This is a genomic window from Planomonospora sp. ID91781, assembly GCF_015711595.1.
Taxonomy (GTDB): Bacteria; Actinomycetota; Actinomycetes; order Streptosporangiales; family Streptosporangiaceae; genus Planomonospora; species Planomonospora parontospora.
The window spans coordinates 2308598-2365256 of record NZ_JABTEY010000002.1 but is presented as its reverse complement, the minus strand read 5'-3'; the positions used below and the strand labels follow the sequence as shown (position 1 = coordinate 2365256).

Genomic DNA, 56659 nt, shown 5'->3' with positions numbered 1-56659 from the left:
CGACGTCGAGGACTCCCTGGCCCTGGACGACCGGCCCGCCGCCGCGGCGCGCACGCCGTACGGCCGGCAGACGCTGCGGGTCGCGGTGGTCCGGCTGCCGCGCATCTCCAACTTCACCGACGTCGACGCGCTGGCCTGCGAGCCGGGCGTGGTCGTGCGCTTCGTGACCTCCCCGGCGGAGCTGGACGACGCCGACCTGGTGGTCCTGCCCGGTTCCCGCGCCACGGTCTCCGACCTGGCCTGGCTGCGGGCCACGGGCCTGGCGGAGGCGCTGCGCGGCCGGACCGTGCTGGGCATCTGCGGCGGCTACCAGATGCTCGCCCGGACCATCCGCGACGACGTCGAGTCGGGGGCCGGACGGGTCGAGGGGCTCGGGCTGCTGCCCGCCGCGGTCGAGTTCGCCGCGGACAAGACCCTGGGCCGCCCGGTCGGGAGCGCCTACGGCCACCGGGTGGCCGCCTACGAGATCCACCACGGGACGGTGACCCCCGACGACGGAGCGGAGCCGTTCCTGGACGGCTGCCGGGCCGGGACGGTCTGGGGGACCACCTGGCACGGGGCGCTGGAGAACGACGACTTCCGCCGGGCGTTCCTGCGCGAGGTGGCCGCCGTCTCCGGCCGGGACTTCACCCCCGCACCGGGGACCTGCTTCGCCGCGCTGCGCGAGGAGCGCCTGGACGCCCTCGGAGATCTCGTCGAGCGGCATGTGGACACCGGGGCCCTGCTCCGTCTGCTGGAGGGCGGTGCCCCCGAGGGCCTGCCGGTGCTCCCTCCCGGCGGGGCCCTCCACGAAGCGCCGGATTTCTCGCAGAATGGAGGCATGGACGGTGAACGGTGATGGCCCGGTTCGCGGTGGCGCTCCTCGTCGTCGCCGTGATCGCCGCGGTGGTGCTCGGCCTCGCCCTCGTGGCGCGCGCCTCCAGGACGCGCCGCGGACCGGCCCCCGACGACCCCCGGGAGATCCTCAGGCGGCGCTACGCGGCCGGTGAGATCGACGAGGACGAATACCTCCGCCGCATGTCCGGCCTCTCCCAGGACTGGTAGCCGTTCCCCGGTGCCTTCCGGTGCCGCGCGGGAAACCGGAGCGGAACCGTCCGGGGCGCCGGTGCCTTCCGGAACCGGGCAACGAACGCGGGCCCAAGTGTCAGGAACAGGTCATGGTCCGGTGGATCGGGCGCAGGGCACGATCTGAGGCATGACAGCGGTAGTGGAGACCGAGGGACTGACCAAGTTCTACGGCAGGCGCCGGGGACTGGAGGATCTCGACCTGGAGATCCGGCCCGGAGAGGTGTTCGGGTACCTCGGCCCGAACGGCGCGGGCAAGACGACCACCATCCGGCTCCTCCTCGACGTCATCCGGCCCACCCGCGGCCGGATGAGCGTGCTGGGGACGGACCCGCGCGACCCGCGCGTGCGGGGCCGGATCGGGTACCTCCCCGGAGAGCTCGCGCTGGAGGGACGGGAGCGGGCGAGCGAGTACCTAGCCTTCCTGGCCGGGGTGCGCGGCGGCGTGTCCCGGGACCGGATCACGGCGCTGGCCGAACGGCTGGAGGCCGACCTCTCGGTGCCCATGGGCAGACTCTCCAAGGGCAACAAGCAGAAGGTCGGGCTGATCCAGGCGTTCATGCACGAACCGGAGTTCCTGATCCTGGACGAGCCGACCGGCGGCCTGGATCCGCTGGTCCAGCAGGAGTTCCTCGCCATGGTCCGAGAGGTGCGCGCGGCCGGCCGGACCGTGCTGATGTCCTCGCACGTGCTCGCCGAGGTGGAGGACGTCGCCGACCGGGTCGGCATCGTGCGGCAGGGGAGGCTGGTCGCCGTCGAGGACGTCGCCGCCCTGCGGGAGAAGGCGGTGCGCCGGGTGGAGTTCCACTTCGACGCCCCGGTGCCCCGCGAGGAGTTCGAGGGCCTGCCCGGGGTGCGGGACCTGAGGGTCGAGGGCGCGAACCTGAGCTGCACCATCGACGGCCGCCCCGACGCGCTGATCAAGGCGGCGGCCCGGTTCACCGTGGTGCACCTGGTCAGCGCCGAACCCGATCTGGAAGAGATCTTCCTGACCTACTACAGCGAAGAGGAGGCGCACCATGCCCGCGCTGGTGTCCAAGAGCCTGCGTGACCACCGCAGGTCGCTGGTCCGCTGGACGATCGGCATCGGCGCGTTCTTCGCGCTGTACCTGTCGTTCTACCCCAACATCTCCCAGAACCAGGAGCTATATGGCGATATGGCCCTGAAGAAGCTCCCCGAGGCGATGCGCGACCTGATGGGCGGGCTGACGGGCTTCACCACCGGGACCGGCTATCTGCACGGCGTGGTCTACCAGCTGTTCGGGCCGATGCTGTTCGTCGTGTGCGCGGCGGTCCTGGGAAACCAGGCGATCGCCCGCCCCGAGGAGTCCGGCACGCTGGAGCTGACCGTCACGCTCCCGATCGACCGCAGGCGGCTGGTCTTCGAGCGGTTCGCCGCGCTCGCCCTCGGGCTACTCGGCGTCGCGGCGGCGACGTTCCTGCTCGCCTGGGGCCTGTCGGTCGCCACCGACATGGGCGTCGCCTTCGACAGGATCCTGGCCGCGCACACCGGGGTCTTCCTGCTCGGCCTGCTCTTCGGCGCGCTGTCCCTGGCGGTCGGCGCCGCCGCCGGCCGCAGGGGCCCGGCGATGGCGGTCGTCGGCGTGGTCGCGGTCGGCGGCTACATCGTGGAGACCATGGGCAAGAACGTGGACGCGGTCTCCTGGCTCCGGTGGGTCTCGCCGTTCCACTACTACCTGGACGGAAAGCCGCTCTACCAGGGCTTCCCCGGCGGGGACTATCTCGTGCTGGCGGGTGCCGCCGCCGTGCTGCTGGTCGTCGCGATCCTCGCCTTCGACCGGCGCGACATAGGGGTGTGATGGACGGGGCCGCCCGGGTGCCCGCCGACCTGCTCGGCGGGCACCCTCGGATGCTGAGCGAGGCCGCCGCCACCGGACGGCTGCCCGGCAGGGAGGCGCTCGACGGCTACCGGGCGGCGGGCGCACGGGCCGCCGAGCTGGGCCTGCCGCTGCGGGAGCTGGTCGACGCGGCCCTGAGCATGGCCGAGCCGGTCGTCTCCGGGTCGTCCGATCCGGGATCATCCGCGCCCGGAGCCTCCGGTCTCCGGGGGTCCGGTTCCGACCCGGCCGCTTCCGGACCTGCCTGGCCGGGGCCGTCCGGGGAGGGGCAGGCGGAAGGGGCCGCTCCGGCGGTGCTCTCCGCGCTGAGGCGGGCGGTCTCGGCACTGATGGAGGGCTATGAGAACGCCCAGCGCCTGGCGATCCGCCAGGAGGAGGCCGCGCGCCGGGAGTTCGTCGACGACCTGCTGCACGGGCGGGCCGACCGGCTCGCCGAACGCGCCGAGCACTTCGGCCTCCGGCTGGCGGAGTCCTACGTGGTGGCGGTCGCCCGCCCGGCCGGGTCCGTGCGGGCGGGCGGAGGGCCCGCTCCCATCGGGTCCGGCGGAACAGGCACCGGGTCCGGCGGAACAGGCACCGGGTCCGGCGGAACAGGGACCGAGCCCGGTGGGAAGGCGGTCGCGCCCGATGCCGCGGGGAACCCGGGACTGCGGGACGGCGATCCGGTGGCGAGGCGGATCGAGGAGGCGCTGGTCGCCCGGTTCGGGTCGCACAACGTGCTGGTGGCGGTCCGGGACGGGCTGCTGGTGTGTGTCGCGCCGGGCAGTCTCTCCGCCGCGACCGGGGAGTTCACCCACCACGTGCGGCAGGCCTTCGAGCCCGGCTGGTGCGTCGGCGTGGGCCGGGCGCACCGGGGGCCCGGCGGGGTGGTCGCCTCCTACCGGGAGGCGGGCAACGCGATCGAGCTGGGGGACCGGCTCGGGCTGCGGGCGCCCGTCCTCAAGGCGGCCGACCTGCTGGTCTTCCCGGTGCTGCTGCGGGACCGGGAGGCCATCGACGACCTGGTGACGACCGTGCTCAGCCCGTTGCTGGAGGCCCGGGGCGGGCCCGAGCCGCTGCTCGACACGTTGGAGGCGGTCTTCGCCGTCCAGGGCAACCAGGCCGCGGCCGCGCGGCGGCTCGGGGTCAGCACCCGGGCCGTGACCTACCGGCTGGAGCGGATCCGCCGTCTCACCGGCTTCTCGCCCGACGACCCCACCCAGCGTTTCACCCTGGAGACCGCGGTGCTGGGCGCCCGCCTCCTCGACTGGCCCGCCCAACCTCTCGGACCGGCGGCGCGGGCCTGAGGTCCGAAGATGGTTCCGGAACCGGGTCCGGAACCGGCGGATGAGGTCTTTCATCGGGCACTAGTCGTTCGTCGAGTCCTTCTCGGAAGGACGGAGCGTCGGCGTACTCGGCGGAGGGGTCGAGGGCGAGCGGGTCACCGGTCCGGGCATCGGCGCAGAAGGCCGCACGCGTCTCCGCACCACTCAGGGACCGGAGTTCACCGTCCCGGATGGACCAGCCGCGGACGATCTCGATGGGGAGGCCGGTGGCGGGGTCGGTCCTCCGGGTGCGGAATCGCATGATCAGGCTGCCGCGAGCCCTCACCGCGCGGGCGAGGACGAGCATCTGGGCGAGCACCAGCGGAGCTTCTCCACGCAGCAGCGTCTTGCTCGGGCGCACCTCGACCTCGGCCGAGACCTCCAACGGATCGCCCCGGCCGGCCTCCACCAGGCAGGTCAGGACGTGCAGGCCCGGCCCTTCGCGGCTCAGCAGCCACAGGAGCACACCGGCCGTGTGCTCCTGTGCCGCCTTGACCCGCCCGGTCGGAACGAGGGCGAGGCGTCCTTCGATCCTGGAGGACAGCCTGCGGAGTCTCTCCCGGCGGGCGAGCACGGCGATGAAATCCTCTATGGGCTCGCCCCGGTAGGGGAGAGGGTCGCCCTCCTCGCACACCAGCGCGGCGTACCGGGCCCGGCTAACGGCGCCGCCGGCGTCCAGTCCTGCGTCCTGGCAGAAATCGAGGTACTCCCCGAGGTCGAACGCCTCCGCCACCACTTCACCGGACGCGCGCATGGAACGCATGTCGCGCTCGCAGGCGGCGAGATAGGCGGCGTAGTCCCGGTGCGTGAGGGAACCGTCTTCGCGGAGCGCGGCGAGATCGCGCTCGTCGGTCAGCAGCGCGACTCCTAGTACGGGCCGCCCGCCCGGCGACCTGCCGGTCCGGTGCCGTGACGACCGCCTATGCCTGTTTCCCATCTCCGCCCCTTCCGCCCGGACGGCAAAAGTAGCCATGCCAGCAGAGACGGTTCTGGTGCACGGTGTTCCCTGGGGACGACCCCACCGCATACGGCTACCTGTGGATAACCGTTCTGTCCCGGTGAAATAATGATCGTTTCTCGGGAAGTGCGTATGACGGGCGCGGACGGAAGACACATACTTCCCGAAAAGCGACCTTGGTTCTTCAGGCGGGCGCGGGCTGGACGGTGGTATCCGCTGCGGACTCGGCTTCGGCGACCGAGCGGGTCGTGACACTCCGACAGGTGAGGGTGACGGCCAGGACGCACAGCACCGAGGCCGCGGCGAACACCGTCGGCAGCCCGGCCGCCGTGGCGAGGGCACCGCCCGCGGCCGCGCCCAGCGGTGTGGACCCCATGCCGATCAGGCGGATGGCCGAATTGACCCGGCCGAGCAGGTGACCGGGGATGAGCCGCTGTCGCAGCGACACCCGCAGGACGTTGGCGGTGGCGCTGGCGGCGCCCAGCAGTACGGCGGTGAGGCCGATGGCGGCGGGGGTGGGGACGAGGGCGGGCACGATCAGCAGGACGCCACCGGCCAGGTCGACGACGACCAGTGTCCTGACCTGTCCGGCCTTCCGCGCGACTCGGTCGGTCAGTAGCGATCCCGCCACGGCCCCGAAGGCGAGCGCCACCATGAGGAGGCCGTACCGGCCGGGAGTGAGCCCCACCCGGGACTCCTCCCCGACGACCCACAGGACGAAGACCGCGAAGTAAGCCGAGTTCGCGAAGTTGAGCACACCCGACAGCAGGGCCAGGTCCCGCAGCACCCGGTGGCTCCACAGGTGGCGCAACCCTTCTGCGATGTCGTGGTGGAGCGGCCGGGTGGAGGGCTCCTCCACCCGGAAACGCCCGCGCATGCCGAGCAGGGCGATCCCCGCCGCCGCGTAGAGCAGGGCGGGTGCCCCGAACGCGGCGGCGGCGCCGAGCCCGGTCAGGAGTCCGGCGGCGGACCCTCCCAGGAAGTTGTTGCCGATGGTCTGCGCGGCGACGAGCTTGCCGTTGGCGTCGCCGAGCCGTTCCCGCGCCACGGTCATCGGCACCACCGACTGCGCCGAGGTGTCGGCGAAGACCTCTCCGGCGCCGAGCAGCAGGGCTCCGGCCAGCAGTGCGGGCAGGGGAAGCGTCCCCAGCCAGGCGGCCGCCGCCAGGGCGGTCAGGACCGTGACCCGGGTCCACGTGGTCAGGGCCAGGATCCGCCGCCGGTCGTGCCGGTCGGCGAGCGCGCCCGCGTGTAGAGACAGCAGCAGCCAGGGGAGGGTGGCCGCCGCGCTGACGAGAGAGACCAGCAGCGGCGAGCGGGTCAGCGTGATCGCCAGCAGGGGCATGGCCACGACGACGATGCCGTCGGCGGTGTTGGACAGACCGGAGGCCGTCAGCAACCAGCGGAAGGGGCGATCGGTCACCGCTGTCTCCGATAACGTGTAAAGGAAAGTATGCAAAATTCTATTTGCAAAGATATGGCTGCACGCAATGGATGACAAGACCCGTGATTCCGATCCCTCGGCGCTCACCGGGCGCGCGGACCGCGAACTCGACGCATCGGCGCTCAAGGGCCTCGCCCACCCGGTACGGCTCCGCCTGCTGGAGCTGCTGGACCGCCACGGCCCCGCCACGGCGACCCAGCTCGCCGCCCGCACCGGGGAGAACAGCGGCTCGACGAGCTATCACCTGCGTCAGCTCGCGCGGCACGGCCTCATCGAGGAGGTGTCCGGCCGCGGGAAGGGCAAGGAGCGCTGGTGGCGCTCCCGCCGGTTCGGGTTCGACGGGGACCGGTTCCGCCGCGACCCCGAGACGGCGCAGGCGGCGGAGCTCCTGCTCGCCGAGCTGCTCCGTAAACGGAACGCCGAGCTCAGCCGCTGGCTGGAGGAGTCGCGGACCACTCCCCGCGAGTGGGTCGAGGCCACCGTCAACCTGCACACCGTCATGCGCATGACCCGGGAGGAACTCGCCGGCCTCGTCCGCGAGATCTCGCGGGTCGTCGACGCGCACCACGAGAAGGTACGGGACCGTGAGGAGAGCGCTCCCGGCACCGCGCGGGTCATCATCAACTTCGACGCGTTCCCGATCGGTCTCGGCGGCCAGGAACCGCCTGAGTGACGCACGGCTGCCGCGCGGGCGAGGCGACGAGGGACGGCGTCGCCGAGCAGTCCTGGAAGCGCCCCGGAGCAACCGGATCCCGCAGCGGGAAGCGGGGCTCAGGGAATGAGCAGGAGCTTGCCGGTGGTGCGGCGGGCCTCCAGGTCCTCGTGGGCCTGCGCGGCCTCGGCCAGGGGATAGCGGCGGGAGACGTGCACCCGGAGCCGGCCGGAGGCCAGCCAGCCGTACAGGTCGGAGGCGCGCCAGGCGAGCTCGTCCTTGGTGGCGATGTAGGCGCCGAGGCTGGGGCGGGTCAGGAAGAGGGACCCCTCCTTGGCCAGCAGCTGCGGGTCGATCGGCGGCACCGGGCCGCTGGCCTGGCCGTACAGGGCCATCATGCCGCGCGGGCGCAGGGCGGCGAGGCTCTCGGCGAAGGTGGTCGCCCCCACGCCGTCGTAGACGACGTGCACGCCGGAACCGGTCAGATCGCGAACCGCGTCGGCGAATCCCTTGTAGCGCAGGACCTCGTCGGCGCCGGCCTGCCGGGCCAGCTCCTCCTTCTCCTCGGTGGAGACCGTGCCGATCACCCGGGCGCCGCGGAGCTTGGCGATCTGCGTGAGCAGCAGGCCCATGCCGCCGGCCGCGGCGTGCACCAGCACGTCGTCGCCGGGCTTGACCTCGTGCACCGAGTGGGTCAGGTAGTGCGCGGTGAGCCCCTGGAGCGTGACGGCCGCCGCGAGCTCGGGGGCCACCCCCTCGGGCACCAGGAGCAGGTGGGAGACCGGCACGACGGCCTTCTCGGCGTAGCTGCCCATGACGCTCGCCCAGGCCACCGTGTCGCCGACGGAGACCCCCTCCACGTCCTCGCCGACCGCCGCGACGGTGCCCGCGCCCTCGTTGCCGGGCACGAAGGGCAGCGAGAGGGGATAGCGGCCCATCCGGTGGTAGACGTCGATGAAGTTCACGCCGCTGGCCGCGACGTCGACCAGCACCTCGCCGGGGTTCAGCGCGGGGTCCGGATAGTCCTCGTAGGAGAGGACCTCGGGGCCGCCGGTGGCGGAGACGACTATGGCGCGCATCGTGCGGGCTCCTTCGCTCAGGTCGGTGTTCCGATCGTCCCCAACCGCGAGCCGATCATTCGTTGTTCCCCCTCAGGGCTTCTTCTCCGGGGCCGCGCCGCGCATCGTGAAGTTGTCGAAGCCCGTCTTCAGGGTGGCGCCGCTGCTCTCCCCGACCCGGACGATCATGCCGAGCTCACCCGGCGGCAGCGGGTCGGGGTCCGTGACGGACTGCACCCGGGTGCCGTCGACCCACATGGTGAGCTGCATCCCCTCCGAGCCGGCCGAGCACTCGGCCTGGAGCCGGACGGGCTTGCCCTTCGTCACCTCCACCGGGGCCGGTTCGGTCAGGTCGCCGCCGGCGCTCTTGACCGCCCTGCGGATGCGGGCCTTGCCCGAGGTGTCGATCAGGAACTCGTAGCGGGTCGCCTCCGTGGCGTCCGCGCCCCGGCAGAACAGCCCGTACTCGCCGGCGCCCGTGCTGCCGTTGCGGACCGTGACGTCGGCCCCGAGGAGCAGCCGGCCGGGGATGGTCGGGGTGGGGCTGGCGGCGGGGTCCGGGGTCGCGGGCGGGGCGGTCGCGAAGGGCACCGGCGCGGTGACGCGCTGGACGGCGTTCTCGCCGTCGGCATCGACGGCGTAGTGCCCCTCGGGGGCGTAGCCGTACTTGCCGCCGTTCGCGGGGTCGTAGGTGCCGCTCCAGTCGCTCTTCTGGGTGAAGTCGTCCTGGTAGAGCAGGGTCAGGTCGGTGGGGGGCCCGCTCGGCGAGAAGACGAGGTAGAGCCCGAAGCCGCCCGCCGCGACGAGGGCCGCGACCGCCGCGCCGGCGATCAGCTTCTTGCGCCGGACGGCCTCGGCCGGAGCACCGCCCGCGCGCCCGCGTCCCCCCTCGCCCCCGGCCGGGAGCCGTGTGTCGTCCTGCGTCCAGGGGCCGCCCGATCCCACCGGTACGGCGTGCGCGCCCGCCCCGGCCGCGGGGGTGGGGTCACCCGGCCCGCCCGGCACGGCGTACGGGCCCGGGGCGGCCGGTGCGGTCGGGGCCGCCGGCCCGCCCGGTACGGCGTGCGTTCCGGAACCGGCGGACCCGCCCGGGACGTGGGGCCCGCCCGGCCCGGACCCCGCCCAGGCGGCGGGTTCGGCCAGGGTGGGCGGGCTCTGCTGCCAGACCGCCTGGACCGAGTGCGCGGTCTGCTCGGGCGCGGCCGAGCGGCCGACCAGGTGGTCGAGGAGCTGCTGGGAGGTGGGCCGCCGTCCCGGGTCCTTGTCCATCGCGCGGGCCACCAGCTCGCGCAGGCCGGTCTCCATGCCCTCCAGCACGGGCTCGGTGTTGAGCACCTGGTACAGCACCGCGTGCAGGGCCTCGCCGCCGAACGGCGCCCGGCCGCTGGCCGCGAACGCGACCAGGCAGCCCCAGGAGAACACGTCGCAGGCGGGGGAGACCGGCTCGCCGCGCAGCACCTCCGGCGCCATGTAGCGGGGCGTGCCGATGATCTCGCCGGTCCCGGTGACGCCGCTGAGCGTGTCGAGGGCCCGGGCGATGCCGAAGTCGATCACCCGGGGGCCGACGGGGGAGAGCAGCACGTTGGACGGTTTCAGGTCGCGGTGCACGACCCCGGCCCCGTGGATCGCGGTCAGCGCGGTGGCCACGCCGACCGCGAGCGCGTCGAGGCTGGAACCCCGGAGCGGGCCGCCCGAGCGCACGGCCTCCTCCAGGTTGGGCCCGGGCACGAACTCGGTGACCACGTAGAGCTGGTCGCCGTCGAGCGCGGCCTCCAGCACCGCGGCCGTGCAGAACCGCCGCACCCGCTGGGCGGCGTCGGCCTCCCGCCGGAAGCGCATCCGGAACTGCTCGTGCTGGCTGTACTCGGAGTTGATCACCTTGAGGGCGACCCGCTGGCCGTCGGAGGCCTGCCCGAGGTAGACGGTTCCCATGCCGCCCCGGCCCAGCCGGCTGAGCACTCGGTATCGCCCGATCTGCAGGGGGTCACCCGGACTGAGGTTGTTCACCGTGATACCTAACCGCAAAAACGCCGTCGTATGGGGAGCTCAGCGTACCGAGATCCCCACGCGGGCATCAGCCTGCGGCGGGAGCGGCCGGGATCGGGAGGCCGCCCGGCCCGGTGGCGGCGGGGGAGGGGAGAGCCGCGTCGGGCGCGTCAGAAGCCCTGGTAGGCCAGCCCCTGGACCTCCGAGCCGACCGGATCGGCCGCCGTGCGGACGCGGTGCAGGACGCTCTCCGTCTGGATCCTGGTGATCCGCCGGACCGTGGCCCCGCACAGCAGGGCGGAGACGGTCACGACGGCCAGCTCGACCGGGCCGATGCCGGTGAGGTCCGCCGCCCCGGGGGCGGGGGAGAGGAAGAGCCGCAGGAGGAGGGCGAGTGCGGCCAGCCAGCTCAGCCACCAGGCGGCGAGCAGCGCCAGCCAGGAGGCGCGGTGGTCGGCCGGTGTGCGGGAGGCCCGCCAGAGGCGGTCCACCAGCACCGGCGGGGCGACCAGGTTGAGCCCGGGGGTGAACCAGGCCGCCAGGACCGGTGCCGCGGAAGGACGGGAAGGGGCGCCGGGAGAGGGGCGGGACCCGGGGGCGCCGGAGGAGGGGCGGGAAGGGGCGCCGGCGGTCTCCGCGGCGTACCGCCTGGCCCGCGCCAGCCAGACGAGGTGGGCGGCGCCCGCGGCGGCCGTGGTGACGGCCACCAGGATGACCAGGACGGCGAAGACGGTGACCGGGCCGACGAGGGCCTGCGCGCCGGGGGCGCGCGGATCGCCGCCGAGCGCCGCGATCTCCTGGGCCAGCCGCTCGCCGCGGGCCTGCTCGAACACGGTGAGGGCGGTGACCGCGCAGATCTGCAGGACGAGGGCAGCCTGGACGGCCGAGGCGGGCCTCGTGCTGGGCGGCGGGACAGAGCGCATGTGAATCTCCCCCCGGCATGCGCTGAAGGACTTGACTCTCTTCTATCCCGTCAGCGCCTCCGCCAATCAACTCACCACGCCGGACTCCCACGCCCACGCGGCGATCTCCACACGGTTTCTCGCCCCGAGCTTGCCCTGGATGCTGCCCAGGTGCGTCTTGACCGTGGACAGCGAGACGAACAGCTCGGCGGCGACCTCCTGGTTGGTCCGGCCCCGGGCCACCAGCCGCACGACGTCCAGCTCCCGCTCCGTCAGCGGCTCGACCAGCGGCCGGGAACGCCCTTCCCGGGGGCGGGCCAGGTGCTCCAGCAGTCGCACGGTCACCGAGGGGGAGACCAGCGCGTCCCCGGCGGCGGCGGCGCGGATCGCCTCGATCAGCAGCGTCGGCCCGCTGTCCTTGAGCAGGAACCCGGTCGCGCCCGCCCGCAGCGCCCCGTAGACGTACTCGTCCAGGTCGAAGGTGGTGACGATGACCACCCGCATCGGGTCGGGGACGCCGGGGCCGGCCAGCAGCCGGGTGGCCTCCAGACCGTCCAGCCGGGGCATCCGGATGTCGAGCAGGCACACGTCGGGCCGGAGCCGCCGGGCGTGCTCGACCGCCTCGGCGCCGTCCGCGGCGGTCGCCACGACCTCCATGTCGGCCTGGGCGTCCAGGATCATCTGGAAGCCGGTCCGCACCAGCTGCTGGTCGTCGGCGATGAGCACCCGAATCGTCACCCGGCTGATTCTGCCAGCCCCGCGCGGCGGGTCGTTCCGATCCATCCGACTTTCGGCCGATCGGGCACCTCGGAGGATCGCACGCTCGGCCGATCCGCCGGGACCCTCGGACGGGCGAGGGTGCTCCCATGACTTCTGTTGTCCTCGAGGGATACGGCCTGACCAAGCGGTTCGGTCCGGCGACGGCGCTGGCGGGCGTCGGACTGGCGATCGGCCGCGGTGAGGCCGTGGCCATCATGGGTCCGAGCGGGTCGGGCAAGTCGACCCTGCTGCACTGCCTGGCCGGGATCATGAAGCCGGACGAGGGGGAGGTGCGCCTGCTCGGGCAGCGCGTCGACACGATGGGGGAGCGGGAGCGCAGCGCCCTGCGCCGGACGCGGTTCGGATTCGTCTTCCAGTTCGGCCAGCTCCTGCCCGAGCTCCCGGCCGACGAGAACGTCGCGCTGCCGCTGATGCTGGGCGGCGTCTCCCGGCGCGACGCCGTACGGCGGGCGCGGGAGTGGTTCGGCCCGCTCAGCCTGGGCGGCATGGAGGAGCGGAGGCCCGGTGAGCTGTCCGGCGGGCAGGCCCAGCGGGTGGCGATCGCCCGCGCCCTGGTCACCAGGCCCGCGGTGGTGTTCGCCGACGAGCCGACCGGCGCGCTCGACCAGACCACCGGGCACGACACGATGCGCCTGCTGGTGGAGGCGACCCGGGGCGGCGACGCCTCGCTGGTGGTGGTCACCCACGACCCGCAGGTGGCCCGCTGGTGCGACCGCACCGTCGAGGTCCGCGACGGCCGGATCATGACCGGGGTGGGAGCGTGAGGGCGGCGCTGGGACTCGGCTGGCGGCTGCTGCGCGCGGGCGGCCGCAAGGGGCTGCTGGGCGCGGCCCTGACCGCGGTGGCGGTGACGGTCTCCACCGCGCTGCTGCTCTTCGCGGTCTCCGCGAACCTCGCCTTCGAGGGGCGGGGCGACCGGGAGGCGTGGCGCAACCCGGTCCCGGCGCAGGGGCGGGCGGTGGCCGTCCAGTCCGTCCGCGTGGACTACGTGCGCGACGAGCGGATCACGGTCGTGGAGCTGGCCGCGCTGGAGCCGGGGGCGCCGCCGCCTCCGGGGCTGGACCGCTTCCCCGCACCGGGCGAGGTCTGGCTCTCCCCGGCCCTGGCCGAGCTCGCCCGCAGACTCCCGGCCGACCAGCTGGCCGGCCGGTTCGCGGGCGGGCGCGGCGGGACGGTCGGGGACGAGGCGCTGGTCCATCCCGGCGAACTGGTCGCCGTGCGGGGCTGGGCGCCGGACTCCCCGGTCCTGGCCGGGAAGGGGACCGACGAGCCGCGGGGCGAGGTCGCGCCCACCCGGATCTCGGACTTCACCGGGGAGCCGACGCCCGACGCGCAGGGCTACCGGATCCTCGCGCTGATCGCGAGCGTGCTGATGGCCGTGCCGCTGCTGGTGTTCGGGGGCGCGGCGGCCCGGCTCACCGTGGCCCGGCGCGACCAGCGCCTGGCGGCGCTCCGTTTGGTCGGCGCCACCCCGGGCCAGGTGGTCGCGATGACCGCCGCCGAGGCGGTGATCACCGCGTTCGCCGGGGCGGTCGCGGGGACGCTCCTGTACGTCCTGCTGATCCCGCCGCTCACCGGGATCGAGATCGCCGGCGGCTCGTGGTTCGCCGCCGACCTGTGGCCGGGCGTGCCGTACACGCTCGCCGTGCTGGCGGCCGTGCCGCTGCTGGTGGGCCTGTCCGCGGTGGTCGGCCTGCGCCGGGTCGTGGTCGGACCGCTGGGCGTGGCCAAGCGGGAGACCCCGCCGGGCATGCGCTTCGTCCGGGTCGCGGTGCTGCTGGCCGTCCTGGCCGTGGTGCCCACGCTCAGCGTCGGCAGCGGCGGCGGGATGATCGCGGTGGTGCTGGGCCTGGCCTTCCTCTCGATCAACCTGGCCGGCCCGTGGGTGGTCGGCCTGATCGGCAGGATCACCGCGGGTACGGCGCGCGGGCCCGCCCGGCTGCTGGCCGGTCGGCGGCTGGTGGACGACCCCAGGGCGGCCTGGCGGACCGTGAGCGGGGTGGCGCTGACCGGGTTCGTGGCGGGGTTCGTGGTCCTGCTGAACCCGTCGGCCGACCTGCTGGGCGAGGCCGACGCCTCCCGGCTGCGCCTCTCCGTCCCCGCGGCCCGGGCGGACGCGGTCGCCGCCGAGGCCCGCGAGCGGCTGACCGCGGCGGGAGTGCGCGCCGGGACCGGGATCACCGGTGAGGGCGGGGAGAAGGTGCTCGTCGTCGCGCTCGGCGGCGGCCGGGCGGCGGCACCGGGGAAATCGGGGAAGGGGGGGAAGGCGGACACCCCGGTGGACGTCCGGGTGGACGCGGCGCTGGTCGACCGGGCCCGCACCGCGCTCGACGGCCTGGTCCCCGGCCGGCGTGCGACCTCCACCGCCGACGACGACCGGTTCGGCCACGTGCTGATCGGCGACATCGGCACCGGGACGATCGTGGTGCTCACGGTCTCGTTCATGGTCGCGGTGGTCAGCGCCGGGATCACCGCCGTCTCCTCCGTCCTCGACCGGCGGCAGACCTACGCGCTGCTCCGCCTGGCGGGCACTCCGCTGCAGGTCCTGGATCGGGCCCGGCGCGCCGAGACGCTCATCCCGCTGGCCGTCATGGGCGGCGGCTCGATCGCGGTCGGCCTGTTCTGCGCGCTCCCGTTCGCGATCACCGGGCTGGACGCCGGCGGGCTGGCCACCCTGCTCGCCTGCGTGCTCCTGGGTTTCGCCGGGGTGGTCGGCGCCGGGGCCGCGAGCGCCCCGGTGCTCCGCTCGGTCACCGAGAACCCCGCGCCGCGCCCGGACTGATCCGCCCTGCGCCCGGGCTGATCCGCTCTACGTCCGGGCTGATCCGCTCTGCGTCCGGGCTGATCCGCCCCGTGCCCGGCGCCGATGCCCGCCGGTCCGGGGGAGCGGCGGGCATCGGCGCCGCCTCAGCCCAGGACCAGGTCGCGGACCGTGCGCAGGGAGGGCTCGTCGCCGAGTCCCATGACCAGGAGGCTGGTCACCGGGCTCTTGCGCCACGCCTCCAGCCGTTCGCGGATGCGCCCGGCCGGGCCGACCAGGGAGATGCCGTCGGCCAGTTCGTCGGGGACGGCCGCGAACGCCTCGTCCCGCCGCCCGGACAGGTAGAGCTCCTGGACCTCGGCGGCGGCGTCGGCGTAGCCCATCCGGCCGATGATGTCGGCGTGGAAGTTGCGGTCGCGGGCGCCCATGCCGCCGATGTACAGGGTGAGCATCGTCTTGACCCCGTCGAGGGCGGCCCGGACGTCGTCGGTGACCAGCGTCAGGACCATGGCCGCGATGTCGAAGTCCGGTCCGGCGGCGGCCAGCGACGGCCCGTACATCTGCTCGATCTTCTCGGGGAAGGCGAACAGGGGGAGCCAGCCGTCGGCGATCTCCGCGGCCAGGGCGACGTTCCTGGGGCCCTCCGCGCCGAGGTAGATGGGGATCTCCGGACGCAGGGGGCGGGTGATGAGCTTCAGCGGCTTGCCCAGGCCGGTGACCCCCGGGCGGCCCTGCGCGGGCAGCGGGAGCGGGTAGTGCTCGCCGTCCGCGGTCACCGGCCCCTCGCGGCGCCAGATCCGGCGCATGATCTCGGCGTACTCGCGGGTGCGGGCGAGGGGGCGGGCGAACGGCACGCCGTACCAGCCCTCGACGACCTGGGGACCGGACGCGCCGATGCCGAGCAGCAGCCGGCCGCCGGTGAGGTGGTCCAGCGTCATCGCGGTCATCGCGGTGGCCGCGGGGGTCCTGGCGGAGATCTGGGCGACCGAGGTGCCCAGCTTGATCCGCGAGGTGCGCGCGCCGTACCAGGCCAGCGGGGTGAAGGCGTCGCTGCCGTAGGCCTCGGCGGTCCACACGGAGTCGTAGCCCAGCCGCTCGGCGGCCTGGACGAGCGCGGTGGCGTCGGCGGGGCCGCGCTGCCAGTAGCCGAGGTTCAGGCCGAGCTTCAGGTCGGTGCTCATGGTCGGGCCTCTCGTCCGGGTGCGCCATCGTATTGGAACACGTTCTATTTCACTTTGCGAAAGGCCCGGTGTCGAGATCGGGGCTTTGGGGAAACGTGACACTGTGCTGAACGCTGCCCGTAAGGCTTTATGCCTGTTTCCTCTGCTTATCCTGGTCACGGCCACGGTTCCGGCTGCGGCCGAGGCGCCTCGGCGCCCCAATGTCGTGCTGATCCTGGTCGATGATCTGGGGATGGGAGATCTGGAGAAATTTCCGAACATCTGGAACGAGTTCGTCCGGTCGGGCGCCGGTTTCAGCAGGTTCTTCGTGCCCAACTCCTGGTGCTGCCCGTCCCGCGCGTCCATCCTCCGCTCCCAGTACGTGCACAGTCATGGCGTGCTGACCAACACCGCCCCCAAGGGGGGGTTCGGGAAGTTCTACCGGGATGATCTGGAACGTTCCACGATAGGGACCTGGATGCAGAACGCCGGCTACCGGACCGGCCTGATGGGCAAGTACCTCAACCACTATCCGGGCCCCGCCCCCGCCACCCACGTGCCCCGGGGCTGGGACGAGTGGCACGTGCCGGTGCGCAGGCTGTACGACGAGTACGGCTACACGCTGAACGAGAACGGCAGGGTCAGGGCCTACGGCTCCGCGCCCGAGGACTACCTGACCGACGTGCTCAGCGCGAAGGCGGACGCGTTCGTCTCACGGGGGGACGACCCCTTCTTCCTCTACCTCGCGCCGGTCGCCCCGCACCTGCCGGCCAACCACGCGCTCCGGCACCGCGACGCCTTCACCGGCTACACGGCCCCGCGCCCGCCCTCCTTCGACCAGGAGGACGTCGCCGCCGAGCCGCTGTGGCTGCGCTCGCGCAAGCGGCTGACCCCGGAGCGGATCGAGCGGACCGACGAGATCTACCGCGACCGGCTGCGGGCCATGCTCGGCGTGGACGACATGGTCGGATCCCTGGTCCGGAGCCTGCGCGCGGCCGGGAAGCTGGACGACACCTACCTGTTCTTCGGCTCCGACAACGGGTTCCACCTGGGGCAGCACCGGCTCGGGCAGGGCAAGACGACCCCGTTCGACGAGAGCATCAGGGTGCCGATGTTCGTCCGGGGGCCGGGGATCCAGCCCGGCCGGACCGTCACGGAGGTGGCCTCCACCGTGGACCTCGCCCCGACCTTCGCCGGACTCGCCGGCGCCCGGCTGCCCGGCTTCGTCGAGGGCCGTTCGCTGCTCCCCCTGCTGCACGGACGGACCCCGACCGGCTGGCGCCGGAACGTGCTGGTCGAGTTCCACCGGCCGGGGAAGGCGAAGCCCGCGGCTCCGGCCCGGATCCCGGCCTACCAGGCGATGCGCACCGCCCGGCACACCTTCGTCCGCTACGCGACCGGAGAGCACCAGCTCTACGATCTCGCCTCCGACCCCTACCAGCTGCGCAACCTGGCCGGGAGGGTGCCCAGCTCGGTGATCGCCCGGTTCGAGCGCCGGCTCGACGCCCTGGTCGCCTGCTCCGGCGCGTCCTGCCGCGTCGCCGACGCCGCCTCCCCGCCGGAGTTCTCCGTCCCGCCTCCGGAGATCAAGGGCTTCGTCCTCCCCCGCTCCGCGTTGTGACCGGTCCCGTGCGGCGGGCGGAGACCCAGGCGGTACGGCCCGCGGCCCGGCGCCGTGCCGCCGAGCGGGACGAGGACTGGTCCGGCCGGGATCAGCCCGCGGAGCCCGGAGCACCCGCCGGGCCCGGCGGGTGCTCCGGATCCCGCAGGTCCGGGTAGGCGCGAGTGAGGTGGTCGGCGATCGCGGCGGCCGCCTCCTCGGCGTCGCCGGACGCGACCGCCTCGTAGATCCGCCGGTGGTCGTCCATGAGCGGGTCGGTGACGCCGAGCCGCTCGACGGCCTCGACGGCGTGGCGCTGCACCGTGGCGCGCAGGGCGTGCATCGTGGCCGCGAGCAGGCGGTTGCCGGCCAGCTCGGCGATCGTGAGGTGGAACTCGGCGTCGTGCAGGACGAACTCGTCGGCGCTCCCGGCCCGGTCCATCCGCGCCAGCGCCGCCCGCAGCCGGTCCAGGTGACCGGGGGTGACGTTCCCGGCCGCGTGCCGTACCGCCCACTGCTCGATCATCATCCGGGTCTCGGCGACCTCGCGCATGGAGAGGCTGGACAGGCCCACGTGCAGCCGGAGCAGGTCGGCGAGGGCCGCGGCGGGGCGGGCGGTGAGCACCGCGCCCGCGTCGGGGCCCCGGCCGGCCTGCGAGGCGACCACGCCCAGCGTCTCCAGCACCCGCAGCGCCTCGCGCACCGACGAGCGGCCGACCCGGAGCTGCTCGGCGAGCTGCCGCTCACCCGGCAGCCGGTCGCCGACCACGAGGCCGTCCTCCGCGATGCGCCGCTCGATCTGGGCGATCACGTCCTCGAACGCCCGGGTGCGCCGGACCGGCTCCCATCCCATGCCGTCTCCCTCGCCGTGGTGGGGTGGTCCTTGTCGGGACCTATGGTCTGACCATACTGTGGTCAGACCATAGGTCGGAAGGAGCGCCGTGCGCGTCGCCCTGTTCATCACCTGCGTCAACGACACCCTCTTCCCCGGCACGGGCCGGGCGGTCGTGACGCTGCTGCGCCGCCTGGGGTGCGAGGTCGACTTCCCCCGGGCCCAGACCTGCTGCGGCCAGATGCACGTCAACACCGGATACCCGCAGGAGGGGACCCGGCTGGCGCGGCACTTCGCGGACGTCTTCGCCGGATACGACGCGGTGGTCACGCCCTCCGGATCGTGCGCCGCCATGGTCCGCGAGCAGTACCCCCGGCTCGCCCGCACCGCCGCGGCGGCCGGACGCCCCGCCTCCTCCGGGACCGCCCGGGGCGCCGGTGGGAGGGCCGCCGGACGGACGGCGCCGCCCTCCTTCGCCGAGGAGGCGGCCGCGCTCGTGCCGAAGGTCCACGACCTCTCGGAGTTCCTGGTCGACGTCCTCGGGGTCACCGACGTCGGCGCCTGCTTCCCGCACCGGGTGACCTACCACCCGACCTGCCACTCCCTGCGCGGGCTCGGGCTGGGAGACCGCCCCACCCGCCTGCTGGAGCAGGTCAGGGGCCTGGAGCTGGTCCCGCTCCCCGGTGCGGAGGAGTGCTGCGGGTTCGGCGGCACCTTCGCCGTCAAGAACCCGGCGGTCTCCGCGGCCATGTGCGCGGACAAGGCGCACAACGTCATGGCGACCGGGGCCGAGGTGCTCTGCGCGGCGGACAACTCCTGCCTGATGCACATCGGCGGCGCCCTGGGACGCCAGCGCGCCGGGATCCGGGTCATGCACCTGGCGGAGATCCTCGCCGCCACCGAGGGCGGTGAGACCGCCGCGGCCCCCGCCGGACCCGCCGCCCGGACCCGCACCGCGCCCGCCGCCCGGCCTCTCTCCGCACCCGCCGCCCGGACCCTCGCCGCGCCCGGCGGGGCGACCCCTGCGGGCCCGGCCGCGGGCACCCCGCCGGAGCCGGGCCCGGCGGCGCACGGGCGGACGGGGGAGGAGCGGTGAGCGCCACCTTCCTCGGCATGCCCGCCTTCCCCCGCAACGCCGCACGGGCCGTGGGGGACTCGCAGCTGCGCTTCAACCTCCGCAAGGCCACCCGCACCATCCGCGGCAGACGGGCCGCGACGGTCGGCGAAGTGCCGGGCTGGGAGGAACTGCGGGCCGCGGGCAGGCAGATCAAGGACCACACCCTGCGCCATCTGGACCGCTACCTGCTCCAGCTGGAGGAGGCGGTCACCCGGGCCGGTGGGCGGGTGCACTGGGCCGCCGACGCCGACGAGGCCAACCGGATCGTCGCCGGCCTCGTCGAGGCCACCGGCGAGACCAGCGTGGTCAAGGTCAAGTCGATGGCCACCCAGGAGATCGGCCTCAACGAGGCGCTCGCCGCCCGGGGGATCACCGCCTACGAGACCGACCTCGCCGAGCTGATCGTGCAGCTCGGCGACGACCTGCCCTCACACATCCTCGTCCCCGCCATCCACCGCAACCGCGCGGAGATCCGTGAGATCTTCCGGGAGAAGATGGCCGAGTGGGGGCGGCCGGCGCCCGAGGACCTCACCGACGAGCCCCGCGCCCTGGCGGAGGCCGCCCGGCTCCACCTGCGCGAGCGCTTCCTGTCGACGAAGGTCGCGGTCTCCGGCGCCAACTTCATGATCGCGGAGACCGGCACCCTGGTGGTGCTGGAGTCCGAGGGCAACGGCCGCATGTGCCTGACCCTGCCCGAGACGCTGATCAGCGTGGTCGGCATAGAGAAGCTGCTGCCGACCTGGCAGGACCTGGAGGTCTTCCTCCAGCTGCTCCCGCGCTCCTCCACCGGCGAGCGGATGAACCCCTACACCTCCACCTGGACCGGTGCGTCCGAGGGACAGGAGTTCCACCTCGTCCTGCTCGACAACGGCCGCACCAGGGTCCTCGCCGACGAGGTCGGGCGCCAGGCGCTGCGCTGCATCCGCTGTTCGGCCTGCCTGAACGTCTGCCCCGTCTACGAGCGCGTGGGCGGCCACGCCTACGGCTCCGTCTACCCCGGGCCGATCGGCGCCATCCTCACCCCGCAGCTGCGCGGCACGGACTCCGGGGCCTCCGCACCGCCCGGCGGCATGCCGGCTTCCGGGGCCCCGGCGCCCGGCGGTCGCATGCCGGCTTCTGCGACCGCTGTGTCCCGCGGTCGCATGCCGGCTTCTGCGACCGCTGTGTCCCGCAGTCGCATGCCGGCTTCTGCGACCGCTGAGCTGGACGCCTCGCTGCCGTACGCGTCGTCCCTGTGCGGAGCCTGCTACGAGGTGTGCCCGGTCGCCATCGACATCCCCGAGGTGCTCGTCCACCTGCGGGCCAAGGCGCCCCACCCGCGCGCCGAGCGCCTGGCCATGCGCGCCGCCGGGTGGGTGCTCGACCGCCCCGTACGGCTGGCCCGCGCCCAGCGCCTGTCCGGCCGCCTGCGCCGGTTCGTCCCCAGACGCCTGCCCGGCCCGGCGGCGGCCTGGACCGACACCCGCGACATTCCCGACATCCCCGCCGAGTCCTTCCGCGACTGGTGGGACCGTACCGACGGAGGCACCCGATGAGACCTCGCACCGATGGAGGCTCCCGATGAGACCTCGCACCGATGGAGGCTCCCGATGAGCTCCCGCACCGGCGGAGGCTCCCGATGAGCTCCCGCGACCTCATCCTGTCGCGCGTCCGCGCGGCCGTCGCCGGGGCGCCCGACGTCCCGCACACCGGGCCCCGGGCCGCCCCGGCCGCGGCGGGGGAGCGGACGGTGGAGCTGTTCGCCGGACGGGTCACCGACTACCGGGCCGTCGTCCACGTGGTGGAACCCGCGGAGGCCGCCGGGGCGATCACGGCGGCGCTCGCCCGCCGGGCGGCCGAGCGCGTCGTCGTGCCCGGGGGCCTGCCGGAGGAGTGGGCGCACGCCGTGCGGGCGCACCTGGGAGACGGGGCCGTGGGAGACGACCCGCCGCTGTCGGCCGCCGAGCTGGACGCCGTCTGCGGGGTGGTCACGGGCTGCGCCGTGGGGATCGCGGAGACCGGCACGATCGTGCTCGACACCGGTCCGGGACAGGGCCGCAGGGCGCTGACCCTGGTGCCCGACTACCACCTGTGCCTCGTGCGGGCCGGGCAGATCGTGCCGGGGGTGCCCGAGGCGGTGGCCGCCCTCGACCCGGCCAGGCCGCTGACCTGGATCAGCGGCCCCTCGGCGACCAGCGACATCGAGCTCGACCGGGTCGAGGGCGTGCACGGCCCGCGCACGCTGGAGGTCGTCGTCGTCCGCTGACGGCCGGCCGCCGGGCGTCGGCGGCCACCCCGGGGAGCGCGGCCCGGGCGGCCGGACCCGGAGTTGAGGGAAGGGCGTGGGGTCAGAACCGGAGCACGGCGCCGACACCGTCGGGGGCGTCGAGCTCGGGGACGAACCACAGGGCGGCGTCCGTCGCGCAGACCGCCCGGGCCAGTGCGGCGTCCGCGCGGTCCTGCCAGGGCTCGGCCACGCCCCACTCCTGCATCTCGTCGCGCTCCACCGCCAGCTGCGTCCCGTCGGGGCCGACCCACAGCAGGCCGTCCGCGTCGGGCCGGTCGACGAGCAGCAGGGTGTCCACCCGGCCCTCGCGCAGCGCGCACGCCGTGGCGGCCAGTCCGGAGACGGCCAGCTCCTTGGCGGACCCCTCCCGATGGCGCTCCAGCAGTTCCTCCCGCCTGCGGTCCAGCCAGGAGTCGATCACCGACTCCACGTCCTGGTTGAACGGGAGCGGATCACTGCCCGTGGCCCTGCTCCCGTGGTCCACCGTGACCAGGACGGCGGAGGCCTCCTTGCCGAGGCTGTCCTGGAGCAGCGGCCGGGACTGCGGGTCGCCCGCCACGATCACCAGCTCGGCTCCGACGCGGCGGACCTCCTCGTCCACCGCCTCGGCGACCGCTCTGGCGTTGCGCGCCCAGGTCTCCTCCACGTTGTTCTCGTAGTGCCGCTGCGACCATCCGCCCTGCGCGGTCTTCTGATGCGGCCAGTCCTGCACCTGCACCGCCGTACGGCGGGGCGCCCCCGAACCGACGGTGATCACGTCCGCGCCCAGGTGGTCGATGACCACCCGCACGTGCGGCACGTTCTCACCCCGCTGGGCGAGCAGCGGCATGACGTGGGGCAGCGCCGACCAGCGGGCGGTCGCCCTGCGGGGCGGTTCCGCCAGGGCCTCGGTGTGCAGGATCTCGCCCCCCGCGGCGAAGGCCGCGCGGCCCGGCGCCGCCGCGCTCACGTCGGTGAACAGCTTCTCCAGGGCCGACAGGGTCGCCTTGTCCGCGCCGGCCAGCTGCTCGCTCAGCGCCTCCCAGCGCAGCCGGACCTGGTCGCCGCCCTGCTCCACGGCGCGGTCGGTGTCGAGGTACGCCGAGGCGAACGGCCCCTCGCGGTCGTACACGGATCGGAGCATGTCCAGTTTCATCAGCACTCCTCAGCGCGGATACCCCGTCCTCGGAGTCCTCGGACGGGAGAGACGGATGCGCCCGCCTTCAGCGGGGGGAGGAGCGGTGAGAGCGGGAGCCCTGGCGGGCGAGGGCGGGCCTCCCCCTCGCGAACGGGGCGGCGAGGGGGAGGCCCGCAGGTCAGCCCTGGTCCTTGTCCTCGGTGCCGTACCCGAGCGCCTGCGCCACGTCCGCCATGTTGGTGAAGGTCGCGTTCGGCAGCGACCGGACGGCGGAGACCACCGAGTCCGGGGCGCCCTGCTCCTGGGCGCGGGCCAGCAGGGTGTCGCGGTCGGCGGGGAACACGCCGGTGCCGCTGATCCACTTGGCGAGGTTGCCGCGGCGCTCCACGTCCGCGGGGGTCATGCCGCGCGGGGCACCCGGCTCGCGGTCGGAGGGCCGGGACGCGGACCGGGACAGGCCGCCTTCGCCCGGAGCCGGCATGGGCTCGGGCTCCTTCCACTCCTCGGCGTGCGTGGTGCCTCCACTGCGGGTCATCCCCTGGGTCTCGTGCTTCTGCTGCTCGTCCAGTCGCGAACCGTGCTTGGCGCTTCCGCGTTCCATATGGAGCCACCCCTTTCAGCTGCGGATAATCCACACCCATACCCGGCGGCTCCGGGGCAAACATCCGGGCCGCTTCCGGAGCGGCCGTCTTTGACCTGCGCATTCCGCGAGGAGGGGAGAACGTGACCGCCATCCGAGAACCGCTCTGGCCTGATCGCCGCGCGATCGGCACTCTGGAGGCGAGGACGGTGAGCATCGATGATCACAGTTGTCGGGGTCGACGGGCGGGCGCTGTCCCCGCTCGCGCGGGCCAGGCTGGAGGAGGCGACCGTGCTGGCCGGGTCCGACCGCCTCCTGGAGCGCGTCCGCCCGCTGCCGGACGGGGCCCGGGTGGTCGGCGGGCCGCTCGGCCGGGCGGTGGAGGCCCACCGGGAGCACGGCGGGCGGCTGGTCGTGCTCGCCGCCGGAGATCCCGGGTTCTTCGGCGCGGTCGCGGAACTGCGCGGGCACGGCGTCGTCCCGGAGGTGCTCCCCGCTCCCTCCCTCGTCTCGCGGGCCTTCGCCGGGGCCGGGCTGGCCTGGGAGGACGCCCTGGTCGTGACCGGCGAGCGGCTCGACCGGGTGGCGAACGCCTGCCGCGCCCACCACAAGGTCGCCGTGCTCGCCGCACCCGGAGTAGGGCCCGCCGAGATCGCCAGGGAGCTGGCCCCCACCACCCCCCGAGCCCTGATCGTCTGCGAGGACCTCGGCGGCCCGGACGAGCGGATCACCCACAGCCGGATGGGCGAGGCCACCACGCGGCCGTGGAAGAACCCCGAGGTGGTGCTCGTCCTGGACCCGCTGCACCGGGGCCCGGACGAGCCCGCGTGGGCGGCCGGCGCCCGGCCCGGTCCCCCGGGGTGGGCGCGGGACTTCGCGGGCGCGGGGCTCGATCCCGTGGTCCGGGCGTTCGTGCTGGCCCGGCTCGGCCCCCGGCTCGGGGACCTGGTCTGGGACGTCGGCGCGGGCGGCGGGGAGATCGCCGTGGAGTGCGCCCTGCTCGGTGCGGCCGTGGTGGCGGTGGAGCCCGAGGAGGAGGCCTGCGCCCGGCTGCGCCGCAACGTCATCGCCCACGGGGTGAAGGTCGCGCTGACCCGGGGCCGGGCGCCCGCGGCCCTGGAGCCCCTGGCCGCCCCGGACGCCGTCTTCGTCGGCGGAGGCGGAGTCGAGGCGGTCGCGGCGTGCGCGGCCCGGGGACCGCGGTCCCTGGTCTGCGCGCTCAGGACGGCGGAGCAGGCCGACGCGGTGCTGGAGGTCCTCCGCGAGCACGGCTACCGGGTCGAGATCGTGCGGATCGAGGCGTCCCGGACGGCCGGTGGAAACCGGGGGGAGGCCGGGGAGGGGCACGGAGCGGAGACCGGCGGGGAGAGCGAGGAGGGGCACGGAGCGGAGACCGGCGGGGACGGCGTGGGCCACCGCGCTCCCGCCTCCGGGCCGATCTTCGTCGTGTGCGCCGCCGGCCGAGACCTGGAGAAGATCATCACTCCATGACCTGTCCGGGATGAACCATCATCGGATATCCTCGCCAGTCGCCGTTGCGTAATCCCAGGTCAAGGTCATTGGAGTCCTCCTCACATGAAGCCGCCGCTGCTGCTCATCGGGCAGGGCTCACTCGATGACGGCGGATCCGCCGAGTTCGGCAGGTTCGTCCACCGGCTCCGATGCCGCCTCGACAGGACCGCCGCCGACGTCTCCGGCGGTTACATCGCCAAGGCCAGGCCGCGTCTCAGCGACTCGATCGCCTCGCTGGTCGCACGCGGGCACCACCGCATGGTGGCGCTCCCGCTGAGCCTGGCGGGAGACCTGCGGACCGGCACCGAGATCGCCGCCGCGATGGCCCGGGAGCAGGAGATCCACCCGACGCTCGCCTGCGACTACGGCCGTCCCCTGGGCTGCGACCCGCGCCTGCTGTCGCTGCTCGCCGAGCGGCTGGCCGACGCCGCCGCCGAGGTGCCCCGGCTCCGGCTCGTCGCGGCGGGGGGCGGACTCCTCGACGAGGAACCCGAGGAGATCGGGCTAGGCGAGACCGCCGTGGTCCTGGTCGGCGACGGTTCCGGCGACCCGATGGTCAACGCCGACGTGCACGGGGTCTCGCGCCTGTTCTGGGAGACCCACGCCCACGAGTACATGACCGTGGAGACCGCCTTCGCCTCACTGGCCCGGCCGGGCGTCCCCGGCGGGATCGAGCGCTGCCGCCGTCTCGGGGCCCGGCGGGTGATCGTGCTGCCCTACCTGCTGTTCGCCGGAGGCCTGCTGGAGAAGGTCTGGGGTCAGGCCATGGCCTACGCCGCGGGCCACCCCGACCTGGACGTGCGCTGCGCGGAGGTGATCGGCGACTGCGAGGGCCTGGCCGACGTGGTCGTCGAGCGCTACGAGGAGGCGCTCGAAAGAGCCTCCCACTGACCGCCGCGAGGACGCCGGAGGGCGCCGAGGGAGCTTCGCGAGGGCGCCGGAGGGCGTCGCGGGAGCTTCGGGAGGACTCCGGGAACCCCTGCGAGGACACCGCACGAGAGCCGCATGAGGGCTTTGCGGGACTTCGCGGGGACTTCGCGGGGGCTTTCCGGGACACTGATGGCATGACCATCCTTGAGCAGACCCTCGCAGCGATCCGGCCCGCCGACCCGGAGGCCGTCGCCGAGGCGCGCGCCCACCAGGACCGGCTGACCAAACCCCGGGGTGCGCTGGGCGCGCTGGAGGAGGTGGCGGTACGGCTCGCCGGCGCCGCGGCCGCCAGCCCGCCGCCGATCCCCGCCCCCGCCGCGCTGGCCATCTTCGCCGCCGACCACGGTGTCCACGCCCAGGGCGTGAGCCCCTGGCCGCAGGAGGTCACCCAGCAGATGGTGGGCAACTTCCTGGCCGGCGGCGCCGTGGCCAACGCCTTCGCCGCCCAGGTCGGCGCCACCGTGACCGTCGTGGACGTCGGCGTCGCCGCCGACCTGCCCCCGGCGCCGAACCTGATCGTCGACAAGGTCGCGTACGGCACGGCCGACCTGTCCGAGGGCCCGGCGATGACTCCGGCGCAGGCCGTGTCCGCACTGGAGGCCGGCATCGCGGTCGCCCGCCGCCTGGTGGACCAGGGGGCCCGCTGCCTGGTCACCGGGGACATGGGCATCGCCAACACCACCGCCTCCGCCGCTCTGATCTGCGCGTTCACCGGCCGGGACGCCGCCGAGGCGACCGGCAGGGGGACCGGGGTCGACGACGAGACCCTCACCAGGAAGGTGGAGGTCGTCCGCCGGGCGCTGCTGGCCAACGGCCTGGCCGGCCCGGCGGGCGGACGGTCGCGGGACGCCGGGGACGGGCGGGCTCCGGACGGTGACGTGGTGGCCGGGCCCGTGAGCCCCGGAGGGCCGCCCGCGGGAGACGTGCTCACCGGGTCCGCGCTGAGGACGCTCGCGGCCGTCGGCGGCCTGGAGCACGCGGCGATCGCCGGGTTCATCCTGGGGGCCGCGTCGCTGCGGGTGCCGGTCATCCTGGACGGGGTGATCGCGGGTTCGGCCGCCCTGGCCGCCGCGGCGCTCGCCCCCGACGCGGTGGACCACTGCGTGGCGGGGCACCGTTCGGCCGAGCCCGGCCACGCCCTCGCGCTCGCCCATCTCGGCCTGCGTCCCCTGGTCGAGCTGGAGCTCCGGCTCGGCGAGGGGACCGGCGGGCTGCTGGCCCATCCCCTCGTGTGCGCGGCGGTCCGGGTCATGCACGAGGTGGCCACCTTCGACTCGGCGGGGGTCACCGAGAAGGGCGCCTGACCTGCGGGAGCCGTCGGCCGGACGCCGGTCGGCGGCGATCACAGCCCTTCTTCACCGTTGTTAACAAGGTGGAAGCAAACGACGAGCCGGGAGCCGGTAGGTTTACCTCCTAACGCACGCGCTTCACCATTCGTCGTGAACGGGAGATCTGTCGTCATGTCGTCGCCCTATCTGCTCGGCCTGCGTCTCTCCGGGCGGCGGGTGCTCGTCGTGGGGGGAGGCCGCGTCGCCCAGCGGCGGGTGCCCGCCCTGCTCGACGCCGGTGCCCTGGTCACCGTCGTCTCCACGAGCGTCACGCACGCCTTCGACGACCTCATCGCGACCGGTCGCGTGACCTGGGAGGCCAGGCCGTACCAGGTGGGAGACCTGGACGGGGCCTGGCTGGTGCACGCCTGCACCGACGACAGGGCGGTGAACGCGGCGGTGGCCGCCGAGGCCGAGGCCAAGCGGATCTGGTGCGTGCGCGCCGACGACAAGGACGCGTCGGCGGCGTGGACCCCGGCCAGCGGCCGGGTGGACGAGATCGGTGTGGCGATCACCGCGGGCGGCGACCCCCGGCGGGCGGCGGGGATCCGGGACGCCGTGGTCGCGGCGCTCCGCGACGGCACCGTCGACGCCCGGCGCAACCGGACCAAGCCGGTCGGCGTCGCGCTGGTCGGAGGAGGTCCGGGCGATCCCGGTCTGATCACGGTCCGCGGGCGGCAGCTGCTCGCCCAGGCCGACGTCGTCGTGGCCGACCGGCTGGCCCCGCAGGCCCTGCTCGACGAGCTCTCGCCGGACGTCGAGCTGATCGACGCGGCGAAGATCCCCTACGGCCGCTACCTGGCTCAGGAGAAGATCAACGAGCTGCTGGTCGAGCACGCCCGGAAGGGCAGGTTCGTCGTCCGGCTCAAGGGCGGCGACCCGTTCGTCTTCGGCCGGGGCGGAGAGGAGATGCTCGCCTGCGCCCGGGCGGGGATCCCGGTCGTCGTGGTCCCGGGGATCACGAGCCCGGTCGCGGTGCCCGCCGCGGCGGGCGTGCCCGTCACGCACCGCGGGGTGAGCCAGGAGTTCCACGTCATCTCGGTGCACGTCCCGCCGGGCGACGAGAGGTCCACGGTCGACTGGCCGAACCTGGCCCGATCGGCGGGAACGCTGGTGCTCATGATGGCCGTCGAGCGGATCGCGGTGATCGCCGAAACCCTGATCCGTGAGGGACGTTCGCCGGAAACTCCCGTAATGGTGGTACAGGACGGTACTCTTCCCACCCAGCGTGCTCTTCACGCCACGCTGTCCAGCGTGGCGGAGCGTGTGACCGCGGCTGGGATTCGGCCACCGGCGATCGTGATCGTCGGCGACGTCGTGAAAGTCGGCCAGGAGGTCGAGATGGTTCGAGCGGAGCGGGTTCCGTGAAATCGGCTGCCGACAAGCCAGTGCACCCGGCGGCCGAGGACGGCCCCCGGCTCGGCGTCGCCCGCGAGGAGGAGCCGGAGGGCGCCTTCCCGGGCGGTGCGGAGAGCCCGGGGGAACAGACGCTGACCTTCCAGGCGATCCGTGCCGACGAGGAGGGCGTGCCCGCAGGTGCCGCGGAGGCGGAGGACGCCGGAGATCCACCCGCCGATCCCGGCGCGGACGGCGGGCAGACCGCCGGGACGCCCTCCGCCGAAGGACGTCCCGGGGACGCGGCTTCCGGGGGCGGGCGTTCCGCTGACGCGGGTTCTCGGGACGAGGACTCCGAGGGTGAGCGCTCCGGGGACTCCGGGGACGAGGACTCCCAGGGTGGGGGTTCCAGGGAGGCGGACTCCTCCGACGCGGATCAGGCCGGCCCCGGCGACGAGGATGACCCCGCCGACCCGGACGGCCCCGGCGCCTTGGACGGCTCCGGTGACCCCGGCGACCTGGAGGGTGCCGCAGACCCGGACGACTTCGGCGGAGCGGACGGCCCGGACGAGGACGACGCCGTGGTGGTGGTCGCGGACCTCGACGGGTCCGGGGAGGAGGGCGACGCGGCCCCCGAGGGCCGGGTTCAGGACAAGCCGCTGCCCGACGAGGTCTCCGAGGCGCTGACCGGCGCGCTCGCCGCGCTGCGCGACAGCGTCACGGATCTCGCCTTCGGCCTGGACCTGCCCGGGGTGGAGGAGGCGAGGAAGGCCAGGGCCGAGATCCTGGCGCAGCTCGACGACTACGTGATCCCCCGGATCCACATGAGCACCGCGCCGGCGCTCATCGTCGTCGCGGGCTCCACCGGCGCCGGCAAGTCCACCCTGTTCAACACCCTGGCCAACGCCAACGTCAGCCCCACCGGCGTCCGCCGGCCGACCACCGGGACCCCCGTCCTCGCCTGCCACCCCGACGACCACGAGTGGTTCGCCGAGGGCGGCCTGCTCGGCGGCCTGGAACGGAGGGAGGCGTCCGAACCCGGGACGGGGACGGACGGGCTCGTGCTCGTCACCACCGAGCGGCTGCCTCCGGGCGTGGCACTGCTCGACACCCCCGACATCGACTCCGTGGTGGAGGCGCACCACGAGATCGCCCACCGTATGCTCGACGCGGCCGATCTGTGGATCTTCGTCACCACGGCGGCCCGTTACGCCGACGCCCCGGCCTGGCGGCTGCTCCGGCTGGCCAAGGAGCGCGGCGCCCGGCTGGCGATCGTGCTCTCCCGGGTCCCGGCCAGGTCGCGCGAGGTGGTCACCAAGCACTTCGTGCGCATGCTCACCGAGTACGGCCTCGGCCAGGTGGACCGCTTCGTCATCAACGAGAGCAAGGCCGCCGACGGGATGCTGCCCGACCACGAGGTCACCGAGCTCAGGCTCTGGCTGACCGAGCTGTCGGTGGACGACCGGCGGCGGGCGCAGGCCGTACAGGCGACGCTGGCCGGGGTGCTCGACAGCTTCCGGGCCCGGGTCCCCGCCCTGGCCAGGCAGCTGGAGGTCCAGCTGGCCCTGCGCGCCGAGCTCCGGGGCGACGTGGACGCCGCGTACGGCGGGGCGATGGCCGAGATCGACGAGGCGACGAGGAACGGCTCCCTGCTCCGCGGGGAGGTGCTGGCCCGGTGGCAGGACTTCATCGGGTCGGGCGACCTCATGCGGACCCTGCACCTGCGCAAGCCCGGCCGGTTCGCCGGGAAGGCGAGCCACCAGGGCCCCGAGCGGCTCAGCGCGCTGAAGACCGCGCTCCGGAACGGCCTGGAGGCGGTCGTGGTCTCGGCCGCCCAGCGCGCCGCCGAGGAGACCGTGGCGCGCTGGCTGAACCGGCCCGGCGCGGGGGAGACCCTGGCCGCGGTGCCGGGTCTCGGGGAGCCCTCCGACGACCTGCCGCGCCGGGCAGGCCGGGCCGTGGCCGCCTGGCAGGACCACCTCGTCGGGCTGATCCGCACGGAGGGCGTGACCAAGCGGTCGGTGGCCAGGCTGGTCTCGTTCGACGCCGACTCCCTCGCGGCGATCCTCGCGATCGGGATGTTCGGCTACGGCACCGCCGAAGTCGAGGTCGCCGGCAAGAGCGCCCTGCCGCAGCGGCTGCTGCACGCACTGCTCGGCGCGGAGTCCCTGCGCAACATCAGCGCCAAGGCCCGCAGCGATCTCCGCACCCGGATCGGCACGCTGTTCGACGACGAGGTCTGGCGCTACGTCCAGGCCCTCGACGGCGCGGGCGTCCCCGACGAATCCGCAGCCACCCGTCTCTACCAGGCAATGTACAACCTTGAGGTCGCCCGATGAGGAGTGAGTCCCGCGCCGCGCGCGCCGGAACCGCCGTGTGCGCATCCGTCATGACGGCCGGTGAGGCCCGCCGGGAGCGCAGGGCCCGGACGTCCGCCCGGCCGGCGGTTCCCGGGCCGGCCGCGGGCCGTACCGCGAACGAGGGGCGGTGGCGGCGATGACCGGCACCATCGGCACCGTCCAGACGCGGCAGGGACTCGGCGGCCGGCTCGCCGCGATCGCCCGGATCGTGGAGCTGGGACCGGGCAGAGTCGACCCCAAGGTCCTCACGGAGGCGGGCCAGCTGCTGCTGCGCGCCGGTGACCGGCTCAAGCTCTCCCCCGACCACACGGTGGTCGCCCTCGCCGGAGGCACCGGCAGCGGCAAGTCGTCGCTGTTCAACGCCGTATCCGGGCTGGAGCTGTCGCCCACCGGGGTGCGGCGGCCCACCACGGCGCGCACCCACGCGTGCGTCTGGGGCCTGGAGGGCGCCGGGCCGCTGCTCGACTGGCTGCAGATCCAGTGGCGGCACCGCTTCGCCAGGGCCAGTGCCCTCGACAAGGGCGAGAGCGGGCTGCACGGCCTGGTCCTGCTCGACCTGCCCGACCACGACTCCATCCGGGCGCTCACCGACACCGAGGCCGACCGGCTGATCCAGGTGGCCGACCTGGTCGTCTGGGTGCTGGACCCGCAGAAGTACGCCGACGCGTCCACCCACCGCCGCTACGTGACCGAACTGGCCGGGCACGACGCGGTGACGGTCTTCGTGCTGAACCAGGTCGACCGGCTGAGTCCCGAGGACCTGGCCGAGTGCGTGGCCGACCTGGAGGACCTGCTCCGCCGCGAAGGGCTCGAGAACCCCGTCATCGTGACGACCTCCGCGACCACGGGCAGGGGCGTCGACAACCTCAGGGCCGTCCTCTCCGACGCCGTGGTCCGGCGCCGGGCCGCGATCCAGCGGCTGGAGGCGGACCTCGACCGGCTGGTCCGGCGCCTGGCGAAGGCGATGCCCGCCGAAGGCGTCCCCTCCTCGCCCGCCTCCGTCGACGACGCCCGCCGGATCGGGCTGACCGACGCGCTCTGCGACGCGGTCGGCGTGCCGGCCGTCGGCGAGGCGATGGAGAACGTGTACGGCGTGCGGTCGGCCGAATGGGTCGGCTGGCCGTACGCCCGCTGGATCACGAAGCTCCGGCCCGACCCGCTCGACAGCCTGCGCCTGGGCGACCTGCGGGACGAGATCCGGGGCTTGAGCGGCGGCGCGGTGAGCGCGCAGCCCGCGGAGGTGGACAACGCGGTCCAGGCCCTCTCGGACGGCCTCACCACGGGCATGCACGAAGCCTGGAGGAACGCGGTCCGGGACGCCGCGCGCTCCCGTTCGGCGCAGTTGCCGAAGGCGCTGTCGGAGGAGCTGACGGAGATCGCCCCCCGCCTGGACCGGGTGCCCGCCTGGTGGCGGGCCCTGCTCGCCTGGCAGTACACCCTGGTATTGCTCTTCGTCGCGGGTGTCGCCTGGGTCGGCACGGCCCTGGCCTACGGGGTGTTCGCGGTGGGGGAGATCCCGGAGGGCCTGGCGTTCTTCGGTGACGCCGCCGCGCTGCCGTGGGTCGTCCTGATGCTGCTCTCCGTTCTCGGTCTGGGTCTCCTCACCGCCGTGGCCAGCCGGAACTTCGTGGTGCTGGGCGCGGCGGGCGAGCGCGAGAGGCTGGAGCGCGAGATGCGCCGCAGGGTCGCGGCGCTGGCCGAGAGCATGGTGATCGAGCCGGTGGAGCGCGAACTGGCCCGGTACAACGAGTTCTACGCGGCCCTGCGCGCCGTACGCGGCTGATCTCCGGCGGTCGTCCACAGGTCCGCCCGCGCCGCGTCCACTCGTCCACAGCGCGCTCGGCGGAGGCCCGCGACCCAGGCCGCGCGGGCCATCGTGTCTTCCATGCCGCGGGCAGTCCGCCCGCTCTCATGGGAGGCACGATGAACGACATCCACGTCACGCTCACCGGCAACGTCGCGGCCCCGCCGCGCCAGCACACCTTCCCGGACGGATCACGCGTCACCTCGCTCAAGGTGGCCTCGACGAACCGCTACTTCGACCGGGAGAACCAGCAGTGGCGCAACGGCGAGACGACCTATTTCGGGGTCCGGTGCTTCCGGGGGCTGGCTGACAACGTCGCCCAGTCGGTCCACGTGGGCCAGCCGATCGTCGTCCACGGACGGCTGCGCATCCGGGAGTTCGTCCATGAGGGGGAGCGCCGGTTCATGGCGGAGGTGGAGGCCGGTTCCCTCGGACACGACCTCCGCTGGGGCCTGGGAAGCTTCAGCAAGCCGCAGCGGGGCGGGACGGCCCCGTCGCTGGGCGCGGAGGAGCGCAGCGAGCTCGACCGGGGGACCCACGACTGGGCGCTGGGCGGGGCACCGGTGGAAGAGCCCGCGCAGTCGCCGTCGCAGCGGGAGCCGCGGGAGCCGCGGGAGCACACGGACGGGGCGGCGGCGCGCGGCGGGGAGACGCCGGCCGGGATCGTCGCCGAGCGGGCCGTTGGCTCCGCCGGAGAGGCGGTGGCCGGGGACGTCGAGGGCGACGGGTCCACCGGGTCCGCCGACGCGGACGGGGCGGGCGGCCCGGAGCCGGACGGGGCCGCGGGCGAGGGGAAGGACAGGGGTGACGGGGCGGCCGCCCCGGAGACGAGGAGTGGCAGGCTGTGGCGTGCCGGAGCCCGCATGGCGGCCTGAGGCCGTTCCACCGGGGTGCGGAGGTCTTCCGGTGCCCGGGCGCACGCCTGCGGCGGGAGCGCGGGGGCCGGGAGGAGCGGGGAGAGGGGGCATCGGCCGGACGCGGTCGGTGCCTCGCCCTGCGGGCACGGATCACCTGGGGGAAAACGGCCGATGGTCGGGTTCGTCTCAGACGCCGAGGCACCTGTCAGGTCCAGGTCACGCCCCGCAGCATGGCTGCTCCTTTCCCACACGTTCCGGTCGCGTAGAGAGCGATGTCCATCGCAAGCCACCCGATATGTCGGCTCACTCCGCCCAAGGTAGCGGTTCCCATCGCATGGCGCACACCCCGCAACTATTGTGTTACACATCGTTAGCCAAAGAGGGGGACTGCATGGTGGCGTCCAGTCATACCTCGGCCAAGCCACGTGACGGCGTGGCGACCCTGGCCGGTCGGTGGCCCCTGCTGGGGCAGCGCCGCCCGCTGGTCGTCTACCTCTGCGGGGTCGTGGCCCTGGCTCTGGCCGCGATCGCATTCTCCGCCACGACCAGCGCGCTCCGCTGGCCCGACACGCTGACCTTCACCGCCTTGATGGCGTGCGGAGCGGTCTGCATCGAGGCGACCCGCAGGCTCGGGATGCCCGCCGGGGTCGCCCGCGACCTGCTGTCCGCCTGGTGGCTGCCCGTCGCCCTGCTCCTGCCGCCGGTCTACGCCCTCGTCGCTCCGATCCCGCTCCAGATCCTGCTGCAGAAACGGGTGCGCGAGACGGTCGTCTACCGGAGGGTGTTCAGCTCGGCGGCGATCGGGCTGTCCGGCTGCGCGGCCTCGGTGCTGTTCCACGCGGCCGTCGGCGACCCGTCCGCGCTGAGCACCGGCCGGGGATGGCCGATCCTCGTCGCGATCGGCTGCGCGGTCCTGTTCACGGTGCTCAACACCGCGCTGATCGCCGTGGCCGCGCACACCGCCAATCCCGACAGCCGCTGGCGCGAGGTGCTGTGGGACCGGGAGAGCCTGACACTGGACATGGTCGAGCTCTGTCTCGGCGTCATCGTGGCCATCACCTGCGGGATCAACCTGACGCTGCTGGTGCTGGCGCTGCCGCCGGTGGTGCTGCTGCAGCGGAGCCTGCTCCACGCCCAGCTCCAGGCCGCGGCCCGCACCGACGCGAAGACCGGTCTGCTCAACGCCGCCGCCTGGCAGCGCGAGGCGGACACCGAGATCGTCAGGGCCAGGCGGACCGGTGACCCCCTCGCCGTGCTGATCATCGACATCGACCACTTCAAGCGGGTCAACGACAGCTACGGCCACCTGATCGGGGACCAGGTCCTGGTCGGGGTGGCCACGACGCTCCGCAGCCAGCTCCGCGAATACGACGTGGTGGGCCGGTTCGGCGGGGAGGAGTTCGTCGTGCTGCTGCCCGGAGCCGACACGACCGAGGCTCGGCGGGTGGCCGAGCGGCTGCGGTCGCGCATCGGGCGGATGGCGGTCCCGGTCGACGGGAGCATGATCAGCGTGACGATCTCGGCCGGTGTCGCGGTCATGAGCGTGCACGGCAACGACCTGATCGAGCTGCTCGCGGTGGCCGATCTGGCCCTCTACCACGCCAAGGAGCTCGGCCGTGACCGGATCTACCTGCCGGCCACCTCGTCCGTGCCGCCCGCGCAGCCGTCCGGCCAGCAGGACGCCCCTAGCTGACCCCCGCAGGGCCTAAGCTAGAAGGCATGCCGGAGTACATCTACACACTGCAGCGCGTGCGCAAGGCGCACGGTGACAAGGTCGTCCTCGATGACGTGACGCTGTCGTTCCTGCCGGGCGCGAAGATCGGCGTGCTGGGCCCCAACGGCACCGGAAAGTCGACGCTGCTGAAGATGATGGCGGGCCTGGAGCAGCCGTCCAACGGCGACGCCCGGCTCATGCCCGGCTTCACCGTCGGCATGCTGCAGCAGGAGCCCCCCCTCAACGAGTCCAAGACCGTGCTCGGCAACGTCCAGGAGGGCGTCGCCGAGACCAAGGCCATGCTCGACCGGTTCAACGAGATCGCCGAGCTGATGGCCACCGACTACAGCGACGAGCTGCTGGAGGAGATGGGCAAGCTCCAGGACGCCCTGGACCACCGCAACGGGTGGGACCTCGACAGCCAGCTGGAGCAGGCGATGGACGCGCTCCGCTGCCCCCCTCCGGACGCCGAGGTCACCCAGCTGTCGGGTGGTGAGCGCCGCCGGGTCGCGCTCTGCAAGCTGCTGCTGGAGCAGCCCGACCTGCTCCTGCTCGACGAGCCCACCAACCACCTCGACGCCGAGAGCGTGCAGTGGCTGGAGTCCCACCTGGAGAAGTACCCCGGCACCGTCCTGGCCGTCACCCACGACCGCTACTTCCTGGACAACGTGGCGACCTGGATCCTGGAGCTCGACCGCGGCCGGTGCCACCCCTACGAGGGCAACTACTCCACCTACCTGGAGGCCAAGGCCGCCCGGCTCAAGCTCGAGGGCCAGAAGGACGCCAAGCGCAAGAAGCGCCTGGAGGACGAGCTGGAGTGGGTGCGCTCCAACCCCAAGGCCCGCCAGACCAAGAGCAAGGCCCGTCTCCAGCGCTACGAGGAGATGGCCGCCGAGGCGGACAAGCACCGCAAGCTCGACTTCGAGGAGATCCAGATCCCGCCGGGCCCGCGCCTGGGCACCACGGTCATCCGCGCCGAGAAGCTCACCAAGGGCTTCGAGGACCGGGTCCTGATGGACGGCCTCACCTTCGACCTGCCCCGCAACGGCATCGTCGGCGTGATCGGCCCGAACGGCGTGGGCAAGACCACGCTCTTCCGCATGATCACCGGCGGCGAGACGCCGGACAGCGGTGAGATCGTGATCGGCGAAACCGTCAAGATCTCCTACGCCGACCAGAGCCGCGGCGGCATCGACCCGACGAAGAACGTCTGGGAGGTCGTCTCCGACGGCCTCGACCACATCAAGGTCGGCCAGGTCGAGATGCCGTCCCGCGCCTACATCGCCGCGTTCGGCTTCAAGGGCCCGGACCAGCAGAAGAAGGCCGCGGTCCTGTCCGGCGGCGAGCGCAACCGCCTCAACCTGGCGCTGACCCTCAAGCAGGGCGGCAACGTGCTCCTGCTCGACGAGCCCACCAACGACCTGGACACCGAGACGCTCTCCAGCCTGGAGAACGCGCTGCTCGACTTCCCCGGCTGCGCGGTCATCACCTCGCACGACCGGTGGTTCCTCGACCGCATCGCGACCCACATCCTGGCCTGGGAAGAGGGCTCGAACTGGTTCTGGTTCGAGGGCAACTTCGCCGACTACGAGAAGAACAAGATCGAGCGGCTGGGCGCCGACGCGGCCCGTCCGCACCGGGTGACCTACCGCAAGCTCACCCGCGACTGACCCGCCCGCCGCGGTCCCCGCAACCCCGCCGCCGGGCGGAGGCGGCGGGGACCGCTACGGTTCTGGGTGTGCTCGAACAAACCACGAACGACACCGGCCGCGCGCACCGGCACGTCTTCCCCCGGGCCGTCAGGTTCGCCGACATCGACGCGCTGGGTCATGTCAACAACGTGCGGTTCTTCGACTACCTGGAGGACGCCCGCCTCGGGCTGTTCCACGTCGATCCCCACCGGGAGGGCATCGCCCCGTTCCAGGGGCTCGTCGTGGCCAGGCACGAGATCGACTACCGGCGGCCCCTCACCTTCCGGCCCGACCCGGTCAGGGTGGAGACCTGGGTGACCGAGATCCGCCCGGTGCGCTTCACCCTCGACTACGAGATCCGCGACGACGACGAGGTCTTCGTCCGGGCCCGCTCGATCCTCGTGGCCTACGACGTGGCCAAGGGCGCCCCCCGGCGGCTGAACCAGGACGAGATCGCCTATCTGAGCAGGTTCACCGCGGAAGGCCCGCAGGACGCCGGACCCAGATGATCGAATGACACCTCCGGCATGTCATGAAAGGTCATGATGGAGGGCATGACGGAGAACACTCTCGCCTCCGAGTGGGGCGTCGAACGCGTCGACCTGACCGCCTACCTCCGGAGGATCGGCCACCAGGGCCCGCTCGACCCCACCGCGGAGACCCTGCGCACGCTGCACCGCGCCCACGTGACGGCGATCCCGTTCGAGAACCTCGACGTGATCCTGGGTCGCGGAGTCCGGCTGGACATCGACAGCCTCCAGGGCAAACTGGTGGATTCCCGGCGGGGCGGTTACTGCTACGAGCAGAACCTGCTCTTCGCCGCGGTGCTGGAACGGCTCGGCTACCCGGTGACCCGGCTGCTGGCCAGGGTCAGGATGGGCGAGGACCGGCGGCGCCCGCGCTCGCACGCCATGCTCCTGGTCGAGGTCGAGGGCACGACCCATCTGGCCGATGTGGGATTCGGCGGAGACGGGCTGCTGGAGCCCGTGCCGCTCGCCGACGGGGCGCTCTCCTCGGTGGACGGCTGGGACTGGCGGCTCGGCAGGGACGGCGACGAGTGGGTGCTGCACGGCCTGCGCCCCGAAGGCTGGATCGCGCTGTACTCCTTCCGGGTCGAGACGCACTACCCGGCGGACTTCGAGGTCGCCAACCACTACACCTCCACCGTCCCCACCTCGCCGTTCGTCAGGCACCCGATCATCCAGCAGACGGCCGCGGGCGTCCGCCGCCGGCTGCAGGGCCTCGAACTCGACGGGGAGCGGCTGGAGCCGGGGAAGCTGCACGCCGTACTGGAGGAGGTCTTCGGCATCGGCCTGGAGGCCGATGAGGCGGAGATCCTGGCCGCCCGCGCCCTGGCCGTCCAGGAGACGGCGTAGTCCGGCCAGGGACGAGGTGCCCCGGCCGTCCAGGACACGCACAGTCAGGCCGGGGACGGGGCACCGGAGGAAGCGGGCCCCGTCCTCGGGGGAGCGGGGCGCTACGGCGTGTGCAGCCAGGCCGCCGTGTCCGGGAGGAGCAGGTGGCCCTCCACCGGGGCGCTGCCGATCAGGACCCGGTCGTGCGGCGGGAGCGGCACCGGCTCCGAACCGCAGTTGACGACGCACGTCAGCGGGCCGCGGGCGAAGAAGAGCGCGTCCTCGGGGGAGCCCAGCCAGGTGACCAGGTCGGGGAGCGTGCCGCGCAGCGACCGCCGGGCCCGCAGCGCCTGCCGGTAGAAGGCGAGCGTCGAGCCGGGGTCGTTCGACTGGCGCTCGGCCGTCAGCGCGGCCCACTCCGCCGGCTGGGGAAGCCACGGCGCCACCCCCTCGGGGGAGAACCCGTACGGCTCGGCGACACCGGACCACGGGAGGGGGACGCGGCAGCCGTCCCGGCCGGGGAGCGTGCCCTCCGAGCGGATGAAGATGGGGTCCTGCCGGACCTCGGCGGGAAGGTCCGTCACCTCCGGGAGGCCGAGCTCCTCCCCCTGGTAGAGATATGCCGACCCGGGCAGGGCGAGCATGGCCAGGAGCGCGGCCCGCCCCCGGGCGAGCCCGGTGGTCGAGGCGGGCAGCCCCTCGCCGTAACGGGTGACGTGGCGGACCACGTCGTGGTTGGAGAGCACCCAGGTGTGCGCCTCCCCCGTGGCCAGGGTGTCGTCGATGACCTTGCGGAACGCCGTGGCCGACCAGGGCGCCTGCAGCCAGGCGAAGTTGAAGCTCTGGTGCAGCTCGTCCGGGCGGACGTAGAGCGCGAGGTCCTCGGCGGAGTCGGTCCACACCTCCCCGACGGCCATCCGCTCGCCCCCGTAGGAGTCGAGCACCTTGCGCCACTCCCGGTAGACCTCGTGGACCTCCGGGCGGCTCCAGATGGGCGACTCGGACTTGAACGCCTGGCCCTCGGGCGGGGTGTCGGGCAGCCCTTCGGCCTTGTACAGGCCCATCGCCACGTCGATCCTGAACCCGTCCACCCCCCGGTCCAGCCAGAACCGCAGCACGTCGAGGAACTCGGCGTGCACCTCGGGGTTGCGCCAGTTGAAGTCCGGCTGGGCGGAGTCGAACAGGTGCAGGTACCACTGCCCGTCGGGGAGCCGGGTCCAGGCCGGGCCGCTGAAGGTCGACTGCCAGTTGTTGGGCGGCAGCTCCCCGCCGTTCCGGAAGACGTAGCGGTCGCGGCCCTCGCCGCGCAGCGCCGCCTGGAACCACGGATGTTCCGAGGAGCTGTGGTTGGGCACGATGTCCACGAGCACCCGCAGGCCGAGCCGGTGGGCCTCGGCCACCATCGCGTCGAAGTCCTCCAGGGTGCCGAACAGCGGGTCCACATCCCTGTAGTCGGCCACGTCGTAGCCGCCGTCGGCCATGGGGGAGCGGTAGAAGGGGGTCAGCCAGATCGCGTCCACGCCGAGCTCGGCGAGGTACGGCAGGCGCTGCCGGACGCCGGCCAGGTCGCCGACGCCGTCTCCCGAGGCGTCGGCGAAGCTGCGAACGTAGATCTCATAGACGACGGCATCACGCCACCAGGGGATTTCCATGTGTGGGGGTTGCCCCGGCCCGGCGGCCTTTATGCGTCGGGCGCGTCACGCGTCGGGTGCGTTGACCATGCTGTGCGCCGCGTAGACGAGGTAGTCCCACAGGCGCTTCTCCAGCTCCTCGGGGAGCTCCAGGGAGAGCACGGCGTCGTGCATGTGCCGCAGCCACGCGTCCCGCTCGGCGCCCCCGATCACGAACGGGTTGTGCCGCATCCTCAGCCGAGGGTGGCCGCGCCGCTCGCTGTAGGTGCCCGGCCCGCCCCAGTACTGCATCAGGAACAGGCTCAGCCGGTCCTCGGCCCCCGCCAGGTCCTCCGCGGGGTACATCGGCCACAGCAGCGGGTCGTCCACGACCCCCTCGTAGAAGCGGCGGACGAGACGGCGGAAGGTCTCCTCGCCGCCGACGGCGTCGTAGAACGACTGGGATTCCTCGGTGGTACCTGACACGGTTTCAGCCTAAGGGGTCATCCGGCGGGCGTCGCCCGCCGCGAACGGGTCTGCGGGGCGGGACGCGTCCCACCGCCGTCGGTCAGAACGACCGGCGCGGCGGGATGCTTCCCCGCTCGCCGCGGACGGAGCGACCGGTGCTGAGGGCCGGCTCCGCCGCGCGGGTCAGCCGGCGATCGTGATGGACGCCCGGTCCAGGGCGGCCTTCACCCGCAGGCGGATCTCCCGGGCGACCTCCGCCTGGCGGGACGGGATCGTCTTGGCGCTGATCCGGAAGACCAAGGCGGTGTCGGAGATCTGCTCGATCCCCCAGACCTGCGGCTCCTCGACGATGACGGAGTCGCGGAAGGCGGGGTCCTCCCACATCTCCCCGGCCACCTGGGAGAGGATCTCGCGGACGGCGGGCACCTCGGCGCTGTAGGCGACCGGGACGTCGACGGTCGCGCGGGACCAGCCCTGGGACTCGTTGCCGACCCGGGTGATGGTGCCGTTGCGGACGTACCAGACGCGGCCGTCGGCGTCGCGCAGGCGGGTGATGCGCAGCGTGACGGCCTCCACGGTGCCGGTCGCGGGACCCGCGTCGATCACGTCGCCGACGCCGTACTGGTCCTCCAGGAGCATGAACATGCCCGCGATGAAGTCCTTGACGAGCTCCTGGGCGCCGAAGCCGAGGGCCACGCCGATGATGCCGACGCTGGTCAGCAGGGGGGCGATCGGGACGGAGAGCCGTTCCAGGACGGTCAGGATCGCGGTGCCGATGATGACGATCGAGGAGACCGAGCGCAGCACCGAGCCGATGGTCTCCGAGCGCTGCCTGCGCCGCTCCGCGGCGACCGCGTCGAGTCCCTCCGGCTGCACCGTCTGCCGGCCCCGCAGCCGCCCGGCGAGCGAGGAGTTGCCCGAGGAGGCGCGCCGCACCACCCGGGTGATCAGGCGGTGGGCGACGTTGCGCAGGACGAAGGCGATCACCAGGATCAGCGCGATGGCGATCAGGCCGCCGACCACGGGAGCCCAGGCCGCGGGCAGGACGGAGGACACGAGGTCGCAGACTATGTCGGCCTCGCCGCTGCTCTTGCACGCCCTGCTCAGGCCCTCGGTCATCTGCAGGGGGAGTTCCAGGACCGAGGTGGGGGGTGTCGATGAGGGGTCCGGGGTCGGCGACTGGGTGGGAGAAGGGCTGGGGGACAGCAGGAACACGGAGAGGATCCCTCCCGGATCGGTTCGGTCGGCAATGGGGAAGTCATCGACGTCCCCAATATTGCCGACAGAAGCGGCCGCCGTCACATCACGCCGGGGAAGACGGGGGCATCCGGTCCGGGGCCGCGGGGGGCGGATCCGGACGCTCCGGTGGCGTACGGCACGGACGGGGCACGCACCCGGAAGCGTGTCCCGTACCGCTACGCGGGAGGGATCTCTCCCCGATCGCCGTCCGGGAGGACCCGGACGGCGGCTCTGTGTTCCGAAGCCGGCGGGGTGCCCAGCGTCCGAGGACGCTCCGCACCGGTCACCCCGCCGGCCCGGCCGGGCCGCGGTGGGCGCGGCGGACCGGTACGGCTGCGCTGCGTGCCGGTCCGCCGCCGTGGTCAATCCCCCACCGCGGCGAGTACGCGTGCGACCTTGGTCGCGGCACCGGCGGGGTCCTCCGCCGTGTGCATCCGCTCGCCCCAGGACCACCAGTAGTACCAGTCGGGATGGCTGGGCGCGGCCTGGGCGCGGCAGGTGACGTTCTCCGCCAGGCTGGTCGCGTTCGGGTTGATCACGCGGACGAACACGCGACCCGTCTGGCTCCGCACCACGCGGGCGTGCAGCCCTCGAGCGCCCAGTTCTGACACCAATCGCTCCAGATGTGCGAAGTCGTCTCCCTGCACCTCGTCCCTCCTCCTTGGGTTCGGCCGGCACCGAATCGCATTCTTGCGATCAGGCGAATCAGTGCTGGTTGGCCAAAGATGTCTCACACCGGCGCGGTGGTCAACGGCGCGAAATCCAAGATCAGGGTGGACGTTCTCCCAAGTAGGTTGAAAGAAGCAGTCCGGGGGGAGACGATCCTTAGCCGATGGCTCTATTCGCTGGTTCCGGATGAGTCAAAGGTGGTCCATCATTCTCAGTAGGCGCAGTGCGACGCTATGGTCACACTGAGTCAGCAGGAGAGGACCGGTCAGGACATGTAAGTGTGCCAGCCCGCCCAGCTGGTCACGAGAGAGGGGCCGGTATGTCCGGCAGGCAGCACAGAGAGACAGAGCTGGCGCGGCGGATCCGAGCTCGGGGTCTGGCCGCGGGACGAGGCTCGGCGCAGATAGCCGAGGAGATCCACGAGAAGTGCGGTCCGCAGTTCGGGACCACGCGGATCAAGGGTCATCGTCTCGCGCACGGCATCGCGCTCGCCGACGTGATCGAACAGGTCAGGGCGCTGTTCGAGCGCGACGGGAAGCCGGCGCCCGGCATCGGGGAGACGCTTCTCTCGGCCTACGAGAGCGGGCTGAAGCGGCCCGGTCCCGAATACCTCCACTATCTGTGCACCGTCTACCGGGTAGAACCGGTCGCCCTTGGATACGAGGGCCCGTGCATCTGCGGCCACGGCCACAAGATGCCCGGTGTCGTCCGAGGCGATCTCCAGGATGAGAAACCCGAAGCTTCCCCTGGGCCGCGCGAGCGGTGGATCCCACCTCAGGTCGACGGCGACCCTTCGGTGGACGGGGGCGAGGAGGACGAGAACGTGCTACGGAGAACGCTTCTGGGCCTTCTGGCCGGCGGCAGTGTCGCCTTGGACGGCCAGGTGCTCGGATCGGTGGACAACATACGCAGGAGGATGGACGGCACCCTGGTGTCGGCCACGGTCTCCCCGGCGATGCTCGACCAGTGGGAGGAGGCCGCCGTCGGCTTCGGCCGGCAGTACATGAACACGCCGCCGCTCCGCCTGCTGTGCGACGTGCTGCTGGAGTTCAGCGCCGTGCGCAAGGCGATGGAGCGTCGGCAGCCCGTGGACCTGCAGGAACGGCTCTGCCGGATGGCGGCGCAGCTGTCCGGGCTCAGCGGCATGATCATGATCAATCTGGGTGACCACCGGATGGCCCGGTCCTTCTTCCGGACCGGCAGGATGGCGGCGGACGAGACCGGGGACCGCGCGCTGCGGGCCTGGGTCACGGCCCGGGAGGCGCTGGTCCCGCTCTACTACGGCGACCCGCGTGAGGCGCTCAACCTCGCCAAGAAGAGCGGCGACCTGGCCGGCCAGACCCCGTGTGCGGCCCAGGCCATGGCGCCGGTGGTCGAGGCCCGGGCGCTGGCGATGCTCTCGGGTTCGGGCAAGAAGGACGTGGTCGACCAGGCCAAGCGGGCGCTGTCCCGGGCCCGGTCGGCGTTCTCCCAGATGACCGCCGACCAGAAGGAGGACGCGGCCTTCGGCTACACCGAGCGCCAGCTCTACTTCCACCAGGGGGACGCCCTGGTCAGGCTGGGCCAGGCGATGGAGGCCGACCTCATCCTCGAGCAGGCGCTCACCAAGTACGGCCCCTCCGACTGGCTCGACCCCACATTGATCAGGCTTGACCGGGCCAGGTGCAAGCTGATGGAGGGCGACGTCGAGGAGGCGCTCACGATCGCCCAGGCGACGATCGAAGGCCTGGGCGACGGGTGCAGGCCGGACATCCTCATGCAGCGTGCGCAGGAGGTGGCGAGGGCGGTCGAGGCCAAGGCCCCTGGCCATCCCCGCCTCAAGTCATACCTGGAGACGCTGCGCACCGCCTCGGTGACCGAGCTCGAAGTGCCGACTGCATGAGCCTCAGGATCAGACGCTACCGCTGGTCTGACCTCGAGGCCGTCTGCGCGCTGCACCAGATCTGCCTCGCGCAGGTCGGCCTCGCCCCCGGAGACGGTGTCTGGTACGACGACGACTTCCCGCGGATCAACGAGGTCTACCTCGCCGACCGGGGGGAGTTCCTGGTGGGGGAGATCGGCGGCCGCGTGGCGGCGATGGGCGGGCTGCGCCGGATCGACGACGAAACGGCCGAGATGTGTCGGCTGCGGGTGCATCCGGAGTTCCAGCGGCGGGGATACGGCGCCCAGGTGGTCCTCTCCCTGGAAGCCCGGGCGGTCGAGCTGGGCTACGTCCGGCTCCTCTGCGACACCACGCTGAACCAGCATGCTGCGATCGGGCTCTATCGCAAGTACGGCTGGCGTGAGATCCGCAGGGAGGAGCGCGGGGGATACGTCGTGCTGTATTGGGAAAAAGATCTGAAAGACACGATGTCCGTCCTGCCTAAATAATTCCAATGCTGTACTGATCCGTTTTTCGTCATTGCGATTCCAGGGGATGCCGGAATACTTACTCTTCGTACCCATGTCGATTTTTTGGGGGGGTGCGATGAAAAGGATCATCGTGCACAAGCCCGGTGTCGCCCGACTGAGCGGTGCCGCCAGCGCTGCGCACGTGGGCTGAGAAGGGCGCTTGCATCGGTCGGAACGCCCCGGCGCCCGTCCGGGTGTCCCACCTCCTGCCGGGCGGGCGCCGGTGGCCGTCGCATGGCCGGGCCTCCCGCCGCCCGCGCGGCCGCCCCGTGCCGGAGGGTCGGCCCCTCCGCTCTCCCTCCGATGAGACCACCCGGATGCGCCGGTGATCCGCATGCCGGGGTCCGGGTCGTCGACGAGCCCTGGAACCGGGTCGCGTGGGAGCCGGACTCCTGTCGGAGATGAAGGGGGGTCCTGTCGGCGGTGAAGAAAACCGCTCCCCGGAGGGGTGGAGAGAACCACTCCCGGGGGAGTCGTCCTCCCCCTCCGGAAGGGAATGCCTCCCCGGTCGACTGCGGGGTGGACCTGCGGCCGTATCGCCCCGGGTGGAGGATCCTCTCCCGTCGGGGTGGTCCTCTACCTCCTGGTTGAGGATCTTTCCTCCCGTCGCCCGGCTCGTGCCGTGACGGTCGAGAGCTGCGACGGGGGCGCGACTCCTCGCGGAGTCGTCACTCGTGACAGGGGTGGCTCTTGCTTTGCGCTGAACGATCGTTTAGTTTATTAAACATGTGTTCAGCACGAGATGATCGTACCGCCAGGGCCGTCATCCGGGACCGGGCGCTGGAGCTGTTCGCGGCGCAGGGACCCGCTTCGGTGACGGTCCGCCAGATCGCCTCGGCGGCGGAGGTCTCACCCGGCCTCGTCATCCATCACTTCGGTTCGAAGGACGGGCTCCGCGCCGCGGTGGACGACCACGTGGCGTCGGTGTTCGACGGCCTGTTCGCCGGAGCGGCAAGGGGTGAGCTCGACCTGTCCGACGGAGCGTCCATGGCGGAGGTGCTCCTGGCCGAGCTTCCGCCCGATTCGCCGGTCCCCGCCTACCTGCGCCGGCTGCTGCTGTCCGGCGATCCCGCCGGGACCGCCGTGTTCCGCCGGTGGTTCGCGGCCAGCAGGGCGATGACCGGGAAGCTCGTCGAGCGCGGGGTCCTCGCCCCGGGCCGGGACCCGGAGGTCCGTACGGCCTTCCTCATGGTCAACGACCTGGTGCTGCTGCTCCTGCGCGACCAGCTCGCCGACGTCCTCGGCGTCGACCCGCTCGCTCCCGAGGGGGCGAGCAGGTGGGCGGAGGAGGTGCTGAGCGTCTACCGGGACGGTCTGTTCGGCAAGGGAGAGGAGACGTCATGAGGGTCCTGATCTGCGGCGCCGGAATCGCCGGGCTCACGCTGGGGTGGTGGTTGCGGCGGGCCGGAGCCGAGGTGACGCTCGTCGAGCGGGCGGCAGGGCCGCGCGACGACGGCTACATGATCGATTTCTTCGGAGCCGGTTACGACGTGGCCGAGCGGATGGGCATCCTCGCCGAGCTGCACGGAGTCTCCGCCGACATCGCCGAGATCGTCTACCTCGACGGGCACGGCAGGCGGGCCGGCGGCCTGAGCTACGACTCCGCCAGGGCGATGGCCGGCGGGCGCGTGCTGAGCATCATGCGCGGCGAGCTGGAGAGGATCCTGCGGTCGTCGCTGGACCCCGGCGCCGAGATCCGGTACGGCACCAGCGTCACCGCGATCCGGGACGTCCCCGGCGGAGTGGACGTCGAGCTGACCGACGGGAGCGTCCACCGCGCCGACCTCCTGGTGGGCGCCGACGGCCTGCACTCCGTGGTCCGGCGGCTGGTCTTCGGTCCGGAGGAGCGCTACCTGCGCCTGCTCGGCTACCACACGGCCTCCTACCTGGTCCGGGACGCCGAACTGGCGGAGGAGGTGGGCAGGAGGGCCCTCCTGGTGGGCGTGCCGGACCGGCAGGCGGGGATCTACCCGACGCGGGGCGGAGACCTCGCCGCATGGCTGGTCCACGCCTCACCGGGGACGGCCCTGCCCGCCGACACCCGGGCGGAGATCACGTCCCGCTACCGGGGGATGGGCGGCCTGGTGGACCGGGTGCTGGCGCACTGCCCGGAGGATCCCTACTACGACCAGGTCGCTCAGATCCGGATGCCCGGGTGGACCCGGGGGCGGGTCACCCTGCTCGGCGACGCCGCCCACGCGGTCTCGCTCATGGCGGGCCAGGGGTCGTCGATGGCGATGGCGGGGGCGCACCTGCTCTCCACCGAGTTGCTCGGCGCCGGCGTCGAGGCGGCGCTGGAGCGCTACGAGCGCCGGATGCGCCCGTTCGCCCTGGGCAAGCAGAGAAGCGGCCGCGGGGCCGCCCGCTGGATGGTCCCGCACCAGGCCTGGCGGATAGCACTGCGCAACCGCCTGTTCGGCCTCGCGGACCTGCCCGGCGGCACCGCCGTCATGGGCCGCGCTTTCAGGCGTCTGAGCGCCGGCGTCTGAGCGCCGGCGTCCGGGCCGGGTCATCCCAGCAGCGTGAGCCGGGAGACGATCTCCGGCAGGCCGGGCGGGTCCACCGCGTCCGGCAGGCCGGGCATCTCCTCGGGGAGGAACCAGCCCGACCCGAGATGGGCGGCGTCCTCCTCGGTGGTGAGCCGGCCGGGACGCACCTGCGGGGCACGGTCGAACCTGGCCAGGTAGAACCGCTCGGTCTTGACGTAGCGGACGCCGAGCCAGGTGAAGTCCCGGCGCACCGGCAGCCACCTGTCCAGCACCGCCGCACCGGGCAGGCCCGTCTCCTCCGCCAGTTCCCTGCGGGCGGCCTCCAGCGGGGTCTCACCCGGGTCGATCCCGCCGCCCGGCGGCTCCCACAGGGCCTGCCCGCTCACCGCGTCGCGCCAGTGCATCAGCAGCACCCGGCCGGACCCGTCCACGCAGACCACCCGCGCCGCGGGCCGATCGCTCACCTCCGCCATCGCTCAGCGCTTCATCGCGCCGTCGGCGATGGCGTCGGCGGCGTCGCCGATGGCGCTCGCAACGACCTCCAGGCGGCGTACCAGCTCACGCTCCTTCATGGTCTCGGAGGTTATCTCGCCGGAGAAGATCTGGGCGATCTCGTACTGGTACATGCGCTGGAGGGCGCCACTGGCCTTCTTCACCTCCAGCGCGTCGCCGGTGACCGCCGAGGGCCGGGACGCCAGGTCGTGGACGGCGGTCTCCAGGGCCTCGATCCCGGTGATCACCTGGTCCAGCATGGGCGCGAAGCGCCGCTGCTCGCGCACCCGGTAGAGGTGCGACTCGCGGACGAAGTCCCGCAGGGAGTCCAGGACGTCGTCGATCGAGCGGGACAGCCGGAACATGTCCTCCCGGTCGATCGGGGTGATCAGGGCGCCGGAGAGCTCCTCCACCAGGCGGGCGCGCTCGGTGTCGCCCCGGTGCTCGATCTCCCGCATCGCCTCGTGCGCGTCGGCCCTGCGGATGTCGCCGCCGATCATGGACACGGCCAGCCAGGCCCCCTGCTTGGTCGCCTCCAGCTGCCCGATCAGCGCGTCGGTGAGCGCGCTGTCCATGTGGCCGGTCATCAGGTCCCGGATGCGGCGTAACCGTTTCAAGCGACCACCCCTCTGACGATGAGCGCCGCCGCCGCGGCGAGCAGGCCGCTCACCGGCAGCGTCAGCATCCAGGCTAGAACGATCTTCAGTGTGGCGTGCCAGCGCACCCGGCCGGCGCTCCCGGTCATCCCGGCTCCGATCAGGGCCCCGGCGATGGTCTGGGTCATGCTCACCGGCGCCCCGAGCGCGGCGCAGCCGAGCACCGCGGTGCCGCTGGCCAGCTCGGCGGTCACCCCGTGCAGCGGCCGCGAGGCGATGATCTCCCGGCTGAGCGTACGGCCGGCCCGCGGCAGGCCGTACACGGAGCCGGCTCCGAACATCCCGGCCATCGCGACACAGGTGGGCAGATGCGCTTCCGAGAAGCCCTGGGCCAGCATGAAGACGGCCAGCATCTTCTGGCCGTCGTTGGCCGCGTACGCCAGGCACTGCAGGGTGAACCCGGCCCGGTGCCACCGCCGCAGCAGCCGGGTGTGCCCCAGCCGCGACAGCGCGCGGCGCACCGGGACCGCCAGCAGCGCGCCGACGAAGGGCGCCGCCAGCGCGACGGCGAGGACGAACAGCACCGTCCGCGGGGAGACCGGGACTCCCCAGCCCAGACCGGCCCCGGTGAGGGCGCCGACGATGGCGAGGGTCAGGCTGGTGGGCCGTCCCCGGTTGCTCAGGACGATGACGACGGCCAGCGCGGACAGGACCGCGACGGACATGACGATCCGCCCGGCGGGGCCTCCCACGACCGTCAGGCGGGTGGCGAAGGTGGTCGCGACCCGGTGGGTCACCAGGGGGACCAGCGCGACCGCGGTCATCATCATGAGCACGCCGGTCACCGGCCGGATGCTGGGGATCTTGAGGCCGGTCGCGAGCAGCGCGCCGCCGTCGTTGACCCCCGTGACGATCGCGAACAGCGCCGCGAGCGCCGTCAGCGCGGCGAGGTCCACGGTTCCCACCCCACGTCAGCCGTCTGGGCCTCCGGCTTCTCGCGTGCGGGTCCCGTACGCGGGCTGCGTGTCTGCGTCGGTGTCGTCTCCGTCCGTGCCTCGGGGATGATCGGTCACCGGACATAGATACCCGGAGGCCGCGGAACATAGCACCCGGATGCGGGACGGCCGGTGCCGAACCGGCCGCGGAGCGACGGGGAGGCCCGCCTTGGCGGCGGACCCGGGTAACCTCGTTCCCGCGGCCGCCGGGACGGACCGGTGCCGGCCGGACGCGGAGAACGCGGCCGCCGGCCGGACCAGGTCCCGCGGCGCCCGAACGATCCGACCCGCGCGAAGGTGGAGGCCATGAGTGCTGCCGAGTACGTCCTGACGCTGTCCTGCCCGGACCGCCCCGGGGTCGTCGCCGCCGTCTCCGGGATGCTCGCCGGGTACGGGTGCAACATCACCGAGAGCCAGCAGTTCGGCGACCGGGACAGCGAGCGGTTCTTCATGCGGGTGCAGTTCTCCGCGCCGGTGCCCGAGGACGAGCTGCGCGCCGCCCTGGCCGCGCTGGCCCCAGAGTTCGGCATGGAGGTCAACCTGCGCGCCGCGGCGGTCCGGCCGCGCGTGCTCATCATGGTCAGCAAGTTCGACCACTGCCTGAACGACCTGCTGCACCGGGTCCGCTCCGGCCTGCTCGACATCGAGATCGTCGCGGTCGTCTCCAACCACCCCGACCTGCGCCCGCTCACCCAGTCGCACGGCGTCGACTACCACCACCTGCCGGTCACTCCGGAGACCAAGGCGAGGCAGGAGGCGGAGGTCCTGACGCTGGTCGAGCACTACCAGGCGGATCTGGTGGTGCTCGCCCGTTACATGCAGGTGCTCTCGCAGGACCTCTGCGAGAAGCTGGCCGGGCGGGCGATCAACATCCACCACTCCTTCCTGCCGTCGTTCAAGGGCGCCAAGCCGTACCACCAGGCGCACGCCCGCGGGGTGAAGCTGATCGGGGCCACCGCTCACTACGTGACGTCGGACCTGGACGAGGGGCCGATCATCGAGCAGGAGGTGGCCCGGGTCAACCACAGCCACTCCCCTGAGGACCTGGTCGCCATCGGCCGGGACGTGGAGTGCCTCGTGCTGGCCAGGGCGGTCAAGTGGCACGCCGAGCAGCGCGTGCTGCTCGACGGCCACAAGACGATCGTCTTCCCCCGCTAGGGCCGCCCCGCCGGACCGCACTCCGGGCCGAGGGCCCCGCCGCGGAGGACGGGCACCGGATGAGGTCAGGGCCGGTACGTCCCGAAGTACCACTGGCAGCCCTCGGGGTCCTTGCAGGCGTACTCCCGCGAGCCGTAGGGCCGGTCCGTCAGCGGGGAGGTGATCTCCGCCCCGGCGGACACCGCGCGGTCGTGGTGGGCGTCCGGGTCCTCGACGGCCACGTAGACCCCCTGGCCGCCGGGCTCCCCGGCACCCAGCATGATCATTCCGGTGCCGACGGTCAGTTCGGCGTGCGTGATCGTGCCGTCGCCGTCCGTGGAGACGTCCCCGGCCTCGAACCCGAACGCCTTGACGAGCCACTCGATCGCCGCCGCCGGATCGCGGTAGCGGACCAGTGGATAGACCGTTCGCATGATCGTTCCTCCTTCTCCGCGGTCGTCTGCGCGGTCCTGCCAGTGTGCAGAGAGGGGACGCCGCGGGGCTTGGAAGAATCTGACCTGGAGGCGGAACTCAGCCCGGGACGATCGCCCGCCCCGCGGTCCAGGACCTGACCAGCTCGCCGGGGCTGGCCCCGGCCATCGTCCGGAAGTCGCGGTTCATGTGCGCCTGGTCGTAGTAACCGCAGGCCGCGGCGGTGTCCGCGGGGCGGGCGCCGCCGCGCAGGCGGTCCAGGGCGTGCTCGAAGCGGAGCACCCGGGCGGCGGCTTTGGGCGTGAGGCCGATCTGGTCGCGGAAGCGGGCGACGAGGTGCCGGTGGCTCCAGCCGAGCTCGCGGGCCAGTGCCGCGACGCCCGCCGCGCCGCCGGTGGCCACGAGCCGGCTCCACGCCCAGCCGACCCGGGGGTCCGGGTGGGGGGCCGTGTGGATCCGCCGGGCGAGCAGTCCGTCCAGGAGCGCCAGGCGGGCGTGCCGGTCACCTGCTCCGGCCAGCCGCTCCACCGCGGTGCCCGCCCACGGACCGAGCGCCTCCTCCAGCGGGATCACCCGGTTGGCCAGCTCGCTCAGCGGAATCCCCAGCAGCCGCCGCGCCCCCGCCGGAGTCAGGTCGACCTGCACGCCCTCCGCCGCGCCGGTCGTGACGGTGTCGACGTAGGTCTCGTGGAGGCCGCCGGCGAAGGACGCCAGCCTCCGTGCCCCGCCGGGACCGTCCAGGCCGAGCGGCGCGCCGAAGCCGAAGATCAGCACGATGCCGGCGAACGGCGGCTGCCGACGCTCGAGGGGGGTGTCGTAGCGCTCGGAGTAGGCCGAAAGCTGCCTGACGTACGGCCGCAGGGCGGGGCTCGGCTCGGCTGCGGCGTAGGTCAGGCCGCCGGTCGTCACGACTTCGTCCACCCCTCGACGGTAACCGCCGACGCCGACGGTTTCCCGCCGGAACCGAGGGCGGTCCCCGCCCGTCCCGGCGGGCGGGGAATCGGCTCCGGACGGCCGGGACGGGCGGGGAGCCCTCAGGCGGTCAGGCCGGTGTGGTGGGCGAGGAAGGTGAGCTGGTCGGCGGCGAGGTCGACGGTCTTGCTGACCGCGCGGGCGCCGTGACCGGTCTCGGCCTCGTTGCGCAGCAGGACCGGCCGGTCGGCCGCCTGGGCGTGCTGCAGGGCCGCGCACATCTTCCAGGCGTGCAGCGGGTGGACCCGGGTGTCGGACTGGAAGACGGTGAACAGCGTCGCCGGGTAGGAGACGCCCTCGCGGACCCGGTGGTACGGGGAGTAGGACCAGAGCCAGGCGAACTCGTCGGGCTTCTCGGCCGAGCCGTACTCCACGTTCCAGGTCGCGCCGAGGCCGAAGAGCTCGTAGCGGACCATGTCGAGCAGCGGGGCCGAGCAGGCCACCGCGGCGTAGAGGTCGGGGCGCTGGGTGAGGGCCGCGCCGACCAGGAGGCCGCCGTTGGAGCCGCCGGAGATGGCCAGCCGGTCGGGGGTGGTGACGCCGCCGGCGATCAGGTGCTCGGCCGCCGCGTGCAGGTCGTCGAAGACGTTCTGCTTGCCGGCGAGCATCCCGGCGCGGTGCCAGTCCTCCCCCTGCTCGCCTCCGCCGCGCAGCTGGGCGATGGCGTAGGTGCCGCCCGCCTCCACCCAGGTCAGGATCGAGGCCGAGTAGCCCGGGGTCATCGAGATGCCGAAGCCGCCGTAGCCGTACAGGATCGTGGGGCGGGGGCCCTCGGCGCCGGGCGGGGAGATCACCAGCATGTGGACCTCGGTGCCGTCGGCCGAGCGGTAGACGACCTGCTCGGTGGTGACCGCGGGCACCTCGACGGCGCCGGGGGAGGCGGCCCAGAGGGAGGTCTCACCGGTGCGGGCGTCGTAGCGCTGGACGGTGGGCGGCGTGGTGTTGTCGGTGTAGCCGAACCAGGCCTCGTGGCCGCCCTCCGGTCGCTCGCTGATGCCGCCGATCGTGCCCAGCCCGGGGGTGGGCACCTCGCCGGTCCGCTCACCGGTGGCCAGGTCGTGCACGGAGATCTCACTGATCGCGTGGCGGGTCCAGCCGGCCAGCATGACCGGCCGGTCGAGGTCGTCGAGGATCGCGAAGTCCGAGAGCACGGCCTCGGGGTCCTGCGGGATCAGGTCGCGCCAGTGCTCGGCCTGCGGCGTGGCGGGGTCGGTGACGCAGATCCGCCCGCGGGGGGCGTCGCGGTCGGTGAAGACGTAGAGCAGGCCGTCGCGGCCGAAGTGCAGGCCGGTCTGGGCGTCGACGCCCTCCTGGACGACGACGAGCTCCGGAGCCTCGGGGGAGGAGGCCTCCAGGTCGGCGGTCCACAGGTCGTTGCGGGGAGCGGTGCCCCGGGAGGCGGAGATCTGCAGCCACCGGCCGTCGCGCGACACCCCGACGCCGTAGTAGTTGGTCTTCTCCATGCCGTGCCCGAAGATCAGCACGTCCTCTTCGGTGGAGGTGCCGACCCGGTGCAGGTAGACGCGGCGGTGGTACTGCTCCTCGCCCGCGGGGACCTCCGTGGCGGGCAGCCTGCGCACGTAGTAGAACGCCTCGCCGCCGGGCAGCCAGGCGATGGGGGAGTAGCGGCACCGGTCGATCGGACCCTCGATGCGGGTCCCGGTCGCGACGTCCATGAGGTAGAGGCTGGACTCCTCGTCGCCGCCCACCGAGATCTGGTAGGCGAGCAGGCGGCCCTCCTTGTCGGGCTGCCAGGCGTCCAGCGTGGTCAGCCCGGTCGGGTCCAGCGCCATCGGGTCCAGCAGCGCCCGCTCGGCGCCGGAGGGGTCCGCGGTGTACAGCACGGAGTGCTCCTGCTCCGGGGTGCGCCGCATGAAGAAGTGCCGCTCGCCCCGCCAGACCGGGGCGCCCACCGAACCGGACTTCAGCAGCTCGGCGACCCGGGCCTTGAACCGCTCCCGTCCCGGGAGCTCCCCCATCTCGGCGGTGAAGAGCCTCTCCTGGGCGGCCAGCCATGCGGCGGTGGCCGGGTCGTCGGGGTCCTCCAGCCAGCGGTAGGGGTCGGGAACGGGGGTGCCGTGCAGGTCCTCGACGACGTCGTCACGGCGGGCGGGCGGGTACGGCTGTCGCGTCATGGCTGGAACCCTACGACCTCCGGCGGACAACGGGACACCGCTTGCGCGCCAGGCGTACCGAACGAGCTTCGGAGGAGTGAAGAACAGGTAATGGGGGCATAAAAGCACCAGGAGTCCCTCCAGTCGTTTATGAGTGGCGGGCACACCGGTCCAGAAGTCAAACTTGGTCCAGGACGGTGCCGTGGTGACCATCCGCTGGGCCGTCCGGCGGAGGTCCTCGTGACGGAAGCGCCCGGGCCCCAAGAGGGGCCGCCAACCGGGGCACGCGACGGCGTGCCCCCCGAGACGACGCGACGCACGGCGGGAGAGGCCCGCTGATGCGCCAGGTCCTTCTGCTCAACGCCACTTTCGAACCCCTGACCACCCTCCCCATGCACCGCGCCGTGGTGCTGGTGCTGCGGGAGAAGGCGGACGTCGTGCACCGCGACGGGCGGGGCGCCGTGCTCCGCTCGGCGAGCCGCACGGTCGACGTGCCGTCGGTGATCAGGCTCCGTCGTTACGTCCGCATCCCCTACCGGTCGCGGATCCCGCTGACCAGGACCGCGCTGATGCGCCGGGACGACTACCGGTGCGCCTACTGCGGCCAGCGGGCCGACACCATCGACCACGTGATCCCCCGCTCGCGCGGCGGCCCCCACACGTGGGAGAACTGCGTGGCCTCGTGCACGACGTGCAACCACCGCAAGGCCGACAGGCTGCTGGAGGAGCTGGGCTGGACGCTGAACGTCGCCCCGGTGGTGCCGCGCGGCGTGCACTGGCGGCTTATCGGCGCGCACGTCGTGGGTGACCCCCAGTGGGCCCCGTACCTCGCGGAGAACGCGGCCTGAGATCAGCCCCGTATCCGCTCGCCCCGGCGAGGTCCGTGTCGGCACAATCGGTGCATGGCATGGATCTTCACCTCCGACGTAGAGGTGTTCGCCGGGGCGGCGGAGCCGTGGCTGCTCCGCGACCCGGTCCGCAACACCGTCCCGCTCACCGTCCTGCGCGCGATCCGCGCCGGCGTCCACAGCGGGGACGTGCTGCTGGCCTGGCTGGAGGAGGACGGCCGGACCGTCGCCGCGGCGCTCCAGACGCCGCCGCGCGGGCTGCTCCTGCCCGACCTCCCCGCCTCCTCCGTGCCGTCCCTGGCCGCCGCGCTGATCGAGGCCGAGCGGGAGGTCCCCGAGGTCCAGGGGCCGCTGGCGCAGGCGGAGGCGTTCGCCGCCTCCTGGTGGCGGCCCGCGGCCCGGCGCGTCCCCGAGCGCCTCTACCGGCTGGAGATCGTGACTCCGCCCCGGCGCCCGGTCCCCGGGGCCGCCCGTACGGCGGGCACCGGTGACCGTGAGCTTCTGGCGGCCTGGTTCGCCGACTTCCACCTCGAGGCGCTGGGGGAGCGGGCGGCGGGAGAGATGCTGCCGGTGGTCTCCAGCCGGATCGGCCGGCAGGAGCTGATCCTGTGGGAGGACGGCGGGCGTCCCGTCGCGTGCGCGGCCTTCTCCGTGCCGATCGCCGCGATGTCGCGGATCGGCCCGGTCTACACGCCGCCGGAGTTCCGTGGCCGGGGGTACGGCGAGGCGGTCACGCGCGCGGTGACCCGCGAGGCGCTGGACGCCGGCGCCATCGAGGTGCTGCTCTTCGCCGATCTGGGCAACCCGGTCTCCAACTCCGTCTACCAGGCGATCGGCTACCGGGCGATCGCCGACTACGCCGCGATCGCATTCGGGTGAGGGCGCCGTCGCGCCGGATTCCGTGACGTCTCCGCGACGACCGGGTCACGACTGCTCCGGGAAGGGGGAGGAACCCGGCGGCCTGAGTAATCTGGTGGCATGCCTCGCTACGATTTCCGCTGCCGCGCCTGCGGCTCCACCTTCGAGCTCTCGCGCCCGATGGCCAAGTCCGACGAACCCGCGCTCTGCCCCGAGGGACACGAGGACACCGTCCGGCTGCTGTCCACGGTCGCCATGACCGGCGGCGCCGCCGCTCCCAGGCCCGCCGGCGGTGGCGGTTGCTGCGGTGGCGGTTGCTGCGGCTGACCCCGGCCGGAGTCTCCGGGAAGCGGCGTCCAGGTCGCGGATCCGCACGGGAGAACGCCGCCCCGCGCTCACGGGGCGGCGTTCCGGCGTCTCAGGGGCGCGCGGCGCGGCGCTTCAGCGGATGTGCCCGAGGGGATCACACCGCTTGCGGAAGGTCACGCCGCGCGCTTGCCCTGGAAGGGCAGGAAACGCTCGGCCGGATGCGGCCGGGCGGGGACGAAGGTGGGCTCCGTGGCGATGATCCGGTCGAACCGGAAGGCCCGGATCGCACCGCGCATGCGGCACATGCCCACGAGGTACCAGTGCTCGCGGTGGACCATGCAGGTCACGGGATCGACGTCGCGGACGGTGATCCGGCCGGAGACGTCCCGGTAGTGCAGGCGGATCACGAGCCGGGACGTGATCGCGCTCGCGATGGTCCTGGCCCGGTCGGCGACGGCGGAGGGGAGCGGCTCGGTCAGGGTGGCGAGGGTGGCGGCGGTGACGTCGTCGTCGAGCTCCAGGTGCTCGAAGGCGTGGCGGAGGCCGTGCCGGGCGGCGGCGGCCTGCGGGCCCGACCCCAGGTGTGCCAGGGACAGGGCGAGGGCGGCGATCTCGGCGGTCGTCAGCGGGCTGGCTGGGGGCTTCATGACGGTAGCCATACCCACAGAATACGGACGGGCACCGACATTTTTCGAACAGAGTTACCGGCTTCA

General features: G+C 73.1%; 51 protein-coding genes and 1 pseudogene (1 of these 52 only partly in view). 31 read left to right on the top strand and 21 right to left on the bottom strand.

The features are described from left to right. From HS048_RS29690 to HS048_RS29670, 5 genes are all read left to right on the top strand, one after another. Positions 1–838 carry the 3' portion of a cobyric acid synthase gene (locus tag HS048_RS29690; RefSeq protein ID WP_196469312.1) on the top strand. The gene continues 695 nt to the left of window position 1, outside the view, so the window shows 838 of its 1533 coding nt (coding positions 696–1533); its start codon lies beyond the left edge, outside the window; it ends in the stop codon at positions 836–838. Further along, positions 838–1044 carry an SHOCT domain-containing protein gene (locus HS048_RS29685; RefSeq protein ID WP_196469311.1) on the top strand — a complete coding sequence of 69 codons (207 nt, stop codon included), beginning with the start codon at positions 838–840 and terminating at the stop codon, positions 1042–1044. Before HS048_RS29690 ends, HS048_RS29685 begins: the two co-directional genes overlap by 1 nt. 151 nt (positions 1045–1195) lie before the next feature. Next, positions 1196–2116, top strand: a complete 921-nt coding sequence (locus HS048_RS29680) for an ABC transporter ATP-binding protein (protein WP_191897362.1) — start codon at positions 1196–1198, stop codon at positions 2114–2116. Further along, positions 2085–2885, top strand: a complete 801-nt coding sequence (locus HS048_RS29675; RefSeq protein WP_196469310.1) for an ABC transporter permease subunit — start codon at positions 2085–2087, stop codon at positions 2883–2885. Before HS048_RS29680 ends, HS048_RS29675 begins: the two co-directional genes overlap by 32 nt. After that, positions 2885–4210 (top strand): CdaR family transcriptional regulator, encoded by a 1326-nt coding sequence (locus HS048_RS29670; RefSeq protein ID WP_196469309.1) that lies wholly within the window; start codon positions 2885–2887, stop codon positions 4208–4210. The genes HS048_RS29675 and HS048_RS29670 overlap by 1 nt, the downstream gene beginning before the upstream one ends. Here the strand turns inward: HS048_RS29670 and HS048_RS29665 are convergent. Continuing rightward, positions 4131–5165 carry a hypothetical protein gene (locus tag HS048_RS29665; RefSeq protein WP_196469308.1) on the bottom strand — a complete coding sequence of 345 codons (1035 nt, stop codon included), beginning with the start codon at positions 5163–5165 and terminating at the stop codon, positions 4131–4133. The genes HS048_RS29670 and HS048_RS29665 overlap by 80 nt on opposite strands. Positions 5166–5370: 205 nt before the next feature. Further along, positions 5371–6609 carry an MFS transporter gene (locus tag HS048_RS29660; RefSeq protein ID WP_307832693.1) on the bottom strand — a complete coding sequence of 413 codons (1239 nt, stop codon included), beginning with the start codon at positions 6607–6609 and terminating at the stop codon, positions 5371–5373. 67 nt (positions 6610–6676) lie between these two features. On the opposite strand from HS048_RS29660, the gene HS048_RS29655 reads away from it, so the two are divergent. Continuing rightward, positions 6677–7303, top strand: coding sequence for a helix-turn-helix domain-containing protein (locus HS048_RS29655; protein ID WP_196469307.1), 627 nt, complete (start codon positions 6677–6679; stop codon positions 7301–7303). 98 nt (positions 7304–7401) lie between these two features. Here HS048_RS29655 and HS048_RS29650 read toward each other — a convergent pair whose 3' ends face one another. The 4 genes from HS048_RS29650 to HS048_RS29635 form a co-directional block, all read right to left on the bottom strand. Continuing rightward, positions 7402–8361 carry a quinone oxidoreductase gene (locus tag HS048_RS29650; protein ID WP_068903586.1) on the bottom strand — a complete coding sequence of 320 codons (960 nt, stop codon included), beginning with the start codon at positions 8359–8361 and terminating at the stop codon, positions 7402–7404. A gap of 72 nt (positions 8362–8433) precedes the next feature. Further along, positions 8434–10347 carry a serine/threonine-protein kinase gene (locus HS048_RS37665; RefSeq protein WP_307832692.1) on the bottom strand — a complete coding sequence of 638 codons (1914 nt, stop codon included), beginning with the start codon at positions 10345–10347 and terminating at the stop codon, positions 8434–8436. 149 nt (positions 10348–10496) lie between these two features. Beyond that, complete coding sequence (locus tag HS048_RS29640; RefSeq protein WP_196469306.1) at positions 10497–11249, bottom strand: DUF4328 domain-containing protein; 753 nt, start codon at positions 11247–11249, stop codon at positions 10497–10499. A gap of 66 nt (positions 11250–11315) precedes the next feature. Further along, a complete protein-coding gene (locus HS048_RS29635; RefSeq protein WP_196469305.1) occupies positions 11316–11966 on the bottom strand; it encodes a response regulator transcription factor in 651 nt (216 codons plus the stop codon). Between the two features lie 128 nt (positions 11967–12094). Between HS048_RS29635 and HS048_RS29630 the strand changes: the two genes are divergently transcribed. Together HS048_RS29630 and HS048_RS29625 are read left to right on the top strand one after the other, a co-directional pair. Then, positions 12095–12772, top strand: coding sequence for an ABC transporter ATP-binding protein (locus HS048_RS29630; protein WP_196469304.1), 678 nt, complete (start codon positions 12095–12097; stop codon positions 12770–12772). After that, complete coding sequence (locus HS048_RS29625; protein WP_230881924.1) at positions 12769–14790, top strand: ABC transporter permease; 2022 nt, start codon at positions 12769–12771, stop codon at positions 14788–14790. The genes HS048_RS29630 and HS048_RS29625 overlap by 4 nt, the downstream gene beginning before the upstream one ends. 125 nt (positions 14791–14915) lie before the next feature. On the opposite strand, the gene HS048_RS29620 is transcribed toward HS048_RS29625, so the two are convergent. Continuing rightward, on the bottom strand, positions 14916–15950 hold the full coding sequence (locus HS048_RS29620; RefSeq protein ID WP_196469303.1) for an LLM class F420-dependent oxidoreductase: 1035 nt from the start codon (positions 15948–15950) through the stop codon (positions 14916–14918). Positions 15951–16053: 103 nt separating this feature from the next. On the opposite strand from HS048_RS29620, the gene HS048_RS29615 reads away from it, so the two are divergent. Next, positions 16054–17550, top strand: coding sequence for a sulfatase (locus tag HS048_RS29615; RefSeq protein WP_196469302.1), 1497 nt, complete (start codon positions 16054–16056; stop codon positions 17548–17550). 91 nt (positions 17551–17641) lie between these two features. On the opposite strand, the gene HS048_RS29610 is transcribed toward HS048_RS29615, so the two are convergent. After that, positions 17642–18382, bottom strand: coding sequence for a FadR/GntR family transcriptional regulator (locus HS048_RS29610; RefSeq protein WP_196469301.1), 741 nt, complete (start codon positions 18380–18382; stop codon positions 17642–17644). An 88-nt stretch (positions 18383–18470) separates the two neighbouring features. Here HS048_RS29610 and HS048_RS29605 point away from each other — a divergent pair. From HS048_RS29605 to HS048_RS29595, 3 genes and pseudogenes are all read left to right on the top strand, one after another. Beyond that, positions 18471–19265: pseudogene (locus HS048_RS29605) on the top strand ((Fe-S)-binding protein); the annotation flags it as partial. A gap of 188 nt (positions 19266–19453) precedes the next feature. Then, the gene (locus HS048_RS29600; protein WP_196469300.1) at positions 19454–21013 is read left to right on the top strand and encodes a lactate utilization protein B; all 1560 of its coding nucleotides are present in this window, start codon (positions 19454–19456) and stop codon (positions 21011–21013) included. Positions 21014–21096: 83 nt separating this feature from the next. After that, positions 21097–21723, top strand: coding sequence for an LUD domain-containing protein (locus tag HS048_RS29595; protein WP_068903707.1), 627 nt, complete (start codon positions 21097–21099; stop codon positions 21721–21723). 82 nt (positions 21724–21805) lie between these two features. Here the strand turns inward: HS048_RS29595 and HS048_RS29590 are convergent, their stop codons facing one another. Together HS048_RS29590 and HS048_RS29585 are read right to left on the bottom strand one after the other, a co-directional pair. Then, the gene (locus HS048_RS29590) at positions 21806–22879 is read right to left on the bottom strand and encodes a Vms1/Ankzf1 family peptidyl-tRNA hydrolase (protein WP_196469299.1); all 1074 of its coding nucleotides are present in this window, start codon (positions 22877–22879) and stop codon (positions 21806–21808) included. A 160-nt stretch (positions 22880–23039) separates the two neighbouring features. Continuing rightward, entirely contained in the window at positions 23040–23462 is a 423-nt protein-coding gene (locus HS048_RS29585; protein WP_068903602.1) for a DUF2795 domain-containing protein, read from the bottom strand. 198 nt (positions 23463–23660) lie between these two features. Here HS048_RS29585 and cbiE point away from each other — a divergent pair, with 198 nt between their 5' ends. The 11 genes from cbiE (at position 23661) to HS048_RS29530 (ending at position 38348) form a co-directional block, all read left to right on the top strand. Further along, positions 23661–24932, top strand: a complete 1272-nt coding sequence (gene cbiE, locus HS048_RS29580; RefSeq protein ID WP_196469298.1) for a precorrin-6y C5,15-methyltransferase (decarboxylating) subunit CbiE — start codon at positions 23661–23663, stop codon at positions 24930–24932. Positions 24933–25016: 84 nt separating this feature from the next. Beyond that, positions 25017–25844, top strand: a complete 828-nt coding sequence (locus HS048_RS29575; RefSeq protein ID WP_068903606.1) for a sirohydrochlorin chelatase — start codon at positions 25017–25019, stop codon at positions 25842–25844. Positions 25845–26017: 173 nt separating this feature from the next. Beyond that, positions 26018–27187, top strand: a complete 1170-nt coding sequence (locus tag HS048_RS29570; RefSeq protein ID WP_068903608.1) for a nicotinate-nucleotide--dimethylbenzimidazole phosphoribosyltransferase — start codon at positions 26018–26020, stop codon at positions 27185–27187. A 156-nt stretch (positions 27188–27343) separates the two neighbouring features. Next, positions 27344–28579, top strand: a complete 1236-nt coding sequence (gene cobA / locus HS048_RS29565; protein WP_196469297.1) for a uroporphyrinogen-III C-methyltransferase — start codon at positions 27344–27346, stop codon at positions 28577–28579. Next, a complete protein-coding gene (locus tag HS048_RS29560) occupies positions 28576–30885 on the top strand; it encodes a GTPase (protein ID WP_307832691.1) in 2310 nt (769 codons plus the stop codon). Before cobA ends, HS048_RS29560 begins: the two co-directional genes overlap by 4 nt. A gap of 157 nt (positions 30886–31042) precedes the next feature. After that, complete coding sequence (locus HS048_RS29555; RefSeq protein WP_068903713.1) at positions 31043–32689, top strand: YfjP family GTPase; 1647 nt, start codon at positions 31043–31045, stop codon at positions 32687–32689. A gap of 140 nt (positions 32690–32829) precedes the next feature. Next, complete coding sequence (gene ssb, locus HS048_RS29550; protein ID WP_196469296.1) at positions 32830–33585, top strand: single-stranded DNA-binding protein; 756 nt, start codon at positions 32830–32832, stop codon at positions 33583–33585. Between the two features lie 373 nt (positions 33586–33958). Continuing rightward, entirely contained in the window at positions 33959–35260 is a 1302-nt protein-coding gene (locus HS048_RS29545; RefSeq protein ID WP_068903615.1) for a GGDEF domain-containing protein, read from the top strand. 26 nt (positions 35261–35286) lie between these two features. Then, positions 35287–36951 carry an energy-dependent translational throttle protein EttA gene (ettA, locus tag HS048_RS29540; protein ID WP_068903616.1) on the top strand — a complete coding sequence of 555 codons (1665 nt, stop codon included), beginning with the start codon at positions 35287–35289 and terminating at the stop codon, positions 36949–36951. A gap of 68 nt (positions 36952–37019) precedes the next feature. Further along, on the top strand, positions 37020–37481 hold the full coding sequence (locus HS048_RS29535) for a thioesterase family protein (RefSeq protein WP_196469295.1): 462 nt from the start codon (positions 37020–37022) through the stop codon (positions 37479–37481). Positions 37482–37526: 45 nt separating this feature from the next. Then, complete coding sequence (locus tag HS048_RS29530; RefSeq protein WP_068903715.1) at positions 37527–38348, top strand: arylamine N-acetyltransferase; 822 nt, start codon at positions 37527–37529, stop codon at positions 38346–38348. Between the two features lie 101 nt (positions 38349–38449). Here the strand turns inward: HS048_RS29530 and HS048_RS29525 are convergent, their stop codons facing one another. From HS048_RS29525 to HS048_RS29510, 4 genes are all read right to left on the bottom strand, one after another. Continuing rightward, complete coding sequence (locus HS048_RS29525; protein WP_196469294.1) at positions 38450–39979, bottom strand: glycoside hydrolase family 13 protein; 1530 nt, start codon at positions 39977–39979, stop codon at positions 38450–38452. Positions 39980–40024: 45 nt separating this feature from the next. Next, positions 40025–40423, bottom strand: a complete 399-nt coding sequence (locus HS048_RS29520; protein ID WP_068903622.1) for a globin — start codon at positions 40421–40423, stop codon at positions 40025–40027. 165 nt (positions 40424–40588) lie between these two features. Beyond that, positions 40589–41620: a mechanosensitive ion channel family protein gene (locus tag HS048_RS29515; RefSeq protein ID WP_231647629.1), complete on the bottom strand. Its 1032-nt coding sequence runs from the start codon at positions 41618–41620 to the stop codon at positions 40589–40591. Between the two features lie 386 nt (positions 41621–42006). Continuing rightward, positions 42007–42255, bottom strand: a complete 249-nt coding sequence (locus HS048_RS29510; protein ID WP_231647630.1) for a hypothetical protein — start codon at positions 42253–42255, stop codon at positions 42007–42009. A 377-nt stretch (positions 42256–42632) separates the two neighbouring features. Here HS048_RS29510 and HS048_RS29505 point away from each other — a divergent pair, with 377 nt between their 5' ends. The 4 genes from HS048_RS29505 (at position 42633) to HS048_RS29490 (ending at position 47193) form a co-directional block, all read left to right on the top strand. Beyond that, positions 42633–44195, top strand: a complete 1563-nt coding sequence (locus tag HS048_RS29505) for an XRE family transcriptional regulator (protein WP_196469293.1) — start codon at positions 42633–42635, stop codon at positions 44193–44195. Then, positions 44192–44683 (top strand): GNAT family N-acetyltransferase, encoded by a 492-nt coding sequence (locus tag HS048_RS29500; RefSeq protein WP_068903628.1) that lies wholly within the window; start codon positions 44192–44194, stop codon positions 44681–44683. The genes HS048_RS29505 and HS048_RS29500 overlap by 4 nt, the downstream gene beginning before the upstream one ends. A 747-nt stretch (positions 44684–45430) precedes the next feature. Next, entirely contained in the window at positions 45431–46048 is a 618-nt protein-coding gene (locus HS048_RS29495; protein WP_068903630.1) for a TetR/AcrR family transcriptional regulator, read from the top strand. Next, positions 46045–47193 (top strand): FAD-dependent monooxygenase, encoded by a 1149-nt coding sequence (locus tag HS048_RS29490; RefSeq protein WP_068903632.1) that lies wholly within the window; start codon positions 46045–46047, stop codon positions 47191–47193. The genes HS048_RS29495 and HS048_RS29490 overlap by 4 nt, the downstream gene beginning before the upstream one ends. 20 nt (positions 47194–47213) lie before the next feature. On the opposite strand, the gene HS048_RS29485 is transcribed toward HS048_RS29490, so the two are convergent. From HS048_RS29485 to HS048_RS29475, 3 genes are read right to left on the bottom strand one after another with little or no spacing between them, the layout of a single operon-like run. Next, the gene (locus tag HS048_RS29485; RefSeq protein WP_269435912.1) at positions 47214–47657 is read right to left on the bottom strand and encodes an NUDIX hydrolase; all 444 of its coding nucleotides are present in this window, start codon (positions 47655–47657) and stop codon (positions 47214–47216) included. A 12-nt stretch (positions 47658–47669) separates the two neighbouring features. Further along, complete coding sequence (locus HS048_RS29480) at positions 47670–48302, bottom strand: DUF47 domain-containing protein (protein WP_068903636.1); 633 nt, start codon at positions 48300–48302, stop codon at positions 47670–47672. Beyond that, positions 48299–49246 carry an inorganic phosphate transporter gene (locus HS048_RS29475; protein ID WP_307832689.1) on the bottom strand — a complete coding sequence of 316 codons (948 nt, stop codon included), beginning with the start codon at positions 49244–49246 and terminating at the stop codon, positions 48299–48301. Before HS048_RS29475 ends, HS048_RS29480 begins: the two co-directional genes overlap by 4 nt. Before the next feature lie 336 nt (positions 49247–49582). Here HS048_RS29475 and purU point away from each other — a divergent pair, with 336 nt between their 5' ends. Next, positions 49583–50434, top strand: a complete 852-nt coding sequence (purU, locus tag HS048_RS29470; protein WP_068903720.1) for a formyltetrahydrofolate deformylase — start codon at positions 49583–49585, stop codon at positions 50432–50434. 65 nt (positions 50435–50499) lie between these two features. On the opposite strand, the gene HS048_RS29465 is transcribed toward purU, so the two are convergent. The 3 genes from HS048_RS29465 to HS048_RS29455 form a co-directional block, all read right to left on the bottom strand. Next, positions 50500–50847 carry a VOC family protein gene (locus tag HS048_RS29465; protein ID WP_068903638.1) on the bottom strand — a complete coding sequence of 116 codons (348 nt, stop codon included), beginning with the start codon at positions 50845–50847 and terminating at the stop codon, positions 50500–50502. 97 nt (positions 50848–50944) lie between these two features. Continuing rightward, positions 50945–51766: a helix-turn-helix domain-containing protein gene (locus HS048_RS38985; RefSeq protein ID WP_196469292.1), complete on the bottom strand. Its 822-nt coding sequence runs from the start codon at positions 51764–51766 to the stop codon at positions 50945–50947. A 113-nt stretch (positions 51767–51879) separates the two neighbouring features. Then, the gene (locus tag HS048_RS29455; RefSeq protein WP_196469291.1) at positions 51880–53952 is read right to left on the bottom strand and encodes a prolyl oligopeptidase family protein; all 2073 of its coding nucleotides are present in this window, start codon (positions 53950–53952) and stop codon (positions 51880–51882) included. A 317-nt stretch (positions 53953–54269) separates the two neighbouring features. On the opposite strand from HS048_RS29455, the gene HS048_RS29450 reads away from it, so the two are divergent. The 3 genes from HS048_RS29450 to HS048_RS29440 all read left to right on the top strand — a co-directional run bounded on the left by HS048_RS29450 (position 54270) and on the right by HS048_RS29440 (position 55964). Continuing rightward, positions 54270–54779, top strand: a complete 510-nt coding sequence (locus tag HS048_RS29450; RefSeq protein WP_068903643.1) for an HNH endonuclease — start codon at positions 54270–54272, stop codon at positions 54777–54779. A gap of 54 nt (positions 54780–54833) precedes the next feature. Then, positions 54834–55658, top strand: coding sequence for a GNAT family N-acetyltransferase (locus HS048_RS29445; protein ID WP_196469290.1), 825 nt, complete (start codon positions 54834–54836; stop codon positions 55656–55658). Positions 55659–55757: 99 nt separating this feature from the next. Beyond that, positions 55758–55964, top strand: coding sequence for a zinc ribbon domain-containing protein (locus HS048_RS29440; protein ID WP_068903647.1), 207 nt, complete (start codon positions 55758–55760; stop codon positions 55962–55964). A gap of 155 nt (positions 55965–56119) precedes the next feature. Here HS048_RS29440 and HS048_RS29435 read toward each other — a convergent pair whose 3' ends face one another. Further along, positions 56120–56605, bottom strand: a complete 486-nt coding sequence (locus tag HS048_RS29435) for a YafY family protein (RefSeq protein WP_068903649.1) — start codon at positions 56603–56605, stop codon at positions 56120–56122. Between the last annotated feature and the right edge of the window lie 54 nt (positions 56606–56659).

Coding starts and splice junctions, on each gene's coding strand:
- HS048_RS29685 (WP_196469311.1), top strand. CDS start 838: ATGGCCCGGTTCGCGGTGGCGCTCCTCGTCGTCGCCGTGATCGCCGCG.
- HS048_RS29680 (WP_191897362.1), top strand. CDS start 1,196: ATGACAGCGGTAGTGGAGACCGAGGGACTGACCAAGTTCTACGGCAGG.
- HS048_RS29675 (WP_196469310.1), top strand. CDS start 2,085: ATGCCCGCGCTGGTGTCCAAGAGCCTGCGTGACCACCGCAGGTCGCTG.
- HS048_RS29670 (WP_196469309.1), top strand. CDS start 2,885: ATGGACGGGGCCGCCCGGGTGCCCGCCGACCTGCTCGGCGGGCACCCT.
- HS048_RS29665 (WP_196469308.1), bottom strand. CDS start 5,165: ATGGGAAACAGGCATAGGCGGTCGTCACGGCACCGGACCGGCAGGTCG.
- HS048_RS29655 (WP_196469307.1), top strand. CDS start 6,677: ATGGATGACAAGACCCGTGATTCCGATCCCTCGGCGCTCACCGGGCGC.
- HS048_RS29650 (WP_068903586.1), bottom strand. CDS start 8,361: ATGCGCGCCATAGTCGTCTCCGCCACCGGCGGCCCCGAGGTCCTCTCC.
- HS048_RS29640 (WP_196469306.1), bottom strand. CDS start 11,249: ATGCGCTCTGTCCCGCCGCCCAGCACGAGGCCCGCCTCGGCCGTCCAG.
- HS048_RS29630 (WP_196469304.1), top strand. CDS start 12,095: ATGACTTCTGTTGTCCTCGAGGGATACGGCCTGACCAAGCGGTTCGGT.
- HS048_RS29620 (WP_196469303.1), bottom strand. CDS start 15,950: ATGAGCACCGACCTGAAGCTCGGCCTGAACCTCGGCTACTGGCAGCGC.
- HS048_RS29610 (WP_196469301.1), bottom strand. CDS start 18,382: ATGGGATGGGAGCCGGTCCGGCGCACCCGGGCGTTCGAGGACGTGATC.
- HS048_RS29595 (WP_068903707.1), top strand. CDS start 21,097: ATGAGCTCCCGCGACCTCATCCTGTCGCGCGTCCGCGCGGCCGTCGCC.
- HS048_RS29590 (WP_196469299.1), bottom strand. CDS start 22,879: ATGAAACTGGACATGCTCCGATCCGTGTACGACCGCGAGGGGCCGTTC.
- HS048_RS29585 (WP_068903602.1), bottom strand. CDS start 23,462: ATGGAACGCGGAAGCGCCAAGCACGGTTCGCGACTGGACGAGCAGCAG.
- cbiE (WP_196469298.1), top strand. CDS start 23,661: ATGATCACAGTTGTCGGGGTCGACGGGCGGGCGCTGTCCCCGCTCGCG.
- HS048_RS29575 (WP_068903606.1), top strand. CDS start 25,017: ATGAAGCCGCCGCTGCTGCTCATCGGGCAGGGCTCACTCGATGACGGC.
- HS048_RS29570 (WP_068903608.1), top strand. CDS start 26,018: ATGACCATCCTTGAGCAGACCCTCGCAGCGATCCGGCCCGCCGACCCG.
- cobA (WP_196469297.1), top strand. CDS start 27,344: ATGTCGTCGCCCTATCTGCTCGGCCTGCGTCTCTCCGGGCGGCGGGTG.
- HS048_RS29555 (WP_068903713.1), top strand. CDS start 31,043: ATGACCGGCACCATCGGCACCGTCCAGACGCGGCAGGGACTCGGCGGC.
- ssb (WP_196469296.1), top strand. CDS start 32,830: ATGAACGACATCCACGTCACGCTCACCGGCAACGTCGCGGCCCCGCCG.
- HS048_RS29545 (WP_068903615.1), top strand. CDS start 33,959: ATGGTGGCGTCCAGTCATACCTCGGCCAAGCCACGTGACGGCGTGGCG.
- ettA (WP_068903616.1), top strand. CDS start 35,287: ATGCCGGAGTACATCTACACACTGCAGCGCGTGCGCAAGGCGCACGGT.
- HS048_RS29530 (WP_068903715.1), top strand. CDS start 37,527: ATGACGGAGAACACTCTCGCCTCCGAGTGGGGCGTCGAACGCGTCGAC.
- HS048_RS29525 (WP_196469294.1), bottom strand. CDS start 39,979: ATGGAAATCCCCTGGTGGCGTGATGCCGTCGTCTATGAGATCTACGTT.
- HS048_RS29505 (WP_196469293.1), top strand. CDS start 42,633: ATGTCCGGCAGGCAGCACAGAGAGACAGAGCTGGCGCGGCGGATCCGA.
- HS048_RS29500 (WP_068903628.1), top strand. CDS start 44,192: ATGAGCCTCAGGATCAGACGCTACCGCTGGTCTGACCTCGAGGCCGTC.
- HS048_RS29495 (WP_068903630.1), top strand. CDS start 45,431: ATGTGTTCAGCACGAGATGATCGTACCGCCAGGGCCGTCATCCGGGAC.
- HS048_RS29490 (WP_068903632.1), top strand. CDS start 46,045: ATGAGGGTCCTGATCTGCGGCGCCGGAATCGCCGGGCTCACGCTGGGG.
- purU (WP_068903720.1), top strand. CDS start 49,583: ATGAGTGCTGCCGAGTACGTCCTGACGCTGTCCTGCCCGGACCGCCCC.
- HS048_RS29465 (WP_068903638.1), bottom strand. CDS start 50,847: ATGCGAACGGTCTATCCACTGGTCCGCTACCGCGATCCGGCGGCGGCG.
- HS048_RS29455 (WP_196469291.1), bottom strand. CDS start 53,952: ATGACGCGACAGCCGTACCCGCCCGCCCGCCGTGACGACGTCGTCGAG.
- HS048_RS29450 (WP_068903643.1), top strand. CDS start 54,270: ATGCGCCAGGTCCTTCTGCTCAACGCCACTTTCGAACCCCTGACCACC.
- HS048_RS29445 (WP_196469290.1), top strand. CDS start 54,834: ATGGCATGGATCTTCACCTCCGACGTAGAGGTGTTCGCCGGGGCGGCG.
- HS048_RS29440 (WP_068903647.1), top strand. CDS start 55,758: ATGCCTCGCTACGATTTCCGCTGCCGCGCCTGCGGCTCCACCTTCGAG.
- HS048_RS29435 (WP_068903649.1), bottom strand. CDS start 56,605: ATGGCTACCGTCATGAAGCCCCCAGCCAGCCCGCTGACGACCGCCGAG.